The organism is Leptolyngbya sp. BC1307, assembly GCF_002286735.1.
Taxonomy (GTDB): Bacteria; Cyanobacteriota; Cyanobacteriia; order Phormidesmidales; family Phormidesmidaceae; genus Phormidesmis.
The window spans coordinates 57,532-111,722 of sequence record NZ_NRTA01000013.1 but is presented as its reverse complement, the minus strand read 5'-3'; the positions used below and the strand labels follow the sequence as shown (position 1 = coordinate 111,722).

Here is a 54,191-nt window from a genome sequence, read left to right as displayed (position 1 = left end):
GAAGATACAATCATGACTAGTTTTTGTTGGGACGGGATCTATGATCTCATCCCTTTTTTCTTATTGGCAAGTCCTCCCACAACATCTGGATGCGCCCGAGTGTTCCCAAAATATCTTTTACACAGGCGCTGCCCCCAACCAGCAAATCGAGCCTGCTGTAGATTGGCTTTTAGAGAACAAAGGCAAAGAATTCTTCCTGGTCGGGTCTGACTATGTTTTTCCTCGTACCGCAAACAACATTATCAAAGAACAGCTCAAAGCCAAGGGCGGCACTACCGTCGGCGAAGATTACCTGCCTTTGGGAAATTCAGAAGTTACGCCGGTTATCAACAAGATAAAACAGGCCCTGCCCGATGGTGGCGTTATCTTTAACAGCTTAAATGGAGATAGTAACGTCGCCCTCTTCAAGCAAATGAAAAGCGCGGGTATGGGGCCAGATAAATACCCCGTGATGTCGGTGAGCATTGCCGAAGAAGAAGTCCGACAGATTGGCCCTGAGTTTTTGACTGGCCACTACGCGGCCTGGAACTACTTCCAAACGGTAGAGAGTCCTGAGAACGAGAAGTGGGTGAGTGACTTTAAGACTAAGTACGGTGAAGATCGCGTCACTAATGACCCGATGGAAGCGGCTTACATCATGGTATATCTGTGGGCGCAGGCGGTAGAAAAAGCAGGTACGACAGATATTCCGGCGGTGCGTGAAGCGGCTTATGGCCAAACTTTTGATGCGCCTGAAGGGACAGTGATCATGCAGCCTAACCACCACATCTCTAAGACAGTTCGGATTGGGGAAGTGCGCGACGATGGTCTCTTTGAGATTGTTTCATCGACTGATGGGCCGGTTGAACCTGTGCCCTGGAATCAGTACGTAGCCGATACCAAAGGCTATGCCTGTGACTGGGCTGATCCTGAGAAGGGTGGCAAGTACAAGACTGAGGGAACCTAGCTGCTGACGCTCACTGACGCAGATGTTCAATTAAGTTGCTGATGATTGGGCCGAAGGTTATCGAGACTTCCGGCCCTTTTTACTTGATGACGGCTGTTTGTAAGAAACAGCACCGGGGTCTATTTCGCTTAAAAGGGACGGAAACTACTGAAATGGATGTAAACGGCTTAATTACGACTGTATTCAACGGGATCAGTATCGGCACGGTGCTGCTGATCGTGGCGCTGGGGCTGGCGATTGTATTTGGCCTAATGGGCGTGATCAACTTGGCTCACGGCGAGCTGATGATGCTCGGTGCCTATACAACTTACGTGGTACAGATCGGCTTCAAGCAACTTGGCGAAAGCTGGCAGGGAGCCTACATTTGGGTGGCAATTCCGCTGGCTTTTGCGGTGGCGGCGCTGGTCGGGCTGGCGCTGGAGCGCGGGGTAATTCGCTTCTTGTACGGCAGGCCGCTGGAAACGTTGCTGGCGACGTGGGGGGTGAGTCTGATTTTGCGGCAGTTTGTGCGCAGCGTGAGCTGGTCGATGGTGGCGGGTTTGCTGATTTTTTGTGGATTGTTTTTTGGCGGCAAGTGGTTGCTGAGTCGCGCTGGGCTAGCTGCGGCTAGACAAAATTTGGCGAGTACGGTGCTGTTTATTTTGGCGGGGGCGATCGCCTGGACGCTCGGCAGCAGCCTCAACGACAACGCTCAGCTAGAGCGCCCCTGGTTCAGCACCCGTAATGTGGATGTGAGCGCGCCGCAGTGGCTACAGGGCAGCCTGCGGGTGACTGATTCGCTACAGTTTCCGATCTCCAGACTGTTTATTATTGTGCTGACGCTGGTTTGTTTGTTTGGCGTTTACTGGTTTTTGCAAAAATCGGCTTGGGGTCTGCGCATTCGTTCAGTGACTCAAAACCGTGACATGAGCGCTTGCTTGGGAATTCCGACTGCGCAGGTCGATGCGGTCACCTTTGCACTGGGTTCTGGCTTGGCTGGCGTGGCCGGATTTGCGGTAACGCTGCTGGGATCGGTCGGGCCAAACCTGGGCGTGAACTACATCGTCGATGCCTTTATGGTCGTCGTTGTCGGTGGAGTCGGCAACTTACTGGGCAGCGTGATTGCAGCGCTAGCCATCGGCATACTGACCTATTTACTGGGTTCGGGCACTGTGCCGCTGCTGCTAAGTTCTTACGAGAGCCTGCAGCCGGTGACGGATTTCTTCAACTTTTTTGCAACGACCAGTATGGCCAAGGTAATGGTGTTTGCCTTGATTATTGTGTTCTTACAGGCTCGTCCGGCGGGGCTATTTCCGCCTAAAGGCCGCTCGGCAGAGGTTTAAAATGTCAGGTGTTTTGACGAAATCTACAACAGATACAAAGGCCGGGCAGCGCCGCTGGGAGCTGCTGGCGGTGGCGGCGATCGCCCTCATCTTCATCTTCCTGGTACCGCTGATGATCTCCGGCTTCCGGCTGGGTCTGCTCAGTCGCTTTCTCTCGCTGGCGATTGTGGCCTTGGGGATCGACCTGATTTGGGGATTCACCGGGCTACTGAGCTTGGGGCACGGCATTTTCTTTGCCTTGGGCGGCTACGCCTTTGCGATGTACCTGCAGCTTCAGGGCATGGGCGATGCTATCCCTGACTTCTTTAGTCTGTATGGCGTTGCAGAACTGCCCTGGTTCTGGGAGCCGTTTTATTCTTTCCCGTTTACGCTGCTGGCGATTGTCCTGATCCCGAGCTTAATTGCGGGCGCGCTGGGCTATCTGGTCTTTCGCAATCGCATTCGCGGCGTTTACTTCTCGATTCTGACGCAGGCGGCGCTGGTTGTCTTTTTTAACTTTTTTAACGGTCAGCAGGAGCTGATCAACGGCACGAACGGACTGAAGACGAATACGGCGACGTTTTTGGGGATGTCGGTGGGGGGCGATCGCGCTCAGTTCTACTTCTACTGCACCACGGTCGTGATGCTGGCGCTGACTTACGCCCTCTGCCGCTGGCTCACGAGCGGACGCTTTGGCCGGATGCTGATCGCCATTCGCGACGACGAAAACCGGGTGCGGTTCTCCGGCTACGATCCGACTGCCTTTAAAGTGCTGGTGTTTGCGGTCTCTGGCGGCATTGCCGGGGTGGCGGGCGCACTTTACACGGTGCAGTCGGGGATTGTTTCCCCGCAGTACATGGACATTGCCTTCTCCATTGAGATGGTGATCTGGGTGGCGGTGGGCGGTCGCGGCACACTGATTGGGGCGATTATCGGGGCGCTGGCTGTGAACTGGGGCAGGGCGCTGCTGAGTGAAAGCTATCCTGAAATTTGGCTGTTTTTCCAGGGCGCGCTGTTTTTGATTGTGGTGACGGTGCTGCCGGATGGGATTATTGGCTGGCTGCGATATCGGGCGGCAGATCAGGTGCGGCTACTCCTGGGTAAACCCCGCCAAAGCGCGACCTATCCTCAGCTAGAAGTGGACGAAACCATTCGTCAGGAGGCAGAAATGTACGGTCAGTCTGCGGTCTCGCCGCCGGGTCAGGCCACTACGCCAGTCACCGATCCCGCCGCGACCCAACGTCCTAACTCGCAATTCATGGAGAAGCGTCACTATGACGACACAAGTGCCGAATAAGGAGACTACTACTGGTAAATCGGCTGCACCGCTGCTGAAAATTGAAGATGTCACCGTCAGCTTCGATGGCTTTAAGGCGATTAACGGGCTTAATTTTGCCATGGGCGGACAGGAACTGCGGGTAATTATTGGCCCGAATGGCGCTGGGAAGACCACCTTTTTGGACGTGATTACCGGCAAGGTACAGCCCACTGAAGGGCGGGCGCTGTTTAAGGGAAAAGATATTCGGTCAATGCCTGAACATGCGATCGCTCGCTTAGGCATTGGCCGCAAGTTTCAGACCCCTCGGGTGTATCTCAACCTTACGCCAAGAGAGAATTTAGAACTCTCCTGCGTGCGCACTAAAACCGTTTGGAACGCGCTGTTTTCACCGACGCCAAAGGCAGAAGCCCGCACCGTTGGCGGTCTGATCGAAACCATCGGACTGAGCGCCAAGGCGGATATTCCAGCGGCTTTGCTGTCTCACGGTGAAAAGCAGTGGCTAGAGATTGGCATGCTGGTGGCACAATCGCCGGATTTACTCCTGGTGGATGAGCCGGTGGCGGGGTTGACTGATGAAGAGACCGAGCGAACCGGTGAACTGCTGCTGTCGCTAGCTGAAAGTCACGGCGTAATTGTGATTGAGCACGATATGGAATTCGTCCGGCAAATTGCCCAGGAGCAGGTGACCGTCCTGCATGAAGGCAGCGTTCTCTGCGAAGGCTCAATGGATGACATCCAAAGCGATCCCCGCGTGATTAAGGTGTATCTGGGCGACCCCGATGCCATGTAAAACATTGATTAATTTGTGACTGTCTTATGATCCAAACCGATACTCCGCCTGCTGTTCCGCCTTCAGCCACCGCGCCGACGCTCAAAATCTCCAGCCTGAACGTTTATTACGGCGAAAGCCATATCTTGCGCGATGTCGATATGACGATCCCGGCTGGCAAAATGGTCTGCCTGATCGGTCGCAACGGCGTCGGCAAAACCACGCTGCTAAAAACGGTGATGGGACTGTTGCAGCCCCGCAGCGGCCAGATTGACTATCAGGGGCGATCGCTCCTCCCCTTGCGCACCAACCAGCGAGCCCGGCGCGGCATCAGCTACGTCCCTCAGGGCCGCGAAATCATCCCCCGGCTGACGGTCAAAGAGAACTTACTGATCGGTCTGGAGGCCAATGCCAAACGCTCAGGCAGCGCGACGATCCCCGACGATATTGTGCAGCTTTTCCCGGTGCTCAAGCAGATGTTTTCACGCATGGGCGGTGACCTGAGCGGCGGACAGCAGCAGCAGTTGGCGATCGCCCGCGCCCTGATGGGTCGCCCTCAGCTACTCGTACTTGATGAACCCACCGAAGGCATTCAGCCCTCGATCATTCTCGACATTGAAAACGCCGTGCGCCAGATCGTCGAGACCACAGGCGTATCTGTCTTACTCGTGGAGCAACACCTGCACTTTGCTCAGCAGGCTGACTACTACTACGCCATGCAAAAAGGCGGTATTGTCGCCTCCGGAGAAGCGAGCGAACTCAACGGTGACGTGATTCAGCGCTTCCTGGCGGTATAAAAAAATAAGTGGAAATTAAGTGGAAAAATAAAGTGCTGTAGATTACGGTTCAAGCGATCCTTTTGTAACAGTTTTGATGCTTTTATTAAGCCATTCTCTGTTTTTGTTAAGCCAACCCTCCCATTCTCTTCCTTGAGAGATAATAGAAGTCCACTTTTTGATACTCAGCATCTCTCCACGGCGTTATTTCTATGCGGTGGTTTTTCTATCCTTAGAAATTTTCTATAGAAAACTTTCCCGCGCGATGAGATGATCTTGAGTCGGCGACTGTCCCTCCCTCCTCCGGTTTCTTTGCGATGGCTCCTTCCCACCAAATTATCGACAGCCCCTCAAATCGCGCCACGACCGCACCGCCTCGGCAGGGTCTGTACGATCCGCAGCATGAGCATGACGCTTGCGGCGTAGGCTTTGTTGTGCAGATGAAGGGCCAGACTTCTCACGATATTGTTCAACAGGGCTTGACTATCCTGCTGAATCTCGATCACCGGGGCGCGGTTGGAGCCGAGCCGAACACGGGCGACGGCGCGGGCATTTTGCTGCAAATTCCGCATCGGTTTATGGTCAAAGCAGCGGCAGCAGAGGGGATCAAGCTGCCCGCAGCAGGGCAGTACGGTGTAGCGATGATTTTCGCAAGCCCGGACGCAGAGGCGCGGTCGCAAGGACGCAAAGCCTTTGAGCAGGTGACCGCTGAAGCAGGCTTAAAAGTGATGGGTTGGCGGGATGTGCCGACTGACAATGCTTCTCTGGGGCCGACCGCACAAGCGAGTGAACCCTTTATGCAGCAAGCCTTTATCGGGCGTGGCTCAGCGGTCGATGACGCTGCTGACGAACTGGCTTTCGAGCGCAAGCTGTACGTGGTGCGCAAGCGATCGCACAGTGCCATCCGAGGCGTCATCGGCAAGTACTGGTACGTCGCCAGCGTTTCCTGCCGGACGATTGTGTACAAAGGCATGCTGATGCCTGAGCAGGTAGAGAAGTACTACCTGGACTTGCAGAATCCCGATCTGGAGAGCGCTTTGGCCCTGGTGCATTCGCGCTTTAGTACGAATACCTTTCCGAGCTGGGAGCGATCGCACCCCTACCGCTACATCGCTCACAATGGCGAAATCAACACCCTGCGCGGCAATATCAACTGGATGACGGCGCGGCAGTCGATGTTTCACTCTGAGCAGTTTGGCGAAGATCTCGACCGGGCGAGACCGCTGATCAACATGGACGGCAGCGACTCGACCATTTTTGACAATACGCTAGAACTGCTGAGCTTGAGCGGGCGATCGCTCCCCCACGCCCTGATGATGATGGTGCCCGAGCCCTGGTCAGGTCACCAGTCAATGGACGCCCAGAAAAAAGCCTTTTACGAGTATCATTCCTGCCTAATTGAGCCGTGGGATGGCCCTGCTTCAATTGCCTTCACTGACGGCACTCAGATGGGAGCGGTACTCGATAGAAATGGTCTGCGCCCCGGTCGCTACTACGTGACTAAAGACGACCGGGTGATTATGGCATCTGAAGCGGGAGTACTGCCCGTACCGCCTGAAGATATTGTCAAAAAGGGCCGACTCGAACCGGGAAAAATGTTCCTGGTCGATACCCAAGCAGGGCGAATTATTCCCGATGAAGAGATTAAGCAACAGATTACAGCTGCCGAACCCTACCAGGAATGGCTCGATCAGTACCTGGTGACTTTGGATCACCTGCCTGCGCCTGAAGAAATAGTAACAGCCCCAACAGACGACGCGGTCACTCAGCGGCAGATGGCCTTTGGCTACACCTTTGAAGAACTGCGAATGCTGCTTTCGCCTATGGGCCAAAACGGCGTAGAAGCGATTGGTGCAATGGGCACCGATACGCCTTTGTCAGTGCTTTCTAACCGGCCCAAGCTGCTTTACAACTATTTTCAGCAGCTCTTTGCCCAGGTGACTAACCCGCCGATTGACTCTATTCGCGAGGAGATTATCACCTCAGCAACTACCACCATCGGCGCTGAGCGCAATCTGCTAGAGCCGGAGCCTCAGAGCTGCCATCTGCTCCAGCTCAAAACGCCGTTTATCACCGATGATGAGCTAGCTAAAATCAAGCACAATACCAAGTTTAAGACGGCTGTGCTGCCGATTTTGTTCGATCCGGATGCGGGTGAAGCGGGCTTGGCAGGCGCGATGGAAGCGCTGTGTTTAAAGGCAGATGAGGCGATCGCGGCCAACCACGAAATTTTGATCCTCTCCGACCGTGACATTGCTCAAAACCGTGCGCCGATTCCGGCCCTGCTCGCCGTTGCCGGACTGCACCACCACCTGATTCGCAACGGGTCGCGTACCCGCATCGGGATCGTGCTCGAATCGGGCGAACCGCGCGAGGTACATCACTTTGCCGTGCTGTTGGGCTACGGCTGCGGCGCAATTAATCCCTACATGGCCTTTGAGACATTCCAGCAGATGATCAACGAAAATCTGCTGCGCGGCATCGAGTACAAAACGGCTTGCAAAAACTACATCAAAGCGACCACTAAGGGCGTTACCAAAGTCGCCGCCAAAATCGGCATCTCGACACTGCAAAGCTACCGGGGCGCACAGATTTTTGAAGCGATCGGGCTCAATCAGTCGGTGATTGAAAAGTACTTTACCTGGACGGCTTCGCGCATTCAGGGCGTCGGGCTCGATGTGATTGCTAAAGAAGCGATTATGCGCCATCGTCATGCCTTCCCAGATCGGCCCACGACCAACACTCACAACGCGGCGACGCTCGACGTGGGCGGCGAGTATCAGTGGCGCAAAGACGGCGAGGCTCACCTGCTCAGCCCGCAGAGTATTCATACGCTGCAACAGGCAACGCGAGACGGCGACTATGCGCTATTCAAAAAGTATTCGGCGCTGGTCAATGAACAGGGCAAAAACTTCTTCCGACTGCGCGATCTGTTGGACTTTCAGCCACAGGCACCTATCCCAATCGAAGAGGTGGAGTCGGTCGAGGCGATCATGAGTCGCTTTAAGACTGGCGCGATGAGCTACGGATCGATTTCGCAGGAAGCGCATGAGACCCTGGCGATCGCCATGAACCGCATCGGCGGACGCTCTAATACCGGCGAAGGCGGCGAAGATCCGGCCCGCTACACCTGGACAAACGAACAGGGCGACTCGAAAAACAGCGCCATTAAACAGGTCGCATCCGGTCGCTTTGGGGTGAACAGTCTGTATCTCACTAAGGCAAAAGAGCTACAGATCAAAATGGCTCAGGGCGCTAAGCCGGGGGAGGGCGGACAGCTTCCCGGTAAAAAGGTGTATCCGTGGATTGCCAAGGTACGGAACTCTACACCTGGAGTCGGTTTAATCTCGCCGCCGCCGCACCACGACATTTACTCGATTGAAGATCTCGCTGAGCTGATTCACGACCTTAAAAATGCCAACCGGGAAGCCCGAGTCAGCGTTAAGCTAGTTTCCGAAGTCGGGGTGGGCACGATTGCTGCTGGCGTGGCCAAAGCTCATGCAGATGTGGTGCTAATTTCGGGCTTCGATGGGGGTACAGGCGCTTCGCCCCAGACTTCGATCAAGCACGCGGGCTTGCCCTGGGAACTGGGCCTGGCTGAGACGCATCAAACGCTGGTGCTGAACAACTTGCGCAGCCGGATTGTAATTGAGACCGATGGGCAGATGAAGACGGGGCGGGATGTCGCGATCGCCGCTCTCCTCGGCGCAGAAGAATTCGGCTTTTCTACCGCACCCTTAATCTCTTTGGGCTGCATTATGATGCGCGTGTGCCATCTCAACACCTGCCCGGTCGGTGTCGCCACCCAAAACCCCGAGCTGCGCAAACAGTTCAAAGGCGATCCGGCTCACGCGGTGAACTTCATGAAATTCATCGCCCAAGAAACCCGCGAGATTATGGCCGAACTCGGCTTCCGCTCACTCAATGAAATGGTCGGACGCACCGATGTCCTTGCTGCTAAAACGGCTGTAGATCACTGGAAGGCCAAAGGCATCGACCTCTCTGCGCTGCTCTATCAGCCGGAAGTCGGCCCGGAAGTGGGGCGCTACTGCACTGTGGCCCAAGACCACGGCCTAGACAAATCTCTCGACATGACTCAGCTCCTAGAGATTTGCCAGCCCGCCATTCAAAAAGGAGAACCCGTCAAAGCAACCTTGCCCATCAACAACATCCACCGCGTTGTCGGTACAATTGTCGGCAACGAAATTACCAAAAACCACGAACAGGGACTGCCCGAAGACACCGTGCATTTGCATTTTCAGGGCACCGCTGGTCAGAGCTTCGGCGCTTTCATACCCAAAGGAATGACCCTGGAGCTAGAAGGCGACGCCAACGACTACATTGGCAAAGGTCTCAGCGGCGGCAAGATTGTTCTCTACCCTGCCAAATCTTCTACCCTGGTAGCCGCAGACAACATCATTGCGGGTAACGTGGCTCTGTACGGAGCGACCGGCGGCGAAGCCTATATCAGCGGCATTGCCGGAGAACGCTTCTGCGTGCGCAACTCTGGCGCGACGGCAGTTGTCGAAGGCGTCGGCGACCACGGCTGCGAGTATATGACCGGTGGCAAAACCGTCATCTTGGGCCTCACCGGGCGCAACTTCGCAGCGGGCATGAGCGGTGGCGTTGCCTATGTGCTGGACGAAGCCGGAGACTTTGCGACTCGCTGCAATACCGAGATGGTGGACTTAGAGCGCATTGAAACCACGGGCGAAAGTCAGGAGCTGCGAGACATTGTTCAGCAACATGCGGACTGGACGGGGAGCGATCGCGCCAAATCTCTCCTAACCGACTGGGAAACCACCCTCCCCAAAATCGTCAAAGTCATGCCCCGCGACTACAAGCGCGTCCTACAACACATCCAAAAAGCCCTCGCCGACGGCCTCAGCAACGACGAAGCCATGTCTGCTGCATTTGAAGAAAACGCGCGAGATCTTGCACGTATTAGCGGTAGTTAGCGGGATAGGAGACAGAATGCAGAACACAGCAAACTGACTCCTGACTTCTGACTCCTGACTTCTGACTCCCCCTCCCCCTCTCTCCAACACCAAACCACCATGGGAAACCCAACCGGCTTCATCGACCACCTCCGCGAAGCACCTTCCGAAACCTCACCCAAAGACCGTATCCGCAATTGGAACGAATTCCACCTGCCCATGCCCGAAGAGAACCTGCAAACCCAGGGCTCTCGCTGCATGGACTGCGGCACCCCCTTCTGCCACACCGGTTCTCTGCTCAGCGGCATGGCCACCGGTTGCCCGGTCAACAACCTCATTCCTGAGTGGAATGACCTGGTATATAGAGGTCTCTGGCGAGAAGCACTAGACCGCCTGCACAAAACCAACAACTTTCCCGAATTCACCGGGCGCGTCTGTCCAGCCCCCTGCGAGGGCTCCTGCGTACTGGCCATCACCAGCCCGCCAGTGACGATTAAGAATATTGAGTACTCCATTATCGAAAAAGGCTGGCAGGAGGGCTGGATATCGCCTCAGCCACCTACCAAGCGCACCGGTAAAAAAGTGGCTGTCGTTGGTTCTGGGCCAGCGGGGTTAGCCGCCGCTGACCAGCTTAACAAGGCGGGGCATTGGGTGACGGTGTACGAACGGGCAGATCGTCCGGGCGGGCTGCTTACCTATGGCATTCCCAATATGAAGCTCGATAAGAATGACATCGTGCGCAGACGGCTCGACGTTTTGGAAGCTGAGGGAATTACCTTTGTATGCAACACCGAAGTGGGCAAAGACTTGTCTGCTGAAACGCTGGTGAATGACTTTGACTCGGTGATTTTGTGTACCGGGTCTACCCGTCCGCGCGATTTGCCGATCAAAGGGAGAGATCTCAAAGGCATTCACTTTGCCATGGAGTTTTTGACGGCGAATACTCAAGCCGTGCTGGATAAAAAGCCGGGTAAGAACTATATCTCAGCGGCGGGTAAAGATGTTGTAATTATCGGCGGTGGCGATACCGGTACAGACTGCGTGGGAACTTCGGTACGTCATGGCTGCAAGAGTATCAACCAGCTAGAGATTATGCCGAAGCCGCCGGAGGTGCGATCGCCCGCCAACCCCTGGCCCGAATGGCCCAAAATCTACCGGCTAGACTACGGCCAGGAAGAAGCCAAAGCCCTGTTTGGCGAAGATCCTCGCGGCTACGTGACGACTGCTACAAAGTTTGAAGACGACGGTAACGGCAATGTTACCGCAGTCCACACGGTAGAAGTACAGTGGGAGCGCGATGAGAACGGTCGCTTCACCCCAATTCACGTACCCGGTAGCGAAAAGCGAATCCCAGCGCAGCTCGTGCTACTGGCAATGGGCTTTTTGGGGCCAGAGCAGCCTTTGATCGATGCGTTGGGTCTAGAGCAAACTGAGCGTAGTAATGTGAAAGCTGAGCATGAGGAATACACAACAAGCTTGCCGGGTGTGTTTGCTGCTGGTGACTGTCGTCGGGGGCAGAGCCTAATTGTGTGGGCGATTAATGAAGGGCGTGGGGTGGCTCGGGAGTGCGATCGCTACCTCATGGGTACTACCGAACTCCCTTAATGCGCAGGCGTTGATGTCTGCTGCATCCGCCCCTATTAGAGGCTTGGCATGACTACTTTAACGCTTGAAACTGAACCGCTTGCCGTTTCTATCTCTGTAGATCATAAAAGGCTGACTGTTGATTTGGTTGATGGCCGTAGCTTGGTCATTCCCTTGGAGTGGTATCCGCGTCTCTTGCACGGTTCTTTAGATGAAAGGGGGAAGTGGCAACTATTGGGGGAGGGTTACGCGATTGAATGGCCCGACCTGGATGAGCATATTGGTATTGAAGGTCTGATAGCAGGTAGGCGCAGTCGCGAAAGCCAACGCTCTTTAGACAAGTGGCTATCTAGGCGACAGTTGAGCCAGCGATCTGACTAGACGGTTGAAAAGTGCGATCGCTACCTGATGGGCACCAGCAAAAATCCTTACTCGTTTAGGACTACCCCGGCGCTTAAGGGTGAAACGTTTAAAGCGGCGGGCGGCAAAGGATTTCAGCGGCCCTTCGAGTTGGCGACGCTCAGGCTGCGCAACATGACGGAAGTGCTGAGCCATTGGAAAACCTATGTGCCTGACGCGACTTATTTGACCTATCGCGGGGCGACTTTTTTGTTTGAGGCAGATGGAAGGCTGGTGTATGAGTGGCGCGATCGCAATATTCTCGGTTTTGCTGAAAATATGAGCGACCCACTATCCTTAATGGTGTGACGTTAGAGATGGTGCGCATTCCGGGCGGCGAATATCGCATGGGCGCGGCTAAAGATGAGGCGGGCGCGAGTGATGATGACTCTCATCAGCGCGAAGTGACGGTGCCCGAGTTTTGGCTGGGGAAATATACGGTTACTCAGGCCCAGTGGCAGGCGGCGGGCATTGTCAAAAAGGCGGAGCGAGACTCGCAGACTGATTTTGCCTATATGATATGGCACGGCAACGTCTGGGAATGGTGCTTAGACGGCTGGCACGATTTGAATAAAGACGCTTTTGCTAAAGACTGCGCCTGCCGACTGGCTAATCAGAAGAAGTCACTGCGCGGCGGCTCTTGTTTTTACCTGCCAACTAACTGCCGCTCTGCCTATAGTCTCAGCTACCCGTTTCACAGCAGGAGCGACGATATCGGTTTTCGGGTTGTTTGTCTGTCTCCTGATAGATCTGCGCTTCGTTCGTTGTGAGATGGTTCGCTTTTGGCGAAGGGCTGTTGAGTAAAGGCAAGTGTGATGAGTAATCGCTTGTTTTGATTAAGCGATCGCGCCTTCTACCCGCATGATTCCTGGTTTTGCTTGCACAACTGCTCATTTTGCTTGGACAATAGCTGGTCACGCTTGAACGATGGCTGGTTTTGACGGCGTTCAACGCATAGAAGATAGTCAATTGCTTTGCTGAGACTGTACTGATGCCAGTACCTGCTGAGTGTATGGATGGTCGGATAGCTCGCTCTGTCGTCCTGCTGCTACGACGGCTTCAATAAGCTGCAAAAAGTTGTTGATGCCTGTTTTGGTGTTGGGATGGTCGGGGCCGAGGCGATCGCGTAAGATAGCGATCGCCTGCACGTAGAGCGGTTCGGCCAGTTCGTAGCGACCTTGTCTCTCGTAGAGTCCAGCTAAATTATTGAGGCTAGTGGCGACATCGGGATGGTCTTCTCCCAGCAGCTTTCGCCTAAGCTCTAAGGCCTGCACATAAAGCAGTTCGGCCAGTTCGTAGCGGCCTTGACTGTCATAGAGTCTAGCTAAGCTATTGAGGCTGCTGGCGACCTTGGGATGGTTTTCACCTAGCAGCTTTCGCCTAAGCTCTAAGGCTTGCACACAAAGCGGTTCGGCCAGTTCATAGCGACCTTGATTGTTATAAAGATATGCTAAGTTATTGAGGCTAATGGCGACCTTGGGATGGTCTTCACCTAGCAGCTTTCGCCTAAGCTCTAAGGCCTGCACATAAAGCGGTTCGGCCAGTTCATAGCGACCTTGACTGTTGTAAAGGTAGGCTAAGTTATTGAGACTGTTGGCGACAGCAGGATGGTCTTCGCCGAGGAGCTTTCGCCTGAGTTCTAAGGCTTGCTTATACAGCGGTTCAGTCAGTTCGTAGCGGCCTTGATTGTTATAGAGTCTAGCTAAGTTATTAAGGCTGGTGGCAACAGCAGGATGGGCTTCACCGAGGAGCTTCCGCCTGAGTTCTAAGGCTTGCTTATACAGCGGTTCGGCCAGTTCATAGCGACCTTGATTGTTGTAAAGGTAGGCTAAGTTATTGAGACTGTTGGCGACAGCAGGATGGTCTTCGCCAAGGAGCTTTCGCCTGAGTTCTAAGGCTTGCTTATACAGCGGTTCAGTCAGTTCGTAGCGGCCTTGACTGTTGTAGAGTCTAGCTAAGCTATTGAAGCTAACGGCGACATCGGGATGGTCTTCACCGAGGAGCTTTCGCCTGAGTTCTAAGGCTTTTACAAAAAGTGGTTCGGCCAGTTCATAGCGGCCTTGGGTGCGATAGAGTTCAGCTAGGTTATTAAGGCTAGTGGCAACATCGGAATGGTCTTCGCCCAGTAGCTGACGCCGCAGCGCTAGGGCTTGCTCGTACAGCGGTTCGGCCTGCTCATAGCGCCCTTGACTCTCGTAAACTCGTGCTAGCCAGTCTAAACTGCTAGCGTAGTCCTCCGAGGGATCTGAAGATTCCAACAGTCGAACCGCTGTCTCTAAATGCGATGTTGCTTGTTCAATCTCTGTTTCATATTCCTGCGCGGCCCCTTGATCCAATCGATTTGCATAGGCTTTGCCTGCCTGTAAGTGCAGGCTTGCGAGCATCGGACTATTAGGCGACTTAGCGATTGTATCCTTTATGAGCGCTTCCAGGTCTGCAACCGGCAGCGTATTGCCGACTTCCTCTGGAAAAGTGAATGAGAAGTCTCCTAGATGAGGCAGATCCTCAGTGGGTATGGCGCTGCGCTTGGGTGAGGCGAATCGCACGACATCTCGTCGCCAGCTCCAAAAGTCGGGGGCTTTGCGGCTGAGCTGTTCTTGCATTTGGTAGGTCACCCACAGCACAATGGCAAAGGGAAAGTCGGTTAAGCCTTCGCGTGTCCACTGTAAATAGCCAAAAAAGGTCTCTTGTTCAGAGCGCTCTTGGCCCAACCTCAGCCCGAGTAGCTGATCGCTCCCCACAATCGTCATCACCGCTTGTCCGCCCTGCTGCAAGTACTCATCGCTCTTTACTTGCTCCGTTAGCAGCGCCTTTAAGCTCGGTTCGGTGCGATTTAGCGTTAGCTGGTAGTGGCGAAAGTCGGGCGAAAGTGCCTGTTCGTAGCGTTTGATAATCTCTCTTCTCAGCTGGCTATCGTCGCACACGGCAATGAAGAGGCCTAGCCGCCTGCCGCCGGTTTCGATGGCGACTAGCAGGTCATCTAGCGCGTCTTGATTTTCAGCAGAGAGGGTGGCTTCAGCCATCTATCATCTCCTTTAGCTTCAGCAGGTCGGTGACTACCGGGTGCAGGTCGTACCAGATCTGTCCATTGCGATATTCTAAAATGTGTAGCGCGTGCAGCAGGTCTAAAAACGCCTGATCCTTGGGGTCTTCTGGCTCAAAGCTGTTGTAAGTGGTCTGCAATATCTGGTAGTCGGCTTTGCCTAGCGGTGCTTCAAAGTCTAGCCGCATGTCTTGCACGGCCTGGTCAAAGATGGCCCGATCTATCGTAATCGCTTCAGCATTTTCTGCCCGCCGAATCTTCCGCAGACAAATGCGGCAGCACTTATTCGCCAGCCGAATCAGCTCTCGCAAGACGCCGCCGCTTTTTAAGACAATTGCTTCGGCAATCTCTGGCTCCATTAGCTCGGGCGCAATGCGTTTGTTTAGCACCTGGCACAGCTTTAGCCGATTATCTTCAATCGGTACCGGCTGATCTGTTCGCGCGGCGACTTTGCCATACAGCTTTGCTACCGGCATCTCGACAATCTGGTCGTCGGTTTCGGTGATCATCATCGCTCGCAAAGTCGCATCTCGCAGCGAGGCCACTGGTGTTGTATAAATAATCCGAAATCCGGGCAAGAACAACGCCTTAATGTGTTCTCGGTAGACCTCTCGCACGGTTGCTAAGTCCAATTTATCGAGATCGTCGATGATGACTAAAATTTGCTTGTCGGTAGCGTTCTCTATGGCGGCAGCGATCGCATTAATCTTCTCTACCAGCTCAGATACCTTGCACTCAAACTCTCGCTTTAGCTCATTGCGTACCGTCGCCTCGGCCTTTAGCTTGTTTTGAATAATCGAAAACAGATTAAAGCCAGCGCTACCTTCGGTACCCAGCTTAGTTTCAATCGTTTGCGTCTTCTCAGCGAACCAATCTATAAACGCCTGCCGCAGCGACGCGGGAATTTTGATGGCTTCTTCTTCTGCTTTTGCCATCAGGTTGACGGCGATCGCAAACAAGATATTGATATGGTTAACATCCGACATCTCAATGGTGTCGGCAATGGAGAAAAACACCACAAAGAAGTTGCCCCGCTCGCACTTGCGGCCAAACTCGGCTAAGAGGGTAGACTTGCCGCAGCCGCGATGCCCGGCAAAGATGGTTTTGCGATCGCGGCTGTCGTCATCTTCTATCAGTTGCTCTAGCTCGGCCAGCACATTTGCGCCATACTCTACGCGGAACGCTGCGAGTTCTTTGGGATTGCGCAGCGGCAGCAAATCTAAGTTGACATACGCCCTTTGAAAGGCTTCGAGCCGAGTAGCCATAGTCATGCGGGGAGGGGTAAACCGAGATGGATGCGGGCAAGCAGCCTTACATTACACCTATTTTCCCTAATGTGGCTCAGTTTGGGCAAAGCGGCTAGTGATCAGGCCCATACTAAAGGGCGATCGGACTTTTGCGACGGGCAAACCTGAGGGACTTGTGCTGAATCACTGTGTTGGCTTTGGCGAGCCTGATTGCATTGCGCTTAACGCACACATATTTGGCGTAAGTAGTCTTGCATTCCGGTTCCCCTTGGCAAGGGGAACCAACGGAGGGGTCTCGGTGTGTAGCGGGCTTGTCGAGACCCCTCCCTTGCGGTTCCCCTTGGTAAGGGGAACCAGTTTTGTGGGTTCGTTTGTCGTTAGCGCGGGTTGGGGCTGCGTGACTTTACGGGTATATGGCGGCTGTGCGGCTGAGTTGCTCGGAGATATCTGTGATTACACAGCGATCGCGCTGTGCTTTTTCCCTGGCTTTGGGGGCATTGTGACTGTAGTCGGCTGGCTGGCGCTGTGAGGTGTGGCAAGCTGCCGCTGTTTTTTTATCAATGCTATATTTTTTTGGAGTTTGACTGATGGTGCGACCTAAGAAGAAGTCTACTGTTTTGCCGCTGGCCGAAAAGCGGGTGTCTGGGATGAAGTCTATTGATGCCAAGCTCGATTTGGGCGGCGGCTGTTCTGTGGCGGCGATTGAGGCGCAGATTTTGGAGGTGCGTCAAAAGCTGGGGGCGTATAATACGCTGCTCTCTAAGGTAGATGCGGCGGCTAACGATTTGCAAAGGTCTGAAAAGCTGCTGACTGGTCTGTCGCAAAAGGTGCTGTTGGGCGTTGCGGTGAAATATGACAAAGAGAGCAATGAATATGAGATGGTGGGCGGTGTGCGCCCGAGTGAAAGACGGCGATCGCCCCGCCAAACGGCTAAGCCTACAGCCGTATAGCGCATAGACAGCGCGATCGCCCTGAAAGCGAGGCTGATTGCACTGGGTTTAGCGTGCTAACCCCCTACGCCCACCGCCAATTTTCGTAGGGGCTCAGCACTGCTGCGCCCAGTGCAATGCTATTGACGCGCAGTTTCCCTAGTGGGCGGATGGGGGTTGGGCTGATTGCCGGGTGATGGCGTCTCTCAAAACAGCGGTTTTCACTGGCGGAGCCGCCGAGCTTGGTTTTTCTTAGTAATTGCTGAGTACCGTAACCCGCTAGATAGCAGAAACATAGACAGTCGCTTTACTGAGACTGCACTGACTCGATAAAATGCTGAGTCGCTGGATGGTCAGATAGCTCGCCCTGCCGTCCGACTTGCACTACTGCCGCAATGAACTGCACAAAGTTATTTACTACCGCTTGCGTATTAGGATGCTCCTGTCCCAGCTGCTCCATCAGAATAGAAATTGCCTGTAAGTACAGAGATTCAGTCTGCTCATAGTGTCCTTGACTCTCGTAAAGTGTGGCTAAGTTGTTGAGGCTGCTAGCGACATCGGGATGGTCTTCACCTAGCAGCTTGCGCCTCAGCGCTAGGGCTTGCACGTACAACGGTTCAGCCTGCTCGTAGCGCCCTTGACTATAACAAAGGAACGCTAAGTTGTTGAGCCCGCCAGCGACATCGGGATGGTCTTCACCCAGTAGCTTGCGTCTCAGCGCCAGGGTTTGCACAAAGAGCGGTTCGGCCTGCTCATAGCGCCCTTGACTATAACAAAGGAACGCTAAGTTGTTAAGGCTAGTGGCAACATCGGGATGGTCTTCACCCAGTAGCTTGCGGCGCAGCGCTAGGGCTTGCACAAAGAGCGGTTCGGCCTGCTCATAGCACCCTCGACTGTAGTAAAGTGCGGCTAAGTTGTTAATACTAGCGGCGACATCGGGATGATCTTCGCCCAACAGTTTTCGCCTTAGCGTTAAGGCTTGCACGTACGGCGGTTCGGCCTGATCATAGTGCCCTTGGCTCTCGTAAAGTGCGGCTAAGTTATTGATGCTAGTGGCCACATCGGGATGGTTCTCGCCCAGTAGCTTACGACTTAGCGTTAAAGCTTTTACACACAACAGTTTAGCCTGCTCATAGCGCCCTTGACTTTTGTAAAGTGCGGCTAAGTTGTTGAGGCTATTGGCGACATCGAGATGGTCTTCACCCAGTAGCTTGCGCCTCAGCGCTAAGGCTTGCTCGTACAGGGGTTCGGCCTGATCATAGTGCCCTTGCCTCTCGTAAAGGAGCGCTAAGTTATTGAGGCTATTGGCGACATCGAGATGGTCTTCACCCAGTAGCTTGCGACTCAGTGCCACGGCTTGAATAAGCAGCGGTTCGGCCTGCTCATAGCGTCCTTGACTTCTGTATAGGTCAGCTAAGTTGTTGAGGCTGTTGGCGACATTAAGATGGTCTTCGCCCAGTAGCTGACGCCGCAGCGCTAGGGCTTGAATAAGCAGCGGTTCGGCCTGCTCATAACGCCCTTGACTTTTGTAAAGTGCGGCTAAGTTGTTGAGGCTAGTGGCGACATCGGGATGGTCTTCGCCCAGTAGCTTGCGCCTCAGCGCCAAGGCTTGCACATATAGCGGTCGGGCCTGCTCATAGCGCCCTTGACATCTGTATAGTGCGGCTAAGTTGTTAAGGCTAGTGGCGACATCGGGATGGTCTTCGCCAAAGCGATTTTGTGTAGCTTTTAAGCATTCTTCGTACCAGGGCTCGGCTTGCGTGTAGGCTCCTTGCCCCTCATAGGATCGAGCCATTGCAACAAAGGGCCAAGCTAGCTCATTATCCTCATCACCTAGCCACTCGTGCCAGCTTGTTGCAGCCTCTGCTACGTGGGGCATGACAGGTGTTAGCTTCAGCAGCAAATCGCGGGTCGGCAAATCGGGTATCTGCTGTCCTATCGCCACCATCCTTTTGCAATACGCTCTTTTAACCTCGTCTGCATCTTCCCGCTGAGCTAGCTTTACCTGAAAATATTCCCGCACGAGCTGGTGGAGCTGGTAACTTCCGGCCCCCAGCCTTTGCAGCAAGCTCAAATTCACCAGCGCATCCCGCCCTTCTTCCCAGTCTTCTCTCTCAGCCTCTGCTACCGGCGACTCTGCTGTCTCCCAAGGAATGGGAGCGAGGGCAAACAGGCTCAGCCAGCAGGCAATTTGCTGCGCCTCATCATCTACTAGCTGCCAGCTCAGCTCAAAGGCCGCAATCACCCCTCGCTCTGCTGTCATTCCCTCGTATGTATTTTGCAGTGCCCGCGCTTCTGTCCGCTGTGCCTCTAACCGCTCTAATAAAACCGCAAAAGAAACCTCCCGCTGCCGAAGGTACTGCCCCACCAACTCCAACCCCAGCGGCAAATACCCCACCCATTTGCAAATCGCCCGCGCCGTCTCCAGCTCTGCCTCAGTCCGCTCCGCCCCGACAATCTGCCGCAGCAACTCCAGCGCCGCCGCCTCAGTCAACACGCCAATGGGAAACGGCTGCACCGTCACCGCTAACTGCTGCTGCCGTGTCGTCATCAATAGGCAAAAGCGCTCTGCCTGCGGGGGCAACACCTCAGCCACTCGCGCATAGTCAGTCACATCGTCATACACCACCAGCACCCGCTCCGCCCCCGGCCAATGGCTCCAGCAGTAGGCCACCTGCGCATTCAGCGCCAAATCTTGCGGCGGATCGAGGTGCAATTTCTCAACGGCAAACTCCACAATCTGCGAGGCCACGTCCAAATCTCGCACCCGTAGCCAGCAAACGCCCCCCGGATACGCCGTTTTATATTGCAGGGCATACTGCCGCGCCAGCTCCGTCTTGCCAACCCCGCCCATCCCCTGAATAGCGGTAATCGCCACCGCGTTACCCTCTGCCAGTTGCTCATGCAGCGCCTTTAGCGGCTCATCTCGCCCTACAAAAGTGTCGCTACCGCGCGGCACATTGCTCAGCTCGCCCGTCCGCTCTGGCTTTGGGGTAGACAGTGCTTGATATATATTTGTCTGGTTGAGCGTAGTGCCATCCCCGATGCTGATCTGGCTGTTATCGGCTCGTTCTACCGTAATGCTCTGCTGAGCAGGCAAAAGCTTAGCGGCTGCTAAAATATCCGTCAGCGAATGAGCCAATGCTGCCTCCCGCTCCATTAGCGCCGTCAGCTCTGCTTGCAATACCTGCTGCCGGGCCTCACTCTCCGGCTGGCTAACCCACTGTTCAAGCGCTGCCTGAGCCGCCTGGCTATCCTTCTTCGTAAAAATCTCTTGATACAGCGCCTTTGCCGTATCGTAAGCATCCGATCCTGCTCTCTTAATTGCCCCCTCGCCCAGCCCGTTTAGGAGTCTGGGTACGAAAGGAGCGATCGCCAAAACGACCGCTTCACCAATTTGGTCAATAGGAGGAACCATACTGCATCAGAAAGGGCTGATTTCTTCCTTAATACAGTACAGCAGGGGTCAAGTCAGCATCAGCTCTTCACTAAAAGCTCAAGGTCAGGGCGATCGCCAAAATGCCACACCGGTTTTGGCGGATAACATTGCACTGGGTATACCTATTTAGCACAAGCAGCCTTTCATTTCGGTTCCCCTTGGTAAGGGGAACCCGGTTGCAAAGGTTTGAGGTTGTTGCGGTGAGATGCTGAGGCTACGCATGTTTGTCTTTACTTTTTGCGCAGCCTAGCCGCAGGTTTAGGGCTATCAGCAAAATAGGCCGCATGATTGATCCTTTTAACACCTGTTTAGGAAGGGGAGCGAGTAGAGAGCTTAAACTATTTCTCCTTTAGAGAGATAACTTTCTCATGAATAATTTGGATAACGCCGTCGAGATTTTGGTAAATTTCTACATTGGTGAATCTTAAGAACTGAACGCCCAGGCTTTCAATGAAACTCTGACGGATTCTGTCGTTTTCTTCAGGCTCAGTGCCCGCATGAGTGGGGCCATCTACCTCTATAGCCAGCTTTAGCTGAGGACAATAAAAGTCAAGAACAAATCGTTCAACACCATACTGTCTGCGAAACTTGGTATCTCCAATCTGCTGCCGACGAATCCTCTGCCACAGCAGTATTTCTGCATTAGGTGCCGAGTTGCGTAGCATCTGGCGCTTATCTTTGTCTGATTGCCTGTTATAAATTTTGGTCATAGCTACGTTTTTCTGCGCTGAGAAAGCCAAGCCTCACCGCCTTTGAGACTCATGCTCATAGTTCCCAGGCCACGCCAACCCGCCTCTAAGCTTAAATCCGACCTGACTACCCCCCCCTTAAAAAGGAATGCACAATCCAGCACAAACAGCCACTCATCTTGGTTCCCCTTACCAAGGGGAACCGCAAGGGAGGGGTCATCAACACCTCATGCACTAAACAAGCACCACCCAGTTCTCCGCATCACGCCACCCATCTCACCCTAAAGCCAACCCTACAGCGATCGCCTTAGCAAACTAATCGCTTCCCCTTGCGCAGCGGTGATAATCAGCCGGTCGCCCACCGCCGCAATCGGGCTCCACAGCCCCGGCTCCGCATAATTCAGCCGATACAGCAGGTGAATGGTCTGCTCAATGGCATCCGGGCTGCCTAGCAGAATATGCCGCAGTGATTCCCGATGCGGACGGCCCTCAGCGTTGAGCGGAATGAGCGGCGTCGGCAGCGTTGGCGGCTCATCGTCAGGGCTCTGATTAGGTTCAGGCGGATGGCAGCCGGTTTGTTCGGTGCTTTGATAGAAATTAGACAGATCGCTGGCCAGATAAGCAGTCGTTTTCATGATTTTTTCAGTGCGAAGTTGAAAAAAGCACGAAAATTTAGCCGCCCAAACTTACTAAAAGTCAGGGCGGCTATGGCATCATGGCCGTAGCCACCTGGACTGGTTGTGTCAGTTCAGTGGGCTAGCTGTCGTTGGTTGGTGCAAACAATCAGCGGCAGCGACTAAATTTTCGAGCGGTTGAGCTATTGCGACGGTTTCACGCAGCAACAACTATGACAGACAGCGTACAGTCTTCTTCTGTGGGCGTCAACTATTTTTGTGGAGAAGTTTAGGCAGTAGATAGGTACTTATTCAGCGCACGCCAACACCGCAACATCAAAACCCTAGAACCGGTTCCCCTTGCTAAGGGGAACCAACGGAGGGGTCTCGGCGTGTAGCGGACTGATCGGAGACCCCTCCCTTACGGTTCCCCTTGGCAAGGGGAACCAAAACGCAAGATTGCTTACGCTAAACATCTATGCTCCCATCCGAACGGCCAAGATGGCCATCTCACAAAAGTTGCAGGGAAAAGCACCGATAGAACCAACTCGAACTTGCACAAGAGTCAGATGGCTCTCCTGCTCTTATACTCTTCTATCTCCTGCTCCCCCATAGCCAGATGCTTCGGCTTTCCAGATGCTTTAGCCTGAGCAAATACCTCACAATTGGAGCATTCCTCATGACTGCTGACGCTGCTAAACCCACGCTAAGCTACTGGCACGTATGGACTGACGATGACGGCGTGAGCCATCAAACACGCTGCAAGCTGACCGCCTTTGAGCAAGAGAGCATGGGCGGTGACGCCGCGCCGCAGTGGAATAACCGGCTGATGAAAGGCGCGGCAGAGGTGCTGTTTTCGGTGCTGCCGGTGGGCTGGGTCGGTGAATGGCACGAAAACCCCAGGCCGCAGTGGATTGTGCCGCTATCGGGCCGATGGTATGTAGAAACAATGGACGGGATGCGCGTAGAGATGGGGCCAGGCGAAGTTTCGTTTGGCGGCGATCAAAAAACGCAGCCCAATGCCGCAGGTCAGCAGGGGCACACGTCCGGTACAGTCGGCGACGAACCGGCAAAGCTGATGGTAATCCAGCTTCAGGGCGATGACTATTTGGCGGCAAAGCCGGGAGATCTGGCGTAGTCTGCGCGAGTGGTAATGATTATCAGTACCATAGAAGGGTTGCTGATAATTGCTGACTATGACCGCCTCTCACTCTGCCAAACTCGCGCCCGACCAGGCTGATATGCCCGCCTGCTCAACGTCTCTGGTGCATTTAGCCAATGTTCGGCAGGTGCAGCCCGACCTGCTGACCACCGATCAGGCGCAGCGCATGGCCGAATTCTTTGGCGCACTCTCCGATCCGCATCGGCTAAAGCTACTATCGGCCCTGGCGCAGCAAGAACTGTGCGTTTGTGACCTGGCAGCGGCAGTGAAGATGGGCGAATCGGCAGTGTCTCATCAGCTTAGGGTGTTGCGATCGCATCGCTTAGTCAAACATCGCCGTCAGGGTCGCAATGTCTACTACAGCCTTGCCGATGACCACATCATGGCGCTTTATCACACCGTTGCCGAGCATCTGAACGAGTAGCCGCTGAGCTTTTAAGGTTGCTTTTCGCTAGAGCAGCCCTATCGAATGCGGTATCATCTGAATAGTTATTCATATATTCAGAAGAATTCGAGCAAAGGTTCTCATGGCATCCACTCATCAGGGTGACTGTTGCGGTCACGATCACTCTCACGGCCATAGCGAAGCCTTCGACTTGCGTAAAGCGCTGACGCCGACTGCGATCGCCGCCCTACTTTTTATAATTGGGATCATATTTAACCCTTCACTGCGCCAAACGCCCTTTGCGATCGCCGAATACGCCGTCTTCATCCCCGCCTATCTGATCAGCGGCTGGCAAGTTTTGACCACCGCCGGGCGCAACATTCTTCGGGGTCAGGTTTTTGACGAAAACTTTTTGATGGCGATCGCTACCTTGGGCGCGATCGCCATTCACGAACTGCCAGAAGCGGTTGCCGTGATGTTGTTCTTTCAAGTCGGAGAGCTGTTTCAAGGTTATTCGGTCGGGCGATCGCGCCGCTCGATCACTGCCCTGCTAGAAGCGCGGCCCGACACCGCTAACCTGAAGGTAGATGGCGAAATTCGCGCAGTCTCTCCCGAAGCGATCAGCATCGGCAGCATAATTGTTGTTCGCCCCGGAGAAAAAGTCCCGCTCGATGGTGAAATTCTATCCGGCAGCTCTCAAGTAGACACCTCCGCGCTCACAGGCGAATCGGTGCCCCGCTCTGTGACGACGGGCGAAACCGTTCTCTCTGGCATGATTAACCAGTCTGGCCTGCTAACTGTCGAAGTTGCCAAAGCCTTTAACGATTCTTCTATCTCCAAGATTTTAGAGCTGGTCGAAAATGCCAGCAGCCGCAAAGCCGACACCGAAAAATTCATCACGCGCTTTGCTCGCTACTACACACCAGCGGTTGTCTTTCTCTCCTTAGCCGTTGCGATCTTGCCGCCGCTTGTAATTGCAGGTGCAACTCAGGCCGAATGGACTTATCGCGCCCTGGTGCTGCTGGTGATTTCCTGCCCCTGCGGTCTGGTAATTAGCATTCCCTTGGGCTATTTCGGCGGCATTGGCAGCGCTGCCAAACGCGGCATTCTGATCAAAGGATCGACGTTTTTAGATGCGCTCACCCAGGTAGAAACCGTTGTTTTTGACAAAACCGGCACGCTGACAAAGGGTAACTTTCGCGTTACTGACGTGGTCACTCACAACGGCATTAGTCAGCAGCAGCTATTGGCGATCGCCGCCCAAATAGGATCGCAGTCTAATCACCCAGTCGCGCAGTCGATTCAGCAAGCGCACGGGCAGTCTGTCGATAGCGCGGCAGTGCAAGACTATCAGGAGATTGCTGGTCACGGCATTCAGGCAACAATCGGCGGGCGCACCGTTCTCGCCGGGAATGATCGGCTGCTGCATCGAGAAAACATTCCTCACGATGTTTGCACGGTCGAGGGCACCGTCGCTCACATTGCCATCAATCAAGAATATTCCGGTCGCATTCTCATCGCCGACGAGCTAAAAGCAGATGCCGCCGCCGCTGTTAAAGCACTCCAGGATCAAGGCATCAAAACCGCAATGCTCACCGGAGACAGCCAGTCAGTTGCTGGCCGCATTGCCCAGCAGCTAGGGCTCGATCAGTACCGCACCGAACTCCTGCCTGAGGGCAAAGTAGACGCGCTCGAAACGTTCTTGCATCAGGCGCACCAATCGCAGCGTAAAGTTGTTTTTGTGGGCGATGGCATTAACGATGCGCCCGTGATTGCCCGAGCAGATGTCGGTATGGCAATGGGCGGGCTCGGTTCTGACGCGGCCATTGAAACTGCTGACGTGGTGATCATGACCGATGCGCCTGGGAAAGTGGTAGAAGCGATCGCGATCGCCCATCGCACCCGCCGCATTGTCTGGCAAAACATCATTCTGGCCCTGACGGTCAAAGTCATCTTTATCGCCCTGGGCGCAGTCGGGCTCGCTAGCCTGTGGGCCGCCGTCTTCGCCGACGTGGGCGTTGCCTTGCTGGCGATCTTAAATGCGGGTCGCGTCTTAAGCGGAGTGGGCACCCTAAAGTGACGGATTAATGCGGACGATTGCCTTGTGAGCCCCTTTAGTTTAGATAGCACCCTTCCTGTGTTGTCGAGTTTGCCGCCCGAGGCTAGAGACTGGCTCACAGCTTTACCCTGGGAGCAGCGCCGGTATGTGCTCTCACTGTGTCATTTGGTCTGCGCCACGCCTTCTGCGCAGCAGGCCGAGTTTTTAGATGCCTATACTGCCGAAGGATTGCTCTCTCGCATCGTTGATGATACCGATACCCGGCAGCGCGTCAACGAACATCTAGTCGGCTTTCGCAGTCAGGCCGAAATCGACAGCGATACGGTTAGAAAATATATCCGGCAGGTGTATGTCCACTCGGTGCAAGACGCCCGCCAGCGGCCCGATCTATACCTAGAGACGGCTTTAATGCTAATGGGTAGCGCCCAAGAGCACAGCAGCGTCCTGAGCTACATTCTAGGGTTTGAGATTCTCAAGCTGCTGTTTGCCATGAGCTGGGAGCAGCACGAGCGGCTCTATCACTTGCAGTCCAATCAGGACGACTTTACCCGCGAATATATCCGGCCCGTGCAGCAGGCGCACAGGCGTCACGGCATTGTCATTCCCAAAGATGAAAAAACCTTCTTTGCCCGTCGCGACTACTTCATTCAGCAGCCCGACATTCACCCGCAGCGCCTGATCGGGCTCATCATTGAAGCCTTTAGCGCCGACAAAATCATCGAGCTAGGCTTTTCGGTGCTGCGGCATCCCAACGCAATCCACTTTGACTACGACTATATCTACGGCTCTCAAAGCTGATTGGCTAAGGTCTGTCTCAACATCTTCCAGGCGGAAGCACCGATCCGGCATTGATTCGGTTCATTCCTGCAAGATTGAGCAGCGTACTGTTGTAGCGCACGGTCTCCCGGTTGATTTGTCGGCCTCGACGCACTTGAAGGCGATCGCTCGGCCCAAAGTTGCTAAAAGTTTCGCCGCTGCTAATAACGTTCGCACCTCTTAAGTTCTGAACAGAAATGCCAGTGACCGCATTGTCATTGACCTGGCCCTGCACACAAATGGCCTCGCCATCAACATAGCCAAATAGGCCAGTAACGTTGTTGCCGCGCTTACTAAATAGAAAAGTCACGCCGCCATTAGCTAGCAGCTCTTGGTCAGAGACCACCGCATTATTGCTTGACCCACTCCAATAGCGATAGTTGCCATCCGGCAAACTGCCAACGGTTGGCTGAGCAGTCGGTGTCGGTCTGCTAATCACCTCTGCTTGAGAAATCAAAATAGCCCTGTCCGATCTGCCGCATTCGATATCTCCCTCGCAAGAGAAGGCAATAATGTTGCCAGTTTCATAAGTCAGCCGAACCTGCGCGCCGACGAGATCTTGTTCGCATAGGTCAAAATTAGCGAACTGAGTCGTTGTTTTGTCGTTCGCGTCTACCAGGTTTACATAGCAAGCGCGATCACCTGCTACCAGCTCAGTTACCGTCGCGACGGTTGGTGACGGCAGTACCTCTACTTGCGTCAGTGCGGGCGTGAACTGAATCTCACTGCCCGCTGAAAGCTGCGTGCAGGTATCGCTATCGACCCTGCCGTTCAGCAACTGATCGATCCCAGTGACCAGCGTGACAGCGCAGCCGTCACCATCTGCTTCAATGCCTAGAACCTGCCCGGTAGGCGGCTGGGCGCTGGCAGCTTGAGCAGTTACCAAAGTAGAACCTAGTGCTATTACCAGCGAAGTTGTGATCTGTGAGCTTGTACGCATGATTCCACCAGTTCGATAGCAGAATTTAGACAAGCTGTGGTCGCTTATCTATGAGCTGCCTTCTCACTGAAGCTAGCCTACAGTCTCACGAAGACCCGTTCAAGATTAAGGACGGTTTGCTTAGCATAGAGTTACAGCTAGTGCTAGCTAGGCCCTAGCCCAATCTTGCCTGCATACACAGCCTGGTCGCCTAGCTCATCTTCAATGCGCAGCAGCTGATTGTATTTCGCCACCCGCTCACTGCGACAGAGCGATCCCGTCTTAATCTGACCGGCCCGAGTCGCCACTGCCAGATCGGCAATGGTCGTGTCTTCCGTTTCGCCCGATCGATGGCTGATCACTGTGCTGAACTGATGGCGCTTGGCCAGGTCAATCGCCTCTAGCGTTTCGGTTAGCGTGCCAATCTGGTTGAGCTTCACCAGCAGCGAATTGGCGGCGAGTTCGTCAATGCCCCTTTGCAGCCGCACCGGGTTGGTTACAAACAGGTCATCGCCTACGAGCTGCACCCGCTTGCCAATGCGCTTAGTCAAAGTCTTCCAGGTAGCCCAGTCTTCTTCGTGCAGGCCGTCTTCGATGGAGACAATCGGGTAGTTACTAGAGAGCCCTTCGAGATAATCGACCATCTCAGCGGGCGAATGGGCCGAACCGTCGTAAATGTACTGTCCGTCTTTATACATTTCGCTAGCGGCGACATCTAGCGCCAGAGCGACCTGTTCACCTGGCTGGTAACCTGCTTCAGCGATCGCCGCCATCAGCAGATCTAAAGCTTCCTGGTTTGATCCCAGGTTGGGTGCAAAGCCGCCTTCATCGCCAACGCCTGTTAGCAGTCCTTTCTTATCGAGCACTTTGCTCAGCGTGCCAAAAATCTCAGCGCCCCAGCGCAGCGCCTCGCGAAAGCTGCCAGCGCCAACCGGCACAATCATAAATTCTTGAATATCAACGTTGTTACTCGCGTGCTCACCGCCGTTAATAACGTTCATCATCGGCACGGGCAGCACATTAGCTAGAGGCCCACCCAAGTAGCGAAAGAGGGGCAGGTCTGCTGCCTGAGCCGCTGCCTTTGCCGTCGCTAGCGACACCGCTAAAATGGCATTAGCACCCAGATTTTTCTTATTTTCTGAGCCATCAAGCGCAATCATAGTGCGGTCAATTTCGATCTGGTTAAAGGCATCTAGCCCAATCAGCTCGCGAGCGATGGTCTCATTCACATTTTCGACCGCTTTGAGAACGCCTTTGCCACTGTAGCGATCGCCATCGCCATCACGTAGCTCATACGCTTCAAAGCTACCGGTAGAGGCCCCGCTCGGCACCTGGGCCATGCCTGCCGCCCCACCTGCCAGGTAAACTTCCGCTTCAATCGTCGGCTTGCCCCGAGAATCGAGGATTTCTCTCGCCTGAATATCTTCAATCGCCGTATCGAGGGAATCAATCATGCTTCACGCCTATTATTCTTAAAGAAGTTTCGTTTTCCATCAGGAAAATGATACGGCACAACGAGAGGATCAGTACAATGCGCTTATTACATACCATGCTCCGAGTCGGCGATTTGGAGAAATCCCTAGCCTTTTACTGCGAAGTGCTCGGCATGAAGCTACTGCGCCAAAAAGACTACCCAGGCGGCAAATTCACGAATGCCTTTGTCGGCTACGGCGATGAAGCCGATCACAGCGTGCTAGAGCTAACCCACAATTGGGACACTGATAGCTACGATCTCGGCGACGCCTACGGCCATATTGCGCTCGGCGTCGATGACATTTACAGCACCTGCGAAGCCATCCGACAGCAAGGCGGCAAAGTCACCCGCGAGCCCGGCCCGATGAAGCACGGCACGACGGTGATTGCCTTTGTCGAAGACCCCGACGGCTATAAGGTAGAACTAATTGAAGGCCGAGGGTAGATTGGGTCGGTAGGCTGGGTGGTGTGTCGGATGCGGCGACCGTTCGGTTGCTATACTGCAATACTGAGTGGGCTTAACAATTCTCTGCTTTAGCCTTGCCTCTCTAAACGAGATAAGAATCTCTTCCTTGACCGCGCTATCCCGCTCCTAATCCTCTCCCTCATGCAGCCAACCGATCCAGATAAATTTACCGACAAAGCCTGGGATGCCATCGTTGAGGCCCAAGATGTGGCCCGCCGTTTTCGGCAGCAGTATCTGGAGGTGGAGCATGTGACGCTGGCCATGCTGGAGCAGTCAGGGCTCACTGACACCATTTTGATCAAAGCGGGTCTCTCTCCTGAGCAGATTTTGCAGGAGCTAGAGGTATTTGCCAAGCGGCAGGCACGGGTGCGAGTCGCTGTCGATAGCAATCTATATCTGGGGCAAAGCCTGGATCGAATGCTGGATGCGGCAGATGGGGCGCGGCTTAACCTGCAAGATGAGCTAATTTCGCTAGAGCACTTGCTGGTCGGCTTTGTAGAAGACGAGCGGATCGGTCGCCGGCTATTGCGCGGCTTTGATGTGGATACGTCTCACATCATGAAGGCGATCCAGGCGCTGCGAGACGGTGGCGAGAAGACGATTGACCAGAGCGCTGACAGTGACTATCCCTCTCTCAATAAATATGGCCGCGATCTGACTGAAGAGGCCCGCAGCGGCAGACTCGACCCGGTGATTGGCCGCGATGAGGAAATTCGCCGGGTAATCCATGTGCTCTCACGGCGCACGAAGAATAATCCGGTGCTGATTGGTGAACCGGGGGTGGGGAAAACTGCGATCGCCGAAGCCTTAGCTCAGCGCATCATCAATGGTGACGTGCCCGAATCGCTCAAAAACCGCACGCTAATCTCCCTAGATGTAGGCAGCTTGATTGCCGGAGCTAAATACAGGGGTGAATTTGAAGATCGGCTGCGTTCGGTGCTGAAAGAAGTCACTGATTCGGGCGGACAGATTGTCATGTTCATCGACGAGCTGCATACGGTCGTTGGGGCAGGCGCAGGTCAGAACAATGTAGACGCCAGCAATCTGCTTAAGCCCATGCTGGCGCGAGGCGGGCTGCGCTGCATCGGGGCGAGTACGCTCGATGAGTATCGTAAATACATCGAAAAAGACACGGCCCTAGAGCGACGCTTTCAGCAGGTGTATGTCGGTCAGCCGAGTGTCGAAGATGCCGTGTCGATTTTACGCGGATTGAAAGAGCGCTACGAAGTGCATCACGGGGTAACCATTTTAGATTCGGCGCTGGTGGCGGCGGCGGCGCTGTCAGATCGGTATATCAGCGATCGCTTCCTCCCCGACAAAGCCATTGATCTCATTGACGAAGCCGCTGCCAAGCTGAAAATGGAGATCGACTCCAAGCCTGAGGAGCTAGAAACTATTGACCGGCGGCTGATGCAGCTAGAGATGGAGAAACTCTCTTTAGAAAGCGAAGAGACTGCCGGATCGGCGAATAAAACCTCTCGCCAGCGGCTTACCCGACTCAAAGAAGAGATCGAATCCCTCTCAAAAGAACAGAAAATACTCGACGAACAGTGGCACGCTGAGAAAGAAACTCTCAGCGCTATTAATGAGCTGAAAGAAGAAGAGGAACGCACCCGCTTGCGAATGAATCAAGCTGAGCGGGCCAACGATCTAGAACGCGCCGCTCAGCTCAAATATGGCCGACTAGAAGCTATTCAGCGCGAACTTGAAGAACACGATGTCAACCTACAAGCCATGCAGGCTAAGGGCCTGACCATGCTCAAAGAGCAGGTAACCGAGGCCGATATCGCTGAGATTGTCGCTCGCTGGACCGGCATCCCGGTCAACCGGTTGATGGAATCTGAGCGGCAAAAGCTGTTGCAGTTAGAGAGCCATTTGCATCAGCGGGTGATTGGGCAGTCGGAAGCGGTCACCGCCGTTGCAGCGGCAATTCGGCGAGCGAGAGCTGGCATGAAAGACCCTGGCAGGCCCATTGGTTCATTTCTCTTTATGGGGCCAACGGGTGTGGGTAAAACTGAGCTGGCCCGCGCCCTGGCTGCCTTTTTATTCGACACTGAAGAGGCGTTAATTCGCCTGGATATGTCGGAATACATGGAGAAAAACTCCGTCTCGCGCCTGGTGGGCGCGCCGCCTGGATATGTCGGCTACGAAGAGGGCGGACAGCTCTCCGAAGCAGTGCGCCGTCGTCCTTATTCTGTTGTCCTGCTAGACGAAGTTGAAAAGGCCCATGCCGATGTCTTCAACATTTTGCTACAGGTATTAGACGATGGGCGAATTACCGACTCGCAAGGGCGCACGGTAGATTTTCGTAACACCGTGATTGTGATGACGAGTAATATCGGCAGTGAGCACATTTTAGATGTGGCGGGCGATGACGCTCAGTTTGAAGAAATGCAGGTTTTGGTATTGGGAGCGCTGCGATCGCACTTTCGCCCCGAGTTTCTCAATCGCATTGATGACCTGATTCTCTTCCATGCCCTCACCAAAAAAGAGCTGCGCAGCATCATCACCATTCAGCTCAAGCGCATTCACCGGCTGCTGTCTGACCAGAAGATTACGCTGGAGATGTCAGAAGCTGCTATCGACCACGTTGCCGACGCCGGTTACGACCCGGCCTATGGTGCTCGCCCGCTGAAGCGAGCCATTCAGCGCGAGCTAGAAAATCCGATTGCCACGCTGATTTTAGAGAACACCTTTAGCGAAGGCAGTACGGTGATGATCGACGTGAATAAGTCAGGTGAGCTGAACTTTGGCGTCAAGCCCGCCGCGCCTGAAGTAGAGCCCGCTGCGAAGACAGATGAAACAGAGAAAAAAGAGGTAACCGTAGCCTCGGACTGATGTTTTGGAGCGCCTTTACACCGCCTGATAAGCGAAGTTGAGCGTAGCCCATTTAGAAGCATCTAGCGTGTAAACGTCGTCGCTGCTGTTCTGGCTAATGTCGGTGAGCAGGGCCTCGACCATCTTTAGGGGGTCAGGTAAGGGACTGATGCGCTGACTGCCGCTGTTGGCTGAAGCGATAAGCAACGTGTTGAAGGTGCGAGTAAGCGGTAAAGTGCTGCACACCACATAGGTTTCTACTGGCCCAGGAGGTGCCTCCACCGCCCAGTCTAGCTCGGCGCTGGGAATGGCTACCGAGCTGCCGGGGGCAATGGTTGTGGCAGCAATGCCAGCAATTTCTACTGTTCTTTCAGCTTCTGGAGAAGGGGCAGACAGATCTCTGACCGGACAAAAGGCCGACAGTCGCTCTCTGGGGTCTACATTGATCAGCGTGTAGTACAGGGGCTCTTCGCTGTCGTTGAACAACCGGTAGCGCACCCGGCTTCCTACTGGCACCTCGGGCGCAAAGCCATCTTTACTCAAGGGATTGCTCCGCTGCCTCATGGGCTGAACTGAGCGCAGCGTTTGGTGGCTCAGCACTACCTCTTGCGGATCAGCAGTTTCTAGCGTCACTCTGATGGGCAGTCGCGAAGCCGCCCTATTCTCACTTAGGCGCAGCATTTTTAGCGCAAGTAGTGCCTGTAGCTTGGGTGTTAGCCGGGTCACTGCTGGTTTAATAGCTTCGTCTTGCAGGGCTAAAGTGCCTGGAATGAGCGATCGCGTCAAAGAAAACAACCCATATCCCGATGAGCCCCTGGGCTCGGGGGGGGCGGCAGGTTCGTCACTGACGATCTGAGCTACGGTCGCTGCCCTGTCCGATACGATCCCTTCGGGAGATAGACTGGCAGCGCGCCTTTGCTGCTGATTGGGCTTGGCGGGATGCAGACTGGCCGTCAAGGTCTCCGGGCTCCGAGCTAAGGGCTTACCCAGCAGACAGTCAGCCGGTAGCTCCGTATCGGAAGTAGAGCTGACAAAGGCTAAAGACGACAGGGCACTGGTCGCATCTACTCGCTCAATCCGCTCCAGGCGGCTGTCGAGCGCAACGACCAGATCGATGCTTTTGGGCAGCGTTCGGACATCCTCGAAGACCGGGTCGCCGGGCTGAACTGGCGTCGCCTGTGGCGAATAGATGAGATTGGCTTTACCTATCAGTCCCTCGCGCGATCGCAGCCGCAGCCGCCGGTCAGCGCAGGTTAAGACAGATGCCGGTGAGAGGTATTCCAGCACTCGCGGCGGTAGCCCCCCTAACCATAGCGTGACGGACTTGCCGTCGGAGTTGACCGATTTGATCACCCCTTCGCCCCGGGTGCCCTCAAGAATGGGCGTATCATAAACTGGCGCGGTGCTCTCTGAGCTTTTTTGCAGGGCCGGATTGCGGTTGCCACTAACATTGGGCTGCTGATTGCTGCCGCCCCAGCGCACCAGGGTTTCATGCGATCGCCCCAGCGTTTGCCCCACCGTTACCGGCGCTGGCGCTGACCACAAATACTGGCTGAGCACGTAGGTAAAGGCCCCGGCATTAAACCCATTCCACTGCCGCTCTAGCACCACATTGTCTAGGTCTGCGCCGCGCAGCAACACCCCCGGAAAAGCTGACTTCTTGGCCGGTCGGGCTTTTTCTAATAGTGGAAAAGGGGCCGGTAGCTGACCGGTGGCAATGGCCGAGCGGGCACGCGATCGCAGTCCTCCCGAGAGCGGCACCGGCATATCGACAAACCCGGCATCTAAAACAGTGGTAATGCGCTTGGTTTTGAGCTGCTGTAGCAGAGATTTTAGCTCGGCTTCAGAAATATCGTTCAGAGCTGGGCGGGTTTCGGTCGGCAGCAGACCGTCAATCGGCACGAGCGATCGCACCGTCTCGCCCTCAGGCGAATCTTCAAACCGCACTTCAGCGCCATAGCCACTGAAGTGAAAGACGACGACATCGCCTGCGGTTGCTTGGTTGTAAAGGTGGTCAACAAACGCCTGATAAATCCCGGTTCGTGTCGCTTGGCCGTTTGTTAAGCAGACAATATCCTCAGGCAAAAAGCCAAAGCGATGGATCAGCAGCTCCCTTTGCAGCGCTACATCCGTCACGCAGCCCGCCAGCTTACCCAGCTGACGGGCTGACGGGTCGAGAGACAGCGCCTCAGCCGGATAGTTATCGATCCCAATCAGTAGAGCTAGCTTACGCCCTGCTGACTGCGCCAATGCCTGGCCGTAAGCTTTTGCCTGCGGCGGAATGCCCAGCGCGATCGCTAGCTCGGTGAGGCCCAAAGCGGTAACCACTGCGCCAGTTTTTTGAAAAAACGCTCGTCGGCTCAAACCCACCAGACCTCACCCCCTATCGAATCGTTCATCTAACGTTTGTCGCTGCCTGCATTAAGGCAATCTTGGGCAGGCTCAGGCAGTCTGCATCGCCCGAGCTAGCTCCTTGGCCACTTCCGGACGAGAAAACTCCGGCGGCGGCATTTTGCCTTCTCTCAGCAGCGCTCGCACTTTGGTGCCCGAGAGGTGAATGCGCTCCTCGGGCTTGCTCGGACTGGTTTTAGTGGTTGCCATCGTACCAGTGCGCGTGCAGTAAAAGGCGTGCTCAAACTTCATGGGCGTGATCCCCAGTTCCCCAGGATCGAATTCATTAAAGATAGCCTGAGCGTCATAGGTACCGTAGTAGTCACCGACACCTGCATGGTCGCGGCCCACAATAAAGTGAGTGCAGCCGTAGTTTTTACGAATCAGGGCGTGAAAAATCGCTTCCCGAGGGCCAGCGTAACGCATTGCCGAAGGATTAATCGCCAGGATCACCCGATCTTGGGGGAAGTAGTGCTCCATCATGATCTCGTAGCAGCGCATGCGCACATCTGCGGGAATGTCGTCGCTCTTAGTCGCGCCGACTAGCGGGTGTAAAAACAGACCGTCTACAGTTTCTAGCGCGCACTTTTGAATGTACTCATGCGCCCGGTGAATCGGGTTGCGGGTTTGGAAGCCGACGATGGTTTGCCAGCCGCGATCGCGAAACAACTGCCGCGAGTCTGCCGGGTCAATCTGATAGTCGGGAAACAGCGGATGGGCGTCGCGCTCAAGCAGCCACACGTCGCCAGCCAGGTTTATCGGCCCCTGGTCATAGACAACTTTTACCCCAGGGTGCTTATCTTCATCGGTACGGTAGACGTTGACCGCCTCTTTTTTCTTGTCGTAGGTATACTTTTCGCTAAGTTCTAGCACGCCAATGAAGCGACCGGTCTCATCGTCCAATCGCACTAACCGGCCAATTGTCAGCGGCTCGGCAACGGCTTCACTGACCGACAGCGTCACCGGTACCGACCAGGGCAAACCGCTGGCCAATCGCATATCGGTAACGACGGGATCATAGTCAGCCTGGGCCATAAAGCCAGTTAGCGGGCTAAAGCCACCGATGGCAATCATCACCAAGTCTGAGGCGGCGCGGAGGTCAAGGGTAACGCGGGGGAGGCTGTCTGCCTTACTCAAAAAGTCTTGCTTTTGCTGGGGGCTGGCCAGGCGGTTGATTAGCGTACCGCCGTGGGCAGCAATGGCGTCTTTCACTGTACTCAAGGGATTCTTCCTCAATGGTTTCTATCTGATACGTCGGTGTTTGACAGGGGTTTCATGGGCTCAAGCCGAATGTATGGGCTCGATAATACCGCCCCCCAGCACCCGTCCTCCTCTTTCATACCAGACAGCGGCCTGTCCGGGGGTTACCCCAAACTGCGGCTCATCAAAAATTATTTTTACACGGTCTGTACCGTCTGCGCTGTGTCCTGGAACAATCGTTGCGCCAACAGCAGCGGCCCGGTAGCGGATTTGCACCTCGGCTGAGATTGGCCCTGCTGGCGGCGCAATAGATACCCAGTTCACCCGGTGGGCGGTGCAGCTAGGCGCGGTCACACTGTCGCGCTCCCCCACGACAACCTGATTGCGCCCAACATCCAGCCCAATTACATAGAGCGGATTGGGCGCTGCGATGCCTAAGCCCTTACGCTGGCCGATGGTGTAGTGGTGAATGCCGTCATGCTGACCAAGAATTTTTCCGGCTGGATCGACAATGTCTCCGGGTTTGGGGGCCAGATATTTATCGAGAAACGTTTTCATCGAGCCGTGCTGCTCGACTAAACAGAGATCCTGGCTTTCTGGTTTATCGGCAGTATGCAGTCCTAAGCTAGCGGCCATCTCTCGGGTTTGAGGCTTGGTTTTTTCGCCCAAGGGGAACTGGGTGGCGGCTAGCTGCGCCTGGCTTAAGTCGTAGAGAAAATAAGACTGGTCTTTATTGCGATCTACCGCGCGGCGAAGCTCGTAGCGTCCGGTTTCGGCGTTTTGGGTGATGCGGGCGTAGTGACCGGTGGCAATATAGTCAGCGCCGAGTTCGTCAATGGCGTAGCTGAGCATGGGGCCAAATTTGACGGTGCTGTTGCACTGCGAGCAGGGTAGGGGCGTGACGCCTTGGGCGTAGCCTTCTACCAGGTAGTTGACAATATTGCGCTCAAAGACTTCGCGGGAGTCAACGACTTTATAGTCAATTCCCAGATCTTCGCAGAGCTTGGCAGCATCAGTCATGCCTTCCGAGCAGCACTGGCCTTTACCTTTCATTAGCCAGAGGGTGAGGCCAGTGACTTCGTGACCCTGGTTATGGAGGGTGGCTGCTGCGACAGAGCTATCTACCCCGCCCGATAAACCGACGACAATTTTGCTCATGAAAATGAAAGGAAACACCTCACTAGGCTAGCATTCGCAGCCTCGAATGACGTTCTCAATGACCTTCTTTAAGAGCTAAATAGGCGATCGCCATTCCACCCCCTAGCGCCGTCAAGAGTCCTAGCTTACTAACGGCGTTTGGGCTCGTTTGCGGTTCGGCTGAGGCCAGGGTTTCAATAGCGAGTTGGGCGATCGCCGCGTGGCCTTGTTCGGTCGGGTGAACTTGATCCCAGAATAGGAACTGTTTGGGATTGTCGCAAAGAGAGACAGAAGCGGTCTCTGAGCGACTTTTTACCAGGCAGGGATCGCTGACGTTGGTCAGCCCGAATTGAGTAGGACTGTCAACGACCGCGCTGAACAAACCTGCCAAATCTAGCGGGATAATCTCAGCCTGGGTAGTCGCGGCCAGGGCATCGAGCTTTTGGGCTAAGAGCTGGTTATGCCGGGTAGAAAGGCTGTTTAGTAGAGCGGCACTCTGGGGAGTGGCCTGGTTGAGAAAGTTAGCGTAAGGCTGCTGCCCTAAAATTGGCAGATTGCTAATGAGCAGGTGTCTAGCGCCCGACTCGATCAGGGCCGTCGCTGCGCTAATGACATGGTCACTGACTTGTTCAGGGAGGTCAGCGAGAGCCGCCACTGATGGGGTGAGCCGAACGGCTTCGTTATAGTCATTACCGCCGACGAGCAGCAAATAGAGCGTGTCGGGGTTGGGCGGGGCGATCGCACTCAAATCGCGAAAGCTTTCGATCTGCTGCTGTAATCCGTATAGCTGCGAGCCGCTGACGTTGAGATCAGAAGATAAGCTACCGGCTAAGGCGAAGTTAATGCCGTCAGCAGGCGGCGATGTTTTGCCATTTAAAACACTGGGTAGGACTTTAGTCGAGAGCGCCGGAGACAGCTTCAGCTCATCGGCAAGCTGTTCTACCCAGAGCGGGCCGTTAGAAAACTTTTGGGCATAGGGCGGTGAAGGGGGACGCTCAGTCAGATTGAAAATGTTGCCCGCATCCATCAGGCTATCGCCAAAGATGTTGACTGCCGCGTAGTCCGGACGACTCTCTAGGTTATTGTCTTGGGCAACGGCGTGAAGGGAAATGGCGCAAATGAAGAGAAAAGATGCAAGAGCGATCGCAATCTTTCTAATCTTGCTTTGATAGGTCAGGCGCATAGTCGTTCTGTGCTGGCGTTCTGTACTGGCATTCAGTGCTGATGCAGGGTTTCTACCCATTCGAGTGCAATCAAAGCGTCTTCGAGAAACAGAAATAGACTGTCTTGAACCGCCCCATAGCGTTTTTTCAAGCGAATGCCATCAGCTTGGTCAGATGCTAAGTTCAAGCATCGCCCGGTAAGCTGCTTAGGTCAGGGAGTTCTTTCATGGCGTCAGCCTATATCGCTTCTCTCGGTTTTGGCATTGCCCTAGTGGGGGAGCTGAGCAATTACGGACAAAGCGCTAGACAGATACCCAACATTCTCAAGAGTTAGGTAGCCACTGCTAGACCTTCCTGGCAGTATCTTCACCTACACAGCAGTAGCTTAAAGAACAGATGTTAGCCGCCTATAAATACTGACGGCTGGGTACCATCCCTGTAGAATTCGACGGAGAATCGCTGTTCTCTATCAGCTAGCCATGACTGCCAAACTTCGACTGTCTTCGTCGCGATCGCTCTGGTCACTGCTGCCCGGCGGCATCATCCTTGGGGGCGTTTTGCTGACCCTGTGGATACAGACTTTTACTAGCAATGGCGTGGTATTTAGCGGCGACGGCGGGCTGAAGGCGCTGCTCGCTCAGCAGATGGCCCAGCAGCTATCAGCAGGCGACTGGCCGTTGGAGATGGCCCTGCGTTTGTCTGCTGCCGACTGGGTCGAAACGTTATGGCAACAGGGACTTTATCCTTTTCAACCGCCCTTTGTCTATGAAGTCGGCGCAAAGCACTTCATCACTTTTCCGTTTACCTTTCCGCTGGTGAGTGCGCCTTTTTATGCGCTTTTTGGCGATCGCGGCCTTTACATCATCCCTTTGGTTGCGCTCTGGTCTATCTGGCTAAGATTTTGGCAAATCGGTCACCGCGCAGGTTGGGACTCCGGCGCGCTGTGCTTGGGACTGATCAGCCTGATTTTTGCTTCGCCGCTCACCCTCTATGGCGGCATGTACTGGGAGCACACGCTGGCAGTGGCGCTGGCTTTTTGGGGCGTCAGCATTCTGCTGTTTCCACCGGGCGTTACCCTAACGCGCCGTCAGTGTTTAGTCAGCGGCTTTCTGATTGGTTTGGCCGTCTGGTTTCGTCCAGAGTTTTTATGTTTGGTCGCTGTAGTGGGGCTAATGGCCGCTGTTGGCTGGGCGTTTCCTCGCTGGCGGATGTCGCCGCCCTTCACCCTGAACGAAGCCCTCATGCTAATCGGGGCGATGGCTGGGACTGTAGGCGTTTTCTTCGGCCTCAACACCGTTATCTACAGCCATCCTTTAGGCATTCACGCCATTCAAATTGTCGAAGAGTCCACGCTCTCTGACCAGATTACTCAGGCGAGAGACGGCTATCGGCAAATGTGGGTCTCTCTACGCCGCTATTTTCCGGTGGTCGTATTTGTTGGCTCAGCTGCGCTGGCAAGTCTCAAGCTGAGAAAAAATCGCCCTACGGCTGCTCGCTCAGTCGAGACTGTCGGCACTCAAACTATCGGTGCCCAGACGGTAGGCTCAACCGCGCAGCCTCCCAACCTTGCGCCCGTGCGACTGGCGCTGATATTAAGTCTGCTCTTTGCCCTCAGTGTGCCGCTGATTGTGCCGCCGGGGGCGGGCGGTAAGCAGTGGGGGCCGAGATTTTATCTGATTTTGGTGCCACTTCTGTCGGTTGTGCTGGCTGAGCAGATGCAGGTTGGGTTCTTCAGGGGGTGGGCGCGGCGAGTGGCTCTGGTTGGGGCAGCGGCTGTGCTGATACTAGGCATTCAGCTCAACACGGTTGACGGCGCGTTTAGCGTCTACAAAGACGATCAAACTCAATCGATTTCGCTGCCGGGTAACTATGCGCCAGTTGCGCCCGCGATCGCCGAACTCCAGCAGCAGCCCTTACCCTGGGTGGCTATGTCTCACGAGTTTGTCGCTCAGCAGCTCTGGAGCGCCCTACCCGATAAGACCTTCTTCCGTACCGAGACCATTGCCGAAGTTAAGCAGCTCGCAGCCGCCCTGGTTGAGCAAAGCGAAAGCGAATTTCTATACGTATGCTATCCTCACCGGGACTGTCCTACCCCAGAGACCCCAGTCAGCGAGTTAGGACTGCCCAACAGTAACCGCAGCCTGAGGTTTGTCCCTTTGGGTACCTACGGTAAGTATCCGCTATACAGAGTAGAGATTGCATCATGAAGGCTCAGGGTTCCTTAGTTCAAAAGTTGCAGCGGTTGCCTATAGGCCGGTTTTTGCGGTTTGGCGTCGTCGGCTTTAGCGGTCTTTTTGTCGATATCGTAGTTTTTTATCTGCTGCGCGAACGCCTTGGGCTAGATTGGCGGTTGAGCACTGCAATATCGATTGAAGTCGCCATCGTCAACAACTTCTTATGGAATGACGCCTGGACGTTTGCCGACCTCGCTCGAAGGCAGCAAGGCTGGGGAGCCCGATTTCAGCGGTTTCTTAAGTTCAACTTAGTCTGTCTGATGGGAGCCTTCTTACAGGTCACCATCATGGCGCTGATCCTGGCGATGCCGATGACCGATCAGCTACCAACCATCATGGGGAATTTAGTCACCGCCGACTGGACTAACAACGCTGATGAGTACTTCGCCAAAATTATAGCGATCGCTCTTGTAACCCTCTGGAACTTCTGGATTAACCTCAAGCTCAGCTGGCGCACTAAAAAATAGACAGTTCCCCTTCCCGTTTCCCTTTCTCTCAACGCACCCCCAACCAATCTCTAAAGCCACATCAACCCCCTACTGCTGATAAACCTGTAGCTCAAACTCGTCAAGATTCATCGTGCCGCTCAGCGCCTGGCTATTGATCAGCGGGTACTGTGCCTGCAACAGCGCTTCGGTTTTGTCGATGAAGGCCGCCGCTTCAGCCTCAGTCTCAGGTTCGCGCCACAGCGGATAGTCGGCCTTGAGCCATAGCACCCGCCGGTAGTCTTTAGCGGCCAACGCAGCCTGGAGCGATTCGGTTACCTTGGCCGGGTCAGTTGCCAGCACGTCGGTATCCGTCTGGTCATCCAGGTAATATATCAGCCTTAGCACATGCCCCCAGGCCCGAGAATTCATCACGACTAGAGTAGATTCATCAGTCTCTAGCAGGGCGCTGTTAACGGTATGAAACATCTGGCGATCGCGCCCCACAAAATCCCCGACATTCACTGCCAGGTACACTGCCAGCAGACCTGCTGTCAGCACTTCTCGCCAGCGCCCGGTCGCCAGCTCTAGCCAGGCCGCCACCAGCAGCAAACATCCCGGTAGCGCCACAATCGTCGAGCGACCCCAGCCAAACCCCAGCGTGTACGTATTCGCCGCAATATCAATCGCCAGAGCCACGGCCAGCGGCAGCAGCCCCATCAACACGCCAATCATCAGCACGCGATACTGTCGCCGTCGGTAGAGCCCCACCACGCAAACCCCCAAAAAGCCGAGCACCCCGCAGCCAATTGCCACCGCCGTCGGCTTAATCGGATCGCCTAGCGGCTCCATGCTGGTCGTCAGATGGCCCAGCAGCAGATGGTTTCCTACCGTCTGAGCGAGATCTTTACCGTGCTGCAAAGCGGACTGTAACGGTCCGCCCGCCGATGATATTTGACTGAGCACATCTCCCCGGTTGCGGGCTTGCTGGCGAGTTCCCCACAGCGCCCAGGGCATGAATAGCAGTATCCCTGTCGCCATTGTCAGGCCATGCTGAAACCAGTGCTTGCGGTCTAGATAGAGAACGAGCGCTGCTAGTCCAAATAGCCAATAGGCAAATAAGTACTGAGTCAGAAACCCGGCTGTGATAGAGATCGCCATTCCGCCCCGCAGCAGCCAGCGCTGCCATCCCTGGGCCTCAGCCGTCCGTCCGTCTCTATCAACGCCAGTCAAAGCCAGCAAGCACCCGCCGCTCACCACCACCCAAAACACTAAGCCAGTGTACATGCGCAGATTTAGAGAGTGCGAGAAGAAAAAGGGATTGAGCGAAAGCAGCGCTGTAAAGATGAGTCCGCCTCGCTGACCGAGCACCCGCCGACCCAGGCTGTGAGCCAGCAGCAGCGTCACCAGACTCACCAGCACCACCAGGCTGCGCAAAGCCGCTTCGCTATTGCCAAATAGCCGCATCCACCCGTGCTCACTCAGATAAAACAGCGGCGGATGCGGGTCTCCCAGCGTGCCTTTTATGACGTTTTTGACCGTTTCTAACGCACCAGAAATTCCGTTTTCAGCCGGTAGGTTGAGCAGCGGCGAAAAGTCTTTAAGGGCGAACGGTTCATTATCTGGCAGGCGGTAGGCGTTCTTTTGCCCAGTCGATATTAGGACAGAAAGCACCTCGTCGTACCACAGCTCTCGCTTACCAGCCCACAGTGCCCGTAGCCCTATCCCGATCGCAATACACAGCAGCAAAAAACCCTTGATAGCGGTGTCCCACTGGCTACGAGCCGCTAGCTGAGCGCTTGACGCAGCGCCACCATCTTGAATAGAACGATCAAAAGGGCCATTCATAGCGCCTGCATCTCTTCTGAGTAGTTAATAAATTAGTTAGATTGTTTACCGGGTTTGCGCGCTCGCTTCAGGCGCGAGCGGTACTTTCTCTGCACCATAGGTATCCCTTACCAGGTAAAGCGGACGACCCTTTACCTCTTCATAAACGCGCCCTAAATATTCACCCAAAATGCCCAGGCTGACCATCTGCACCCCGCCTAAAAACAGCACAGCCACCATCAAAGAGGCATAGCCGGGGACTTCGATACCCAAAACCAGCGTGCGCAGCAGCAAAAAAGAGCCGTAGAGAAAAGAGAGCACCGCAAATCCGATGCCGACATAGCTCCACATTCGCAAGGGAGCCAGGCTAAACGACGCAATGCCGTCGATGGCGAAGTTCCACAGCCGCCAGTAGTTCCATTTAGTCTGACCGCTGTGACGAGGCTCCCGGTCGTACATGACTTCGGCCTGGCGATAGCCCACCCAGGCAAAGAGCCCTTTCATAAATCGGGTGCGCTCGGGCAGTTGCTTAATCACTTCTACGACCCGTCGGTCTAGCAGCCTGAAGTCGCCAGTATCGCGGGGAATCGGCACTTTGCTCATGCGCTCCATCACCCGGTAAAAAGAATTGGCCGTCACCCGCTTCAGCCAGGTTTCGCCTTCGCGCGATCGCCGCTTAGCGTAGACTACGTCATAGCCCTCTCGCCACTTAGCCACCAGTACCTCAATCAGCTCCGGCGGATCTTGCAAGTCGGCGTCAATCGGCACAACCGCCGCGCCATTGGCATAGTCAATACCAGCCGTGAGGGCCAACTCCTTGCCAAAGTTGCGCGAGAGCGCCACAATTTTTATCCGAGGATTGCGCTGTCGGTGACGTTTCAACCCCTCAACGGTATCGTCGCTGCTGCCATCATCCACGCAGATGATTTCATAGGTAGTGCCTAGCTGATCGAGCACGGTTTCTAACCGCTTAAATAGATAGTCAATATTAGATGCCTCACAGTAGAGCGGCACCACTACCGAGATGTCTACAGATGACTGAGTTGGCAAAGGTGTCTCCATAAGACTATATTCACATTTACGTAGGTTTTGGGCGATATCGACCTGTCTATTAAGTGCCTACCTAACAGAGATACTGGATACGCTCTTTACAGTCAAACAAAATCGGGCGTTGCCGCTTAAATTTAACCCTTACGTATAGATCCTTTGTAGATGGTTCATAAAAAGACCCGATGGGCAATCTGCTGTTAAGTTTGCATTATTAATGTTTAATGTTCCCTGCTAGCTAACGCCCGTATTTGATCATGAACCAGCCGCTGCTCTCACCGCCATCTGGCCCACTACAGGTGCCCCTGACCGCGCCCACAGCAGCTGAGGTTCCACCTAAGTCTTTTGCCCCACCGCTACAGTTTTCGCTAGTTATTCCCACTTACAACGAGCGTGGCAACGTCGCCAAAATTGTCGCTCAGCTGGCTCGCTTGCTAGATGGCTTTATCCCTGGTGGCTATGAGCTGATTTTGGTAGATGACGACAGCCCAGATCGCACCTGGCAAGTGGCTCAAGATCTGACAGAGACCTATCCACAATTACGGGTGATGCGTCGTCAGCAGGAGCGCGGCCTGTCTTCAGCGGTGATTCGGGGCTGGCAGGTAGCCCGAGGTGAAATTTTAGGTGTGATCGATGCCGACCTTCAGCACCCGCCGGAAGTCCTGCTCAAACTGCTGCAGGCTACCCTGGACGGGGCTGATTTAGCAGCGGCGAGTCGCCATGTAGAAGGGGGCGGGGTCAGCGACTGGAGTATCGTTCGGCGGTTTTTGTCACGGGGAGCCCAAATGCTGGGCCTGATGGTTTGTCCGGCAGTGGTCGGTCGGGTGAGCGATCCGATGAGCGGTTATTTCATGGTGCGGCGCAGTGCGATCGCTGGCCCCCATCTCAACCCTGTAGGCTACAAAATTTTGCTAGAGGTAATTGGTCGCGGCAATATCGACCAGATTGCTGAAGTCGGCTATGTCTTTCAAGAACGTGAATCGGGTGAGAGCAAGGTGACCTGGAAGCAGTACGTGGAGTATTTAGGTCATTTGGCCCGGCTGCGATCGCGCGGTAGAATCGGCCGCCTGCAGCAAAAATTACCGCAGCAAATGCCGGTCAAGCGCTTCATTCGCTATAGCCTGGTCGGGCTGAGCGGTGTCTTAGTCGATATGGCGGTGCTTTACTTGCTCAGCGAAGGCGCTGGCTTAGCCCTGACTCGCAGCAAAATCGTCGCTGCCGAAGTGGCCATCCTCAATAACTTCTTGTGGAACGACGCCTGGACATTTGCCGATATGGCTCAGCACCAAAAAGGCTGGAGCACCCGGTTCAAGCGACTGCTGAAGTTCAATGTTATCTGCCTGACCGGGCTGGTGATGGGTGTGCTGCTGCTAAACGTGTTTTATAACCTGGTTTTTGGGCAAAACCTTAAATACCTGGCTAACTTGCTGGCGATCGTCCCTGTGGCCGTATGGAACTTCTGGATTAACCTCAAACTGAGCTGGCGCGTTACGGCTGTGAAAGAGGGCTGACTGTGCTTAGGTTCTGTGGGTTCTTCACTTCGCTACTCTCGCCAGACTTCTAGCAGCGAAGTAGCACGGTCAATACCGACGGTATCGTCTTGCCTTTCATAAAGCCGCAGCGCCTGCTGTAGCGTTTCGATAGCAGCGTTCTGATTACCCTGCCCCCACAGGGCCAGCCCCAGGTTGTAGCGCACGCCGGCATCTTCAGGGAAAGCGCGGCTCAGATGACGATAAGACAGTACCGCTCGCAAATATTGTCCCCGAGCGAGCAGTAGTCCGCCTAAGGCAGCCTGAGCAGGCAGCAGCCCCGAGTCATATTTAACCGCCTGCTCCAAGTGGCTAAGCGCAGCATTGTCATCGCCCCGATCAAGCAATATCCTGCCCAGATTGAACTGTGACTCAGCGTCGCTAGCGTTTAGCCGAACGGCGCTCTGAAAGGCTTCAAAGGCACGAGACTCGTTGCCCTGCTCTAGCCAGATACTGCCCAGGGTCGCGTATACGCTACTGCGGCTAGCATCGAGCGAAATAGAGCGCTCCAGAGGGCTGAGGGCGGCGTCATAGTCGTCTTGAGCCAGATAGAGCATGCCAATGGCTTCGTAGGTCTGCGCGTTATTGGGAGCAATGCTAACAGCCTGTTCGTAAGCGCTCCGGGCTTCGTCGTACGCCTCTAAGCGCAGCAGCGATCCGCCCAAACCGATGAAGGCGTCAGCCGCGCGAGGGCTAATGCCAATCAGGGTGCGGTAGGCATCAGCAGCCTGCTCGTAGCGCTCGTTCATAAATAGGCTGTGAGCAAGACCGTAGTGAAAGGGCAGATTGCGCGGATCTCGATCTAGCGCCTGACGATAGTATTCTGCGGCGGCTGCAAAGTTGCCCTGCCTGCCCTGTAAATAGGCAATGCCAGAATAGATGCGGGCATTGTCGCGGTCTACCTGTAGGGCCTGCTGATATAGGGCGATCGCCCCTCCATAGTCGCTTGAATCAATTTTCTTTTGGGCTTCGCCAATTAAGTTAGAGAGGCGTTCCTTTTGCTCATCGCTGAGATCGTCGCGGTCTGCTTGGGCAACCCGTTCGTCTAGCCTGTGCTCAACGGCTGCCGCCGGGCTGACATCTGCGGTATTGGCAGCTTTAGCCGTTAGTGGTGCGATCGCGATGCTGGCCGCTGCTAACAGGACTGTGAACTTGTATGGGTAGCCCATGGACTAGCCTCCTCAAAAGAATGAAAATGAACCAAGATAAAACTAGCTGTGCCAGGTTTGACTCATGATTCTATCAACAACTGATTTCATTCAGGGAGAAAATATTCAAACTTATCTGGGAATTGTTACCTCTGAAGTGGTCTACGGCAGTAACGCCCTACGCGACTTTTTTGCCGGTATTCGGGACGTTTTGGGCGGGCGTACAGCCGCTTACGAGCGCGTTTTTGAAAAAGGTCAGCAAGAAGCGCTAAAAGAAATCGAGTCCCGAGCCGCCCGACTAGGCGCAGATGCGGTGATCGGCATTCACGTTAAGACAGACACTATTAATATTGACGAGCACGGAGTGCTGATGCTGATTACGGCAACGGGCACAGCGGTGAAGCTCTAGAGCAGTCCTCACCTCATGGCGCTAGCCTCGCCGAAAGACAACTGAAAAATTATTGGCAGGCATGGGCAGCATCTTTTCTAGCTGGAGACCGTGCGTTTGGGCGATCGCCTCCACTTCCTCTAGATCACGTACCCCCCAGTCAGGATTCTGGTCACGCAGCATCTGATCAAAAGTTTCGTTACTTGGGGCGGTATGCTGCCCCTCTCGCTTAAAAGGGCCATAAAGATAGAGCACACCCCCAGCCGGCAATATCCGCTCTGCCCCTGCCATTAAGTGGCCGCACATCTCCCAGGCAGAGATGTGAATCATGTTGATGTTGATAATGGCTGTGATTGGCTCAGGCAGCGCGTCTGTCTCGACAGGCCAGGGGCGATCGCTCACGTCTAGATCAAGTGCTGGCAACAGCAAGTTAGCTGCTGGCAATGCTTCTCCCCAAGCCTGAATACTTTCTCTTAAAAGCGCCTGCCGCTCAGTCGGCAGCCATTGCAGATGGCCCAAGCGCGGCGCAAAAAAAGTAATATGCTCTCCCGTGCCGCTAGCAATTTCTAGCACCGTGCTCGATGGCGGCAGCACCTGCTGCAAGACCTCCAAAATCGGCTGTCGGTTGCGCTCAGTGGCAGGCGCATATTGACGAAAATCTGCCATGGCACGAGCTCTTTAATTAGATAAATACTTAGTCAGTCGCTTCAGGCAAAGTGCCGCGACTCTCAGCAACATAGTGGCCGAAGGTAGTGCTTAAGAAAGACAAGGCGATCGGCCCTAGCACAAAGCCCAGCAAACCGTGGACAATAAACCCAGGCACCAGCACCGACGCCAGCCAAAAGCAAAAGCCATTGACCACTAACGCAAATAGACCAAACGTCACAAAGGTTAAAGGAAGTGACAGCAGCCTGATAACCGGCTTGATGATAGCGTTGACAACCCCAATAGAAGCCGCAGCCAGCAGTGCCGCCGGGATGGTTTCTAAGGTGACACCAGGAACAACTAGATCAATTACCAGCAGGCTCAGCGCCGTTACCAAAGCAGGCAGTAAGATACCTAACATTTTTTAATCTCCACTCTAAAACACACAACATATGGCATATGGCCAAACCGAGCCTATTACCGTTGACCATCGTCCAGATAGTGGCAGAGATTCGCAGATGTTCGCATCCCTACTCAGACAGAGCGCTAGAAGTCTATATAGCGTTACCCGGATGCATTCGGGTAACGCGAGTCACTTGGCCTGTTGTTATGCAAAGGTTTTGCCTGCGTTGCGGCACTCAGCCAAGTGACCAACGCTATAGCATCACTGACTGAGGGTTCCCGCTGGCGAACTAAGCAATATTTCGGCGGTGCGATAGTAGGTAGCCCAGTAATAGGTTTCGGGTCTGGCCCGCCACTGATCACGGTCTACTCGCAGCGTCAGGATAGGTACTGTCAAGCCGTCACCTTCTGCAACGACAGTCACTGACACGTTGGTCGTGAGCAAATCTTGATCGAAGCTGCGCTGCGCCCCTGCTCTGGCAGCCATTTCGGCTCGGCGAATCAGCGTTTCATAAGTCTCGCCGGTCTCTCTAGCTAAAAATAAATCCAGCCTTGAGGTGTAGGCCTGGGAAGCCTGGGGAGCAATCAGCGCCTCGGTTATCCAGATGCCAGTGCCGCCGACTAGCGCGGCTAAACCGGCTGATAGGATAGAGCGTTGCCAGGCAGAATTTCTTCGCCTGAGTCGAGCGCTAGAGATGAGTTGAACGCGCCCCGGACGGCGTGCTGGATAGCGAGTTGGCCACATGCGATTAGTTGATTTGAAGTGAGTTTCAGAACGTCAGTTTTGGGTAGCAGCGCTGGTAGTCTAACGGGAGAGCACCTTAAAGGATTTAACTTAAAGGGTTTAACTTAACAGGGAATCAGACGCAGTAAAGCTACAGTTTTGACTTGTGTAGCTCACTGCCTAAGCAGCCGCTGAAACCGTAACGTAGCTTAACTGAATGATGTCTAAACTGCCGAAGGCTCTGGCAGTATTGCTATCCCTAGTCTCTATCAAGTTTCCCAGTTTAGGAGATCTCGCTACACTTTAAGGAAAGTTGGCGATATGAAGCGCTGCGCTTGTGATACCTTCTGTGGGCATATGTAGCTTAGCTAAGGCTCCTTAATGATGGAGTCAATGTAGGCAAGTTTATCAAACTGACCGTTTGTCATAGTCCGGGAGACCATCCATGGCTAACTATTGGGCCATCACCATCGGCATCAACCAGTATCGGCATCTACAGCCGCTGAGGCACGCGCAAAACGACGCGCTTTTTGTGCATCGCTTTTTTGTGGAGGAAGCAGGGATCGCCGCGGATCGCTGTATTTTGCTCAGCGACATCACGACTTCTGTGGGCCATCAAGCAGTCTATCCGGATAAGCCAGCGATCGCCGCCTGGATTCACACAATCACTCAGCAGGTCGGTGCAGACGACATTCTCTGGTTTTTCTTTAGCGGCTATGGTGTTCAGCTAGAGGAAGCAGACTACCTGATGCCGATAGACGGGGACCCCGGGCAGATCAAAGATACCGGTATTGCTGTTGCCGACCTGATTGACACCCTGGCACAGCTCCCGGCTGCTCACACCGTCTTGGTTTTAGACATTAATCGTTCTCAAGGAGCTTTAGCCGGGCAGACAATTGGCACTCAGGCAATGAGTCTGGCCCAGCAGCAGCAGATCCCATTGCTGCTATCGTGCCAGCCGGAGCAGTATTCCCACGAAACGCTCGGCGTGCATCATGGCCTATTTACAGCAGCTCTGTTAGAAGCCCTGCAGCAAAACTATCGCACGCTCGATCAGCTCGGCGACTACGTAGCCAAACGTTTGCCAGAGCTTTGCGACCATCACTGGCGACCGATTCAAAACCTGGTCAGCCTGGTGCCTGGAGATCAAGGAAATGCTGTGGTCGTCCCCGAGGTGCCTCCGGTCGCTGGCGCTGCCGTGACTGCGCCGCTGGCGCTCGACGCTGAGGCTGAGACTACTAGCCGAACAGATAATTGGCCAGTCTCTGCGGGCCTCGACAGAGAAAATTCTCAGGCAGAAACAGAAAGTATAGGGAGGGAGAGCGCTTTAGCTACGGAGGAGCCGCCTATTGAGCCACCCTGGCAATCAGCTGCTAATGCAAACGGCACTGCAGCTACAGACGAGAATCTCTACACCGACGATCTCTACATCGACAACCCAGTTGATGATCGTGACTCTGCTTACTTTGAATCGGCTGACACTATCGGTAGCGACGACAGCACGGCTGCGATCAGTCAACCCAACGGCACGATAGAAGGTGCTGCAGATAGCAGCGCGATTGTGCCTTACCAAAATTGGGATACCTCCTCACCTGTCAGCGGTGCTAAGCTGCGCAACTGGGGGCTGCTGGCCCTAGCTCTGCTCGTAGGCGGTGTGCTGCTCAAGCAGCCTTTTGTCGCGACTGCTTGGGAAGGCTTAAGTCAGAGACTGAGTATGCCTACCATAGGCGAGAGTCCCCAAGCAGCAGATGAAGGTAGCGAGGAAGAGCGAGCTGCAGAAGCAACGGACGGATCAGCGATGCTTGACCCAGAGGAGCCAGATGCCCCTGCAGCACAACCGACAGTAGTAGAGACATCTGCCGCTAACGACGCTGCCACCCGCGAACAGGAAGCAGCCGCTGGCAAAGCCTTAATAGCGCAGGCTACTGCCGCCCTAGAACAAAGACAGTATTCGGAAGCGCTAATTGCCTTGCAGCAGGTGCCGCAGTCTCAGCGAGACGCCACTTTTTCGTCAGTGCTGACGCAGGCGCGGGCAGGCGCAGCCGAAGCGCAGCAGGCCAATGCCTCTGTCTTGACCGATGCGCGTACGGCGATTCAGCCTACCCAGGCCTCTCAGTTTGCTGAGGCGATCGCCAAAGCCGGATTGATCCAATCAGGAGAGCCCTACTATGAAGAAGCCCAGCAGGATATTCGTAGCTGGAGCCAAATTATTTTAGACATTGCTGAAGGCCGGGCAACCAGCGGCAATCTTGGGTCAGCGATCGCGGCGGCTAACGCCATGCCCGAGGCTGCTCCTGAATTTCGCAAAAAAGCTCAGGAGCGGGTCGCCTTCTGGCAGCAGCGACAGCGCAGCCGTGACATCATCTTCGCCGCCAGACAGATTCCGGCCTCTGGACAGGCCAGCAGCTACCAAAAAGCCATCGTCAAGCTACGGGAAGTCCCTATTGAGCACCCGGAGTATGAGACGGCCCAGCAGCAAGGCGACGAGTGGAGCGATCGCATTTTTAGCATTGCCCAGGCTCGGGCGGCGCAGGGTAGGCCAAGCGCCGCCATTCAGGCCGCCATTTTGGTGCCGGCTGGAACGACTGCCTACGAACCCGCTCAGCAGGCTATTAAGCGGTGGCAGGCTGAAGGGTAACAGCTCAAGAGGTCGATCTAAACCGGCATCTCATGCCATTAGCCAGACTATTAGCCGGTTGAATCCTGCTGATGCAGCTCGGCCCGAACGCCTGTCAGCTGGTCTACTGCGTTTTTAAGCTTGGCTTCTAGCGCTTGCTTTTGGGCCATGAGCTGCTTGAACGTTTGGTAGCGGGCGATCGCTGTGCTCACCATTGCCAGTTGCGCTGCCGGGCAGGGCTGAGATTGTACCTGACCCTCGTCATCTAAGCAACACAGACTGTATTGAGCAGGGGAACCTGCTGCCGAGCTATCTGCTTCGGGCGTTCCCGTCTGCTCCAGCGCTTCCACATATTGCATGAGCGTGTCGGCATCGCCGTGGCGCAAGATGGTCGAATCTGCAGCGCCGTCTGCTGACCTGCCGCTCTCTAGAGATGACTCTAACCAGCCATCGACCATTGGCCCTTGCGCATAAAGCGCACGAATGGTCTGAACAATCTGCCGCAGTTGCTCTTGCCAAGTCGTCACTACAGTCTGCATATCTTCTAGCAAATTGAGGGCGATCGCTGGATTCACCTCATGCCGCTGACTTAAGAAAGCTTCGTTCTTAAGCGGCGGTAGCACAACGGCCTCTAACGGCGGCGGGGGGGCCTCTGATACGGAGTCCGCAGGGCTAGAAATGAGTGGCTTGCCGGCAGAAATCGGCCCCACATCAGCAGTCAGATCAAAAGAAAGATGTTTACCCGAACTGCTTTTGGTATTGCTCTGGGCACCGACAGAAGCAACGCCAGATTGCTGAGCTGAATGAGGAAGTGAAGAGGCCATGTCAGTTAAGATTGCTGGGGCTAACGGTAGCTGGGCAAATGCGGTTCTAGACCATATAGTCTCACAGGATAAATTTACTTTTCTCGGAGAAAAATTAGTCTGAATCAATTGCGTCCAAGATTTTAATTTCGTCGCCTTGCTCTAGGCTGTCTTATGCTTGCACAGACTAGAGCGGAGGCCCGAAAACACTCCGCTGAAAGACGGATGAAATGCTCCAGCGTAATTTGCTAACATCGCAGCAATGGGGGCAATCTGCAAAAGTTTCATTGAAAGCACTGTTTGGACTTACTGCCATGGCGACTCCCACCTTCTTAAGATACTTACCTGCCCGCCTCAAGCCTTTGAGATCTCCAGCTATATGGGCACCTCTGGCTGTTTTGGTGCTGCTCGGCATTTTTGTCTGGGAATATCGCAAAGACCCCGCTCGCTTCAGCCGGGGGCAAGTTATTCAACCAGCGCCCGAATCTGAGTTAACAGAGATTCAACCATCGGGCGGTTCCATAGACGCGCTCATAGAAGGCACCAGCGGCAGACTGCCCGCTGTTAATTCTCTCAGGCCAGGCAGCTCACAGCCAGGTTCTGAAGAGGCTGCGGCCGCTGGTGATAGCGATCAGCTTTCGGGCCGAGAAAATCCCTTTGACGCTTACGCTGCTGACTATCAGTTTCCGGGGGCGACAAACGCTGACGGCAGTCCGGCTTCCCCCAATGCGCCCACCAATAGCTACGGGCGAAACGGCTCTAGCCAAACCGGCCAGGCTCCTAATTTTAACTTTGGCAGCGGCTTAGTTAACCCGGCTGCTCCGGCAACTAATAGCGCCCTATCTGAGGCAATAGGCCGGCAGCAGGCCGAGAGAGCCGCAGCTAGCAGCGCCGGTACGCCTTCTGGTGGCTCAGCAGCGGGTGCGCCGGCAGCAGGTAATGGCTCTAGCAGTTCAGCCGCCGCTGAACCGGCTCGGGTTCCGGGCACAATATCGGCCCCGTACATTCGGACAACCCCCAATATGTCACCACCAGCTGGGACGACTGGCTATCAGACGCCTGCAACTTCTCGGCTACCAGTTTTTAACATTGCGCCTCAGCAGCCCAGCCGAAACCCTTACAGTGCGCCTCCTGCCCCAGCAGCGGGACAGACGGGACCTGACACTGCCTCGCCAAACGGGACACTCTATACCGCCCCTAGCTTCGTCCAACCTCAGCAGAACAGTCGCTAGTTGGTCAGCGTTAGGGCGGTACGTAGCGCTATCTATTCGCCCGGGAAGCTGGCTGCCTAAGCGGCGAAATTAGCCACGATGGCCTTGGCAAATTCGGAGCATTTTAGCGGCGTTATAGGGGGCTCCATCATCCGAGCGAGATCGTAGGTGACCTGTCCGCTGGCGATCGCCTTCGACAACCCTGCCTTAATCAGATCTGCCGCCTCCTGCCAGCCCATATATTCCAGCATCATCACCCCCGAGAGGATCACCGAGCCGGGGTTGATGCGATCTAGCCCGGCATGTTTGGGTGCGGTGCCATGAGTGGCTTCAAAGATGGCACAGCGATCGCCAATATTAGCGCCCGGTCCCATGCCTAGTCCGCCGACAATCGCCGCTGCCGCATCAGAGAGATAGTCGCCATTAAGATTCATCGTTGCCAGAATTGAATACTCATCTGGGCGGGTCTGAATCTGCTGAAAAATGCTGTCTGCAATCCGATCATTCACCATGATTTTGGTTTTCCACTGGCCGTTGCCATGCGTCTCCCCAATTGCCGAGAGAATGTCCTGCACCTCATCGCAGACAGCCTTCTGCTTCTCCGGCGTGAGCGAATCGTAGCCCGGATCGATCTTACGGGCGTTATCCTCCAGCGACAGCGCCGGATTATCTGCCTGGTTGCCCAGCACCCAAGATTCTCGCTCTGTCACGCACTCCTGCCGAAACTCGCTGGTCACTAGTTCATAGCCCCAGTCGCGAAATGCCCCTTCGGTGTATTTCATGATGTTGCCCTTGTGCACCAAGGTCACCATCTGCTTGGCAGGTGGCAGTTGCAAAGCGTGCTTCATTGCCCGCCGCACTAGCCGCTGAGATCCGTGCTTGCTAATTGGCTTAATGCCAATTCCTGAGTCCAGCGGAATTTTCTTATTACCGTGCTCAGGAGTAGCCGGAATCAGCTCATCATTGAGCAGGGCAATGAGCCGTTGGCCAATCTCACTGCCCTCTCGCCACTCAATGCCGAGATAGATATCTTCAGTATTTTCCCGATAGACAATCAAATCAAGTTTTTCTGGGCTCTTGTGAGGAGAGGGCGTACCCGGATAATACTTACAGGGGCGTACGCAGGCATAGAGGTCGTTAATCTGCCGTAGCGCCACGTTGAGCGAGCGAATGCCACCACCAATCGGCGTGGTCAGCGGCCCTTTGATCGCAATTCCATACTCTCGAATCGCTGTCAGCGTATCTTCTGGC

Annotated in this window: 42 protein-coding genes and 2 pseudogenes (1 of these 44 running past the window's edge); 24 read left to right on the top strand and 20 right to left on the bottom strand. The window is 54.7% G+C overall.

Annotated elements, in window-relative coordinates:
* Positions 1 to 97: 97 nt before the first annotated feature.
* The 10 genes and pseudogenes from CKL79_RS10015 to CKL79_RS09970 all read left to right on the top strand — a co-directional run.
* A pseudogene (locus CKL79_RS10015) lies at positions 98 to 946 on the top strand (transporter substrate-binding protein); the annotation flags it as partial.
* A gap of 152 nt (positions 947 to 1,098) precedes the next feature.
* Positions 1,099 to 2,268 carry an urea ABC transporter permease subunit UrtB gene (locus CKL79_RS10010; protein WP_121969449.1) on the top strand — a complete coding sequence of 390 codons (1,170 nt, stop codon included), beginning with the start codon at positions 1,099 to 1,101 and terminating at the stop codon, positions 2,266 to 2,268.
* Position 2,269: 1 nt separating this feature from the next.
* The gene (urtC, locus tag CKL79_RS10005; RefSeq protein ID WP_121969435.1) at positions 2,270 to 3,544 is read left to right on the top strand and encodes an urea ABC transporter permease subunit UrtC; all 1,275 of its coding nucleotides are present in this window, start codon (positions 2,270 to 2,272) and stop codon (positions 3,542 to 3,544) included.
* Positions 3,522 to 4,316, top strand: coding sequence for an urea ABC transporter ATP-binding protein UrtD (urtD, locus tag CKL79_RS10000; protein ID WP_121969434.1), 795 nt, complete (start codon positions 3,522 to 3,524; stop codon positions 4,314 to 4,316). Before urtC ends, urtD begins: the two co-directional genes overlap by 23 nt.
* 26 nt (positions 4,317 to 4,342) lie before the next feature.
* Positions 4,343 to 5,092, top strand: coding sequence for an urea ABC transporter ATP-binding subunit UrtE (gene urtE / locus CKL79_RS09995; protein WP_121969433.1), 750 nt, complete (start codon positions 4,343 to 4,345; stop codon positions 5,090 to 5,092).
* 296 nt (positions 5,093 to 5,388) lie between these two features.
* Entirely contained in the window at positions 5,389 to 10,029 is a 4,641-nt protein-coding gene (gene gltB, locus CKL79_RS09990) for a glutamate synthase large subunit (RefSeq protein ID WP_121969432.1), read from the top strand.
* 99 nt (positions 10,030 to 10,128) lie between these two features.
* Positions 10,129 to 11,613, top strand: a complete 1,485-nt coding sequence (gene gltD / locus CKL79_RS09985; protein ID WP_121969431.1) for a glutamate synthase small subunit — start codon at positions 10,129 to 10,131, stop codon at positions 11,611 to 11,613.
* 48 nt (positions 11,614 to 11,661) lie between these two features.
* On the top strand, positions 11,662 to 11,973 hold the full coding sequence (locus tag CKL79_RS09980) for a DUF2442 domain-containing protein (protein WP_121969430.1): 312 nt from the start codon (positions 11,662 to 11,664) through the stop codon (positions 11,971 to 11,973).
* 66 nt (positions 11,974 to 12,039) lie between these two features.
* A pseudogene (locus CKL79_RS09975) lies at positions 12,040 to 12,300 on the top strand (AhpC/TSA family protein); the annotation flags it as partial.
* On the top strand, positions 12,297 to 12,761 hold the full coding sequence (locus tag CKL79_RS09970) for an SUMF1/EgtB/PvdO family nonheme iron enzyme (protein WP_141242188.1): 465 nt from the start codon (positions 12,297 to 12,299) through the stop codon (positions 12,759 to 12,761). The pseudogene CKL79_RS09975 and the gene CKL79_RS09970, both read left to right, overlap by 4 nt.
* Positions 12,762 to 12,956: 195 nt before the next feature.
* Here CKL79_RS09970 and CKL79_RS09965 read toward each other — a convergent pair whose 3' ends face one another.
* Together CKL79_RS09965 and CKL79_RS09960 are read right to left on the bottom strand one after the other, a co-directional pair.
* On the bottom strand, positions 12,957 to 15,014 hold the full coding sequence (locus CKL79_RS09965; RefSeq protein ID WP_121969428.1) for a tetratricopeptide repeat protein: 2,058 nt from the start codon (positions 15,012 to 15,014) through the stop codon (positions 12,957 to 12,959).
* Positions 15,007 to 16,299, bottom strand: a complete 1,293-nt coding sequence (locus CKL79_RS09960) for a P-loop NTPase fold protein (protein ID WP_121969448.1) — start codon at positions 16,297 to 16,299, stop codon at positions 15,007 to 15,009. The genes CKL79_RS09965 and CKL79_RS09960 overlap by 8 nt, the downstream gene beginning before the upstream one ends.
* Before the next feature lie 343 nt (positions 16,300 to 16,642).
* On the opposite strand from CKL79_RS09960, the gene CKL79_RS23165 reads away from it, so the two are divergent.
* Positions 16,643 to 16,810 carry a hypothetical protein gene (locus CKL79_RS23165; RefSeq protein WP_170944022.1) on the top strand — a complete coding sequence of 56 codons (168 nt, stop codon included), beginning with the start codon at positions 16,643 to 16,645 and terminating at the stop codon, positions 16,808 to 16,810.
* A 58-nt stretch (positions 16,811 to 16,868) separates the two neighbouring features.
* Positions 16,869 to 17,231, top strand: a complete 363-nt coding sequence (locus tag CKL79_RS09955) for a hypothetical protein (protein WP_121969427.1) — start codon at positions 16,869 to 16,871, stop codon at positions 17,229 to 17,231.
* A gap of 286 nt (positions 17,232 to 17,517) precedes the next feature.
* Here CKL79_RS09955 and CKL79_RS09950 read toward each other — a convergent pair whose 3' ends face one another.
* The 3 genes from CKL79_RS09950 to CKL79_RS09940 form a co-directional block, all read right to left on the bottom strand.
* Positions 17,518 to 20,628 carry a tetratricopeptide repeat protein gene (locus tag CKL79_RS09950; protein WP_205879048.1) on the bottom strand — a complete coding sequence of 1,037 codons (3,111 nt, stop codon included), beginning with the start codon at positions 20,626 to 20,628 and terminating at the stop codon, positions 17,518 to 17,520.
* A 359-nt stretch (positions 20,629 to 20,987) separates the two neighbouring features.
* Positions 20,988 to 21,359, bottom strand: coding sequence for an endonuclease domain-containing protein (locus CKL79_RS09945; protein ID WP_121969426.1), 372 nt, complete (start codon positions 21,357 to 21,359; stop codon positions 20,988 to 20,990).
* 272 nt (positions 21,360 to 21,631) lie between these two features.
* Complete coding sequence (locus CKL79_RS09940; protein ID WP_240518775.1) at positions 21,632 to 21,973, bottom strand: hypothetical protein; 342 nt, start codon at positions 21,971 to 21,973, stop codon at positions 21,632 to 21,634.
* 658 nt (positions 21,974 to 22,631) lie between these two features.
* Here CKL79_RS09940 and CKL79_RS09935 point away from each other — a divergent pair.
* The 4 genes from CKL79_RS09935 (at position 22,632) to CKL79_RS09920 (ending at position 26,356) form a co-directional block, all read left to right on the top strand.
* Positions 22,632 to 23,090 (top strand): cupin domain-containing protein, encoded by a 459-nt coding sequence (locus CKL79_RS09935; protein ID WP_121969425.1) that lies wholly within the window; start codon positions 22,632 to 22,634, stop codon positions 23,088 to 23,090.
* A gap of 58 nt (positions 23,091 to 23,148) precedes the next feature.
* A complete protein-coding gene (locus CKL79_RS09930) occupies positions 23,149 to 23,538 on the top strand; it encodes a metalloregulator ArsR/SmtB family transcription factor (protein ID WP_121969424.1) in 390 nt (129 codons plus the stop codon).
* 103 nt (positions 23,539 to 23,641) lie between these two features.
* Complete coding sequence (locus CKL79_RS09925; RefSeq protein WP_121969423.1) at positions 23,642 to 25,579, top strand: heavy metal translocating P-type ATPase; 1,938 nt, start codon at positions 23,642 to 23,644, stop codon at positions 25,577 to 25,579.
* Positions 25,580 to 25,636: 57 nt separating this feature from the next.
* Positions 25,637 to 26,356 carry a cobyrinic acid a,c-diamide synthase gene (locus CKL79_RS09920; protein ID WP_205879047.1) on the top strand — a complete coding sequence of 240 codons (720 nt, stop codon included), beginning with the start codon at positions 25,637 to 25,639 and terminating at the stop codon, positions 26,354 to 26,356.
* Positions 26,357 to 26,372: 16 nt separating this feature from the next.
* Here the strand turns inward: CKL79_RS09920 and CKL79_RS09915 are convergent, their stop codons facing one another.
* Positions 26,373 to 27,260 carry a hypothetical protein gene (locus CKL79_RS09915; protein WP_141242187.1) on the bottom strand — a complete coding sequence of 296 codons (888 nt, stop codon included), beginning with the start codon at positions 27,258 to 27,260 and terminating at the stop codon, positions 26,373 to 26,375.
* A 197-nt stretch (positions 27,261 to 27,457) separates the two neighbouring features.
* Positions 27,458 to 28,747 (bottom strand): phosphopyruvate hydratase, encoded by a 1,290-nt coding sequence (eno, locus tag CKL79_RS09910; RefSeq protein ID WP_121969420.1) that lies wholly within the window; start codon positions 28,745 to 28,747, stop codon positions 27,458 to 27,460.
* Between the two features lie 77 nt (positions 28,748 to 28,824).
* On the opposite strand from eno, the gene gloA reads away from it, so the two are divergent.
* Positions 28,825 to 29,211, top strand: coding sequence for a lactoylglutathione lyase (gene gloA / locus CKL79_RS09905; RefSeq protein ID WP_240518774.1), 387 nt, complete (start codon positions 28,825 to 28,827; stop codon positions 29,209 to 29,211).
* Between the two features lie 162 nt (positions 29,212 to 29,373).
* A complete protein-coding gene (gene clpB / locus CKL79_RS09900; RefSeq protein ID WP_121969418.1) occupies positions 29,374 to 32,070 on the top strand; it encodes an ATP-dependent chaperone ClpB in 2,697 nt (898 codons plus the stop codon).
* Between the two features lie 15 nt (positions 32,071 to 32,085).
* Here clpB and CKL79_RS09895 read toward each other — a convergent pair whose 3' ends face one another.
* From CKL79_RS09895 to CKL79_RS24170, 5 genes are all read right to left on the bottom strand, one after another.
* On the bottom strand, positions 32,086 to 34,419 hold the full coding sequence (locus CKL79_RS09895) for a caspase family protein (RefSeq protein ID WP_205879046.1): 2,334 nt from the start codon (positions 34,417 to 34,419) through the stop codon (positions 32,086 to 32,088).
* Positions 34,420 to 34,491: 72 nt separating this feature from the next.
* Positions 34,492 to 35,661, bottom strand: coding sequence for a sulfate adenylyltransferase (gene sat, locus CKL79_RS09890; RefSeq protein ID WP_121969416.1), 1,170 nt, complete (start codon positions 35,659 to 35,661; stop codon positions 34,492 to 34,494).
* 60 nt (positions 35,662 to 35,721) lie between these two features.
* A complete protein-coding gene (gene mnmA / locus CKL79_RS09885; RefSeq protein WP_121969445.1) occupies positions 35,722 to 36,798 on the bottom strand; it encodes a tRNA 2-thiouridine(34) synthase MnmA in 1,077 nt (358 codons plus the stop codon).
* Positions 36,799 to 36,853: 55 nt separating this feature from the next.
* On the bottom strand, positions 36,854 to 37,960 hold the full coding sequence (locus CKL79_RS09880) for an SGNH/GDSL hydrolase family protein (RefSeq protein WP_170944020.1): 1,107 nt from the start codon (positions 37,958 to 37,960) through the stop codon (positions 36,854 to 36,856).
* Between the two features lie 32 nt (positions 37,961 to 37,992).
* Entirely contained in the window at positions 37,993 to 38,127 is a 135-nt protein-coding gene (locus CKL79_RS24170) for a hypothetical protein (RefSeq protein WP_276299758.1), read from the bottom strand.
* Positions 38,128 to 38,419: 292 nt separating this feature from the next.
* Here CKL79_RS24170 and CKL79_RS09875 point away from each other — a divergent pair, with 292 nt between their 5' ends.
* Both CKL79_RS09875 and CKL79_RS09870 read left to right on the top strand, forming a co-directional pair.
* Positions 38,420 to 40,147 carry a hypothetical protein gene (locus CKL79_RS09875; RefSeq protein ID WP_121969414.1) on the top strand — a complete coding sequence of 576 codons (1,728 nt, stop codon included), beginning with the start codon at positions 38,420 to 38,422 and terminating at the stop codon, positions 40,145 to 40,147.
* Positions 40,144 to 40,641 carry a GtrA family protein gene (locus CKL79_RS09870; protein ID WP_121969413.1) on the top strand — a complete coding sequence of 166 codons (498 nt, stop codon included), beginning with the start codon at positions 40,144 to 40,146 and terminating at the stop codon, positions 40,639 to 40,641. The genes CKL79_RS09875 and CKL79_RS09870 overlap by 4 nt, the downstream gene beginning before the upstream one ends.
* A gap of 69 nt (positions 40,642 to 40,710) precedes the next feature.
* On the opposite strand, the gene CKL79_RS09865 is transcribed toward CKL79_RS09870, so the two are convergent.
* Complete coding sequence (locus CKL79_RS09865) at positions 40,711 to 42,447, bottom strand: glycosyltransferase family 39 protein (RefSeq protein ID WP_121969412.1); 1,737 nt, start codon at positions 42,445 to 42,447, stop codon at positions 40,711 to 40,713.
* Positions 42,448 to 42,492: 45 nt separating this feature from the next.
* Positions 42,493 to 43,476: a glycosyltransferase family 2 protein gene (locus CKL79_RS09860; RefSeq protein WP_240518773.1), complete on the bottom strand. Its 984-nt coding sequence runs from the start codon at positions 43,474 to 43,476 to the stop codon at positions 42,493 to 42,495.
* A 254-nt stretch (positions 43,477 to 43,730) separates the two neighbouring features.
* On the opposite strand from CKL79_RS09860, the gene CKL79_RS09855 reads away from it, so the two are divergent.
* Positions 43,731 to 44,984, top strand: coding sequence for a glycosyltransferase (locus tag CKL79_RS09855; protein WP_121969410.1), 1,254 nt, complete (start codon positions 43,731 to 43,733; stop codon positions 44,982 to 44,984).
* Positions 44,985 to 45,016: 32 nt separating this feature from the next.
* Here CKL79_RS09855 and CKL79_RS09850 read toward each other — a convergent pair whose 3' ends face one another.
* Positions 45,017 to 46,171 (bottom strand): tetratricopeptide repeat protein, encoded by a 1,155-nt coding sequence (locus CKL79_RS09850; protein WP_121969409.1) that lies wholly within the window; start codon positions 46,169 to 46,171, stop codon positions 45,017 to 45,019.
* 64 nt (positions 46,172 to 46,235) lie between these two features.
* Here CKL79_RS09850 and CKL79_RS09845 point away from each other — a divergent pair, with 64 nt between their 5' ends.
* A complete protein-coding gene (locus CKL79_RS09845) occupies positions 46,236 to 46,559 on the top strand; it encodes a YbjQ family protein (RefSeq protein ID WP_121969408.1) in 324 nt (107 codons plus the stop codon).
* Positions 46,560 to 46,580: 21 nt separating this feature from the next.
* On the opposite strand, the gene CKL79_RS09840 is transcribed toward CKL79_RS09845, so the two are convergent.
* The 3 genes from CKL79_RS09840 to CKL79_RS09830 all read right to left on the bottom strand — a co-directional run bounded on the left by CKL79_RS09840 (position 46,581) and on the right by CKL79_RS09830 (position 48,330).
* On the bottom strand, positions 46,581 to 47,204 hold the full coding sequence (locus tag CKL79_RS09840) for a DUF938 domain-containing protein (protein WP_121969407.1): 624 nt from the start codon (positions 47,202 to 47,204) through the stop codon (positions 46,581 to 46,583).
* A gap of 28 nt (positions 47,205 to 47,232) precedes the next feature.
* Positions 47,233 to 47,604, bottom strand: coding sequence for a phage holin family protein (locus CKL79_RS09835; RefSeq protein WP_121969406.1), 372 nt, complete (start codon positions 47,602 to 47,604; stop codon positions 47,233 to 47,235).
* A gap of 243 nt (positions 47,605 to 47,847) precedes the next feature.
* Positions 47,848 to 48,330 (bottom strand): hypothetical protein, encoded by a 483-nt coding sequence (locus tag CKL79_RS09830; RefSeq protein ID WP_240518772.1) that lies wholly within the window; start codon positions 48,328 to 48,330, stop codon positions 47,848 to 47,850.
* Between the two features lie 424 nt (positions 48,331 to 48,754).
* On the opposite strand from CKL79_RS09830, the gene CKL79_RS09825 reads away from it, so the two are divergent.
* The gene (locus CKL79_RS09825; protein ID WP_121969405.1) at positions 48,755 to 50,947 is read left to right on the top strand and encodes a caspase family protein; all 2,193 of its coding nucleotides are present in this window, start codon (positions 48,755 to 48,757) and stop codon (positions 50,945 to 50,947) included.
* A gap of 50 nt (positions 50,948 to 50,997) precedes the next feature.
* On the opposite strand, the gene CKL79_RS09820 is transcribed toward CKL79_RS09825, so the two are convergent.
* Positions 50,998 to 51,750, bottom strand: coding sequence for a hypothetical protein (locus CKL79_RS09820; RefSeq protein ID WP_121969404.1), 753 nt, complete (start codon positions 51,748 to 51,750; stop codon positions 50,998 to 51,000).
* A gap of 293 nt (positions 51,751 to 52,043) precedes the next feature.
* Between CKL79_RS09820 and CKL79_RS09815 the strand changes: the two genes are divergently transcribed.
* Entirely contained in the window at positions 52,044 to 52,961 is a 918-nt protein-coding gene (locus tag CKL79_RS09815) for a hypothetical protein (RefSeq protein WP_121969403.1), read from the top strand.
* Between the two features lie 56 nt (positions 52,962 to 53,017).
* Here the strand turns inward: CKL79_RS09815 and CKL79_RS09810 are convergent, their stop codons facing one another.
* Positions 53,018 to 54,191, bottom strand: the 3' portion of a protein-coding gene (locus CKL79_RS09810) for an NADP-dependent isocitrate dehydrogenase (protein WP_121969402.1). The gene runs 251 nt beyond the window's last position; the window shows 1,174 of its 1,425 coding nt (coding positions 252–1,425); its start codon lies beyond the right edge, outside the window; it ends in the stop codon at positions 53,018 to 53,020.

Coding starts and splice junctions, on each gene's coding strand:
- CKL79_RS10010 (WP_121969449.1), top strand. CDS start 1,099: ATGGATGTAAACGGCTTAATTACGACTGTATTCAACGGGATCAGTATC.
- urtC (WP_121969435.1), top strand. CDS start 2,270: ATGTCAGGTGTTTTGACGAAATCTACAACAGATACAAAGGCCGGGCAG.
- urtD (WP_121969434.1), top strand. CDS start 3,522: ATGACGACACAAGTGCCGAATAAGGAGACTACTACTGGTAAATCGGCT.
- urtE (WP_121969433.1), top strand. CDS start 4,343: ATGATCCAAACCGATACTCCGCCTGCTGTTCCGCCTTCAGCCACCGCG.
- gltB (WP_121969432.1), top strand. CDS start 5,389: ATGGCTCCTTCCCACCAAATTATCGACAGCCCCTCAAATCGCGCCACG.
- gltD (WP_121969431.1), top strand. CDS start 10,129: ATGGGAAACCCAACCGGCTTCATCGACCACCTCCGCGAAGCACCTTCC.
- CKL79_RS09980 (WP_121969430.1), top strand. CDS start 11,662: ATGACTACTTTAACGCTTGAAACTGAACCGCTTGCCGTTTCTATCTCT.
- CKL79_RS09965 (WP_121969428.1), bottom strand. CDS start 15,014: ATGGCTGAAGCCACCCTCTCTGCTGAAAATCAAGACGCGCTAGATGAC.
- CKL79_RS09960 (WP_121969448.1), bottom strand. CDS start 16,299: ATGGCTACTCGGCTCGAAGCCTTTCAAAGGGCGTATGTCAACTTAGAT.
- CKL79_RS09955 (WP_121969427.1), top strand. CDS start 16,869: ATGGTGCGACCTAAGAAGAAGTCTACTGTTTTGCCGCTGGCCGAAAAG.
- CKL79_RS09950 (WP_205879048.1), bottom strand. CDS start 20,628: ATGGTTCCTCCTATTGACCAAATTGGTGAAGCGGTCGTTTTGGCGATC.
- CKL79_RS09945 (WP_121969426.1), bottom strand. CDS start 21,359: ATGACCAAAATTTATAACAGGCAATCAGACAAAGATAAGCGCCAGATG.
- CKL79_RS09940 (WP_240518775.1), bottom strand. CDS start 21,973: ATGAAAACGACTGCTTATCTGGCCAGCGATCTGTCTAATTTCTATCAA.
- CKL79_RS09935 (WP_121969425.1), top strand. CDS start 22,632: ATGACTGCTGACGCTGCTAAACCCACGCTAAGCTACTGGCACGTATGG.
- CKL79_RS09930 (WP_121969424.1), top strand. CDS start 23,149: ATGACCGCCTCTCACTCTGCCAAACTCGCGCCCGACCAGGCTGATATG.
- CKL79_RS09925 (WP_121969423.1), top strand. CDS start 23,642: ATGGCATCCACTCATCAGGGTGACTGTTGCGGTCACGATCACTCTCAC.
- eno (WP_121969420.1), bottom strand. CDS start 28,747: ATGATTGATTCCCTCGATACGGCGATTGAAGATATTCAGGCGAGAGAA.
- gloA (WP_240518774.1), top strand. CDS start 28,825: ATGCGCTTATTACATACCATGCTCCGAGTCGGCGATTTGGAGAAATCC.
- clpB (WP_121969418.1), top strand. CDS start 29,374: ATGCAGCCAACCGATCCAGATAAATTTACCGACAAAGCCTGGGATGCC.
- mnmA (WP_121969445.1), bottom strand. CDS start 36,798: ATGAGCAAAATTGTCGTCGGTTTATCGGGCGGGGTAGATAGCTCTGTC.
- CKL79_RS09880 (WP_170944020.1), bottom strand. CDS start 37,960: ATGCGCCTGACCTATCAAAGCAAGATTAGAAAGATTGCGATCGCTCTT.
- CKL79_RS09875 (WP_121969414.1), top strand. CDS start 38,420: ATGACTGCCAAACTTCGACTGTCTTCGTCGCGATCGCTCTGGTCACTG.
- CKL79_RS09870 (WP_121969413.1), top strand. CDS start 40,144: ATGAAGGCTCAGGGTTCCTTAGTTCAAAAGTTGCAGCGGTTGCCTATA.
- CKL79_RS09865 (WP_121969412.1), bottom strand. CDS start 42,447: ATGAATGGCCCTTTTGATCGTTCTATTCAAGATGGTGGCGCTGCGTCA.
- CKL79_RS09855 (WP_121969410.1), top strand. CDS start 43,731: ATGAACCAGCCGCTGCTCTCACCGCCATCTGGCCCACTACAGGTGCCC.
- CKL79_RS09850 (WP_121969409.1), bottom strand. CDS start 46,171: ATGGGCTACCCATACAAGTTCACAGTCCTGTTAGCAGCGGCCAGCATC.
- CKL79_RS09845 (WP_121969408.1), top strand. CDS start 46,236: ATGATTCTATCAACAACTGATTTCATTCAGGGAGAAAATATTCAAACT.
- CKL79_RS09840 (WP_121969407.1), bottom strand. CDS start 47,204: ATGGCAGATTTTCGTCAATATGCGCCTGCCACTGAGCGCAACCGACAG.
- CKL79_RS09835 (WP_121969406.1), bottom strand. CDS start 47,604: ATGTTAGGTATCTTACTGCCTGCTTTGGTAACGGCGCTGAGCCTGCTG.
- CKL79_RS09830 (WP_240518772.1), bottom strand. CDS start 48,330: ATGTGGCCAACTCGCTATCCAGCACGCCGTCCGGGGCGCGTTCAACTC.
- CKL79_RS09825 (WP_121969405.1), top strand. CDS start 48,755: ATGGCTAACTATTGGGCCATCACCATCGGCATCAACCAGTATCGGCAT.
- CKL79_RS09820 (WP_121969404.1), bottom strand. CDS start 51,750: ATGGCCTCTTCACTTCCTCATTCAGCTCAGCAATCTGGCGTTGCTTCT.
- CKL79_RS09815 (WP_121969403.1), top strand. CDS start 52,044: ATGGCGACTCCCACCTTCTTAAGATACTTACCTGCCCGCCTCAAGCCT.